General features: G+C 51.7%; 49 protein-coding genes and 2 tRNA genes (1 of these 51 running past the window's edge). 27 read left to right on the top strand and 24 right to left on the bottom strand.

Going from position 1 to position 57,671, the window contains the following annotated elements:
• From hsdR to QEH52_RS08775, 9 genes are all read left to right on the top strand, one after another.
• A protein-coding gene (gene hsdR / locus QEH52_RS08815; protein ID WP_308949802.1) for an EcoAI/FtnUII family type I restriction enzme subunit R crosses the window boundary here: on the top strand, positions 1-894 show its 3' portion. The gene continues 1,497 nt to the left of window position 1, outside the view; the window shows 894 of its 2,391 coding nt (coding positions 1,498-2,391); the start codon falls outside the window, past its left edge; its stop codon occupies positions 892-894.
• A 117-nt stretch (positions 895-1,011) separates the two neighbouring features.
• Complete coding sequence (locus tag QEH52_RS08810; RefSeq protein ID WP_308949801.1) at positions 1,012-2,685, top strand: RNA-binding domain-containing protein; 1,674 nt, start codon at positions 1,012-1,014, stop codon at positions 2,683-2,685.
• A 333-nt stretch (positions 2,686-3,018) separates the two neighbouring features.
• Positions 3,019-4,458: a class I SAM-dependent DNA methyltransferase gene (locus QEH52_RS08805; RefSeq protein WP_308949799.1), complete on the top strand. Its 1,440-nt coding sequence runs from the start codon at positions 3,019-3,021 to the stop codon at positions 4,456-4,458.
• Positions 4,459-5,790 carry a restriction endonuclease subunit S gene (locus tag QEH52_RS08800; protein WP_308949797.1) on the top strand — a complete coding sequence of 444 codons (1,332 nt, stop codon included), beginning with the start codon at positions 4,459-4,461 and terminating at the stop codon, positions 5,788-5,790.
• A gap of 42 nt (positions 5,791-5,832) precedes the next feature.
• Positions 5,833-6,396 carry a DUF6932 family protein gene (locus QEH52_RS08795; protein WP_308949796.1) on the top strand — a complete coding sequence of 188 codons (564 nt, stop codon included), beginning with the start codon at positions 5,833-5,835 and terminating at the stop codon, positions 6,394-6,396.
• Positions 6,393-7,313 carry a hypothetical protein gene (locus QEH52_RS08790; RefSeq protein WP_308949793.1) on the top strand — a complete coding sequence of 307 codons (921 nt, stop codon included), beginning with the start codon at positions 6,393-6,395 and terminating at the stop codon, positions 7,311-7,313. Before QEH52_RS08795 ends, QEH52_RS08790 begins: the two co-directional genes overlap by 4 nt.
• 558 nt (positions 7,314-7,871) lie before the next feature.
• The gene (locus QEH52_RS08785; protein ID WP_308949791.1) at positions 7,872-8,714 is read left to right on the top strand and encodes a hypothetical protein; all 843 of its coding nucleotides are present in this window, start codon (positions 7,872-7,874) and stop codon (positions 8,712-8,714) included.
• A gap of 97 nt (positions 8,715-8,811) precedes the next feature.
• Positions 8,812-9,867, top strand: a complete 1,056-nt coding sequence (locus QEH52_RS08780; RefSeq protein WP_308949790.1) for a FecCD family ABC transporter permease — start codon at positions 8,812-8,814, stop codon at positions 9,865-9,867.
• A gap of 1 nt (position 9,868) precedes the next feature.
• The gene (locus QEH52_RS08775; protein WP_308949788.1) at positions 9,869-10,876 is read left to right on the top strand and encodes an ABC transporter ATP-binding protein; all 1,008 of its coding nucleotides are present in this window, start codon (positions 9,869-9,871) and stop codon (positions 10,874-10,876) included.
• On the opposite strand, the gene QEH52_RS08770 is transcribed toward QEH52_RS08775, so the two are convergent.
• The 14 genes from QEH52_RS08770 to trhO all read right to left on the bottom strand — a co-directional run bounded on the left by QEH52_RS08770 (position 10,873) and on the right by trhO (position 28,030).
• Positions 10,873-11,790 (bottom strand): restriction endonuclease, encoded by a 918-nt coding sequence (locus QEH52_RS08770; protein ID WP_308949787.1) that lies wholly within the window; start codon positions 11,788-11,790, stop codon positions 10,873-10,875. The genes QEH52_RS08775 and QEH52_RS08770 overlap by 4 nt on opposite strands.
• Before the next feature lie 219 nt (positions 11,791-12,009).
• The gene (gene rpoC, locus QEH52_RS08765) at positions 12,010-16,257 is read right to left on the bottom strand and encodes a DNA-directed RNA polymerase subunit beta' (RefSeq protein WP_308949785.1); all 4,248 of its coding nucleotides are present in this window, start codon (positions 16,255-16,257) and stop codon (positions 12,010-12,012) included.
• Between the two features lie 49 nt (positions 16,258-16,306).
• Entirely contained in the window at positions 16,307-20,092 is a 3,786-nt protein-coding gene (gene rpoB / locus QEH52_RS08760) for a DNA-directed RNA polymerase subunit beta (RefSeq protein ID WP_308949784.1), read from the bottom strand.
• A gap of 165 nt (positions 20,093-20,257) precedes the next feature.
• Positions 20,258-20,638, bottom strand: a complete 381-nt coding sequence (gene rplL / locus QEH52_RS08755) for a 50S ribosomal protein L7/L12 (protein WP_308949783.1) — start codon at positions 20,636-20,638, stop codon at positions 20,258-20,260.
• A 152-nt stretch (positions 20,639-20,790) separates the two neighbouring features.
• Entirely contained in the window at positions 20,791-21,309 is a 519-nt protein-coding gene (rplJ, locus tag QEH52_RS08750) for a 50S ribosomal protein L10 (RefSeq protein WP_308949781.1), read from the bottom strand.
• A 15-nt stretch (positions 21,310-21,324) separates the two neighbouring features.
• Complete coding sequence (rplA, locus tag QEH52_RS08745; RefSeq protein ID WP_308949780.1) at positions 21,325-22,029, bottom strand: 50S ribosomal protein L1; 705 nt, start codon at positions 22,027-22,029, stop codon at positions 21,325-21,327.
• 64 nt (positions 22,030-22,093) lie between these two features.
• Complete coding sequence (rplK, locus tag QEH52_RS08740) at positions 22,094-22,519, bottom strand: 50S ribosomal protein L11 (protein WP_308949779.1); 426 nt, start codon at positions 22,517-22,519, stop codon at positions 22,094-22,096.
• Between the two features lie 6 nt (positions 22,520-22,525).
• A complete protein-coding gene (nusG, locus tag QEH52_RS08735) occupies positions 22,526-23,104 on the bottom strand; it encodes a transcription termination/antitermination protein NusG (protein ID WP_308949778.1) in 579 nt (192 codons plus the stop codon).
• 141 nt (positions 23,105-23,245) lie between these two features.
• Positions 23,246-23,449, bottom strand: coding sequence for a preprotein translocase subunit SecE (secE, locus tag QEH52_RS08730; RefSeq protein WP_308949777.1), 204 nt, complete (start codon positions 23,447-23,449; stop codon positions 23,246-23,248).
• Positions 23,450-23,460: 11 nt separating this feature from the next.
• Positions 23,461-23,536: transfer RNA gene (locus QEH52_RS08725), tRNA-Trp, on the bottom strand.
• 94 nt (positions 23,537-23,630) lie between these two features.
• Positions 23,631-24,821 (bottom strand): elongation factor Tu, encoded by a 1,191-nt coding sequence (tuf, locus tag QEH52_RS08720; RefSeq protein WP_308949775.1) that lies wholly within the window; start codon positions 24,819-24,821, stop codon positions 23,631-23,633.
• A 58-nt stretch (positions 24,822-24,879) separates the two neighbouring features.
• Positions 24,880-24,954, bottom strand: a tRNA-Thr gene (locus QEH52_RS08715).
• Between the two features lie 186 nt (positions 24,955-25,140).
• Entirely contained in the window at positions 25,141-27,051 is a 1,911-nt protein-coding gene (locus QEH52_RS08710) for a TonB-dependent receptor domain-containing protein (RefSeq protein ID WP_308949774.1), read from the bottom strand.
• A gap of 142 nt (positions 27,052-27,193) precedes the next feature.
• Entirely contained in the window at positions 27,194-28,030 is an 837-nt protein-coding gene (trhO, locus tag QEH52_RS08705; protein WP_308949773.1) for an oxygen-dependent tRNA uridine(34) hydroxylase TrhO, read from the bottom strand.
• A gap of 228 nt (positions 28,031-28,258) precedes the next feature.
• On the opposite strand from trhO, the gene QEH52_RS08700 reads away from it, so the two are divergent.
• Positions 28,259-30,442 (top strand): ABC transporter substrate-binding protein, encoded by a 2,184-nt coding sequence (locus tag QEH52_RS08700; protein WP_308949771.1) that lies wholly within the window; start codon positions 28,259-28,261, stop codon positions 30,440-30,442.
• 150 nt (positions 30,443-30,592) lie between these two features.
• On the top strand, positions 30,593-32,209 hold the full coding sequence (locus tag QEH52_RS08695) for a DEAD/DEAH box helicase (protein ID WP_308949770.1): 1,617 nt from the start codon (positions 30,593-30,595) through the stop codon (positions 32,207-32,209).
• A 254-nt stretch (positions 32,210-32,463) separates the two neighbouring features.
• Here QEH52_RS08695 and QEH52_RS08690 read toward each other — a convergent pair whose 3' ends face one another.
• Positions 32,464-33,882 carry an exopolysaccharide biosynthesis polyprenyl glycosylphosphotransferase gene (locus QEH52_RS08690; RefSeq protein WP_308949769.1) on the bottom strand — a complete coding sequence of 473 codons (1,419 nt, stop codon included), beginning with the start codon at positions 33,880-33,882 and terminating at the stop codon, positions 32,464-32,466.
• A gap of 145 nt (positions 33,883-34,027) precedes the next feature.
• Here QEH52_RS08690 and nusG (QEH52_RS08685) point away from each other — a divergent pair, with 145 nt between their 5' ends.
• The 3 genes from nusG (QEH52_RS08685) to galK all read left to right on the top strand — a co-directional run bounded on the left by nusG (QEH52_RS08685) (position 34,028) and on the right by galK (position 37,468).
• Entirely contained in the window at positions 34,028-34,558 is a 531-nt protein-coding gene (gene nusG / locus QEH52_RS08685; RefSeq protein WP_308949768.1) for a transcription termination/antitermination protein NusG, read from the top strand.
• Positions 34,559-34,626: 68 nt separating this feature from the next.
• Complete coding sequence (locus QEH52_RS08680) at positions 34,627-36,306, top strand: glutamine--tRNA ligase/YqeY domain fusion protein (RefSeq protein WP_308949767.1); 1,680 nt, start codon at positions 34,627-34,629, stop codon at positions 36,304-36,306.
• Between the two features lies 1 nt (position 36,307).
• Positions 36,308-37,468: a galactokinase gene (galK, locus tag QEH52_RS08675; RefSeq protein ID WP_308949766.1), complete on the top strand. Its 1,161-nt coding sequence runs from the start codon at positions 36,308-36,310 to the stop codon at positions 37,466-37,468.
• Between the two features lie 12 nt (positions 37,469-37,480).
• Here galK and QEH52_RS08670 read toward each other — a convergent pair whose 3' ends face one another.
• Entirely contained in the window at positions 37,481-38,545 is a 1,065-nt protein-coding gene (locus QEH52_RS08670; RefSeq protein ID WP_308949765.1) for a hypothetical protein, read from the bottom strand.
• Between the two features lie 23 nt (positions 38,546-38,568).
• Positions 38,569-39,849: an MFS transporter gene (locus QEH52_RS08665; RefSeq protein WP_308949763.1), complete on the bottom strand. Its 1,281-nt coding sequence runs from the start codon at positions 39,847-39,849 to the stop codon at positions 38,569-38,571.
• A gap of 687 nt (positions 39,850-40,536) precedes the next feature.
• Here QEH52_RS08665 and QEH52_RS08660 point away from each other — a divergent pair.
• Complete coding sequence (locus QEH52_RS08660) at positions 40,537-41,931, top strand: hypothetical protein (protein WP_308949762.1); 1,395 nt, start codon at positions 40,537-40,539, stop codon at positions 41,929-41,931.
• On the opposite strand, the gene rsmG is transcribed toward QEH52_RS08660, so the two are convergent.
• Both rsmG and QEH52_RS08650 read right to left on the bottom strand, forming a co-directional pair.
• Positions 41,928-42,593, bottom strand: coding sequence for a 16S rRNA (guanine(527)-N(7))-methyltransferase RsmG (gene rsmG / locus QEH52_RS08655; protein ID WP_308949760.1), 666 nt, complete (start codon positions 42,591-42,593; stop codon positions 41,928-41,930). The two genes, QEH52_RS08660 and rsmG, sit on opposite strands and share 4 nt — an antisense overlap.
• Positions 42,594-42,611: 18 nt before the next feature.
• Entirely contained in the window at positions 42,612-43,325 is a 714-nt protein-coding gene (locus QEH52_RS08650) for a DUF6901 family protein (RefSeq protein WP_308949759.1), read from the bottom strand.
• Positions 43,326-43,391: 66 nt separating this feature from the next.
• Here QEH52_RS08650 and dinB point away from each other — a divergent pair, with 66 nt between their 5' ends.
• The 10 genes from dinB (at position 43,392) to QEH52_RS08600 (ending at position 50,987) form a co-directional block, all read left to right on the top strand.
• Positions 43,392-44,441, top strand: coding sequence for a DNA polymerase IV (gene dinB, locus QEH52_RS08645; RefSeq protein ID WP_308949758.1), 1,050 nt, complete (start codon positions 43,392-43,394; stop codon positions 44,439-44,441).
• A 62-nt stretch (positions 44,442-44,503) separates the two neighbouring features.
• Entirely contained in the window at positions 44,504-45,412 is a 909-nt protein-coding gene (locus QEH52_RS08640; protein ID WP_308949757.1) for a hypothetical protein, read from the top strand.
• Between the two features lie 478 nt (positions 45,413-45,890).
• Positions 45,891-46,256, top strand: a complete 366-nt coding sequence (locus QEH52_RS08635; protein ID WP_308949756.1) for a DciA family protein — start codon at positions 45,891-45,893, stop codon at positions 46,254-46,256.
• A gap of 104 nt (positions 46,257-46,360) precedes the next feature.
• The gene (locus QEH52_RS08630) at positions 46,361-47,155 is read left to right on the top strand and encodes a thymidylate synthase (protein ID WP_308949755.1); all 795 of its coding nucleotides are present in this window, start codon (positions 46,361-46,363) and stop codon (positions 47,153-47,155) included.
• Between the two features lie 143 nt (positions 47,156-47,298).
• Positions 47,299-47,760, top strand: coding sequence for a dihydrofolate reductase (locus tag QEH52_RS08625; RefSeq protein WP_308949754.1), 462 nt, complete (start codon positions 47,299-47,301; stop codon positions 47,758-47,760).
• Between the two features lie 83 nt (positions 47,761-47,843).
• A complete protein-coding gene (locus tag QEH52_RS08620) occupies positions 47,844-48,149 on the top strand; it encodes an ArsR/SmtB family transcription factor (RefSeq protein WP_308949753.1) in 306 nt (101 codons plus the stop codon).
• 44 nt (positions 48,150-48,193) lie between these two features.
• Positions 48,194-49,492, top strand: coding sequence for a permease (locus QEH52_RS08615; RefSeq protein ID WP_308949752.1), 1,299 nt, complete (start codon positions 48,194-48,196; stop codon positions 49,490-49,492).
• A 27-nt stretch (positions 49,493-49,519) separates the two neighbouring features.
• On the top strand, positions 49,520-49,753 hold the full coding sequence (locus tag QEH52_RS08610) for a thioredoxin family protein (RefSeq protein WP_308949750.1): 234 nt from the start codon (positions 49,520-49,522) through the stop codon (positions 49,751-49,753).
• A 7-nt stretch (positions 49,754-49,760) separates the two neighbouring features.
• Positions 49,761-50,255: a nitrophenyl compound nitroreductase subunit ArsF family protein gene (locus QEH52_RS08605; RefSeq protein ID WP_308949748.1), complete on the top strand. Its 495-nt coding sequence runs from the start codon at positions 49,761-49,763 to the stop codon at positions 50,253-50,255.
• A gap of 9 nt (positions 50,256-50,264) precedes the next feature.
• Positions 50,265-50,987 carry an aromatic aminobenezylarsenical efflux permease ArsG family transporter gene (locus QEH52_RS08600; protein ID WP_308949746.1) on the top strand — a complete coding sequence of 241 codons (723 nt, stop codon included), beginning with the start codon at positions 50,265-50,267 and terminating at the stop codon, positions 50,985-50,987.
• On the opposite strand, the gene QEH52_RS08595 is transcribed toward QEH52_RS08600, so the two are convergent.
• Positions 50,946-53,000, bottom strand: a complete 2,055-nt coding sequence (locus QEH52_RS08595; RefSeq protein ID WP_308949744.1) for a beta-galactosidase — start codon at positions 52,998-53,000, stop codon at positions 50,946-50,948. The genes QEH52_RS08600 and QEH52_RS08595 overlap by 42 nt on opposite strands.
• A gap of 131 nt (positions 53,001-53,131) precedes the next feature.
• Positions 53,132-53,929, bottom strand: coding sequence for a transglutaminase family protein (locus tag QEH52_RS08590; protein ID WP_308949741.1), 798 nt, complete (start codon positions 53,927-53,929; stop codon positions 53,132-53,134).
• 368 nt (positions 53,930-54,297) lie between these two features.
• Here QEH52_RS08590 and QEH52_RS08585 point away from each other — a divergent pair, with 368 nt between their 5' ends.
• Complete coding sequence (locus QEH52_RS08585; RefSeq protein ID WP_308949740.1) at positions 54,298-55,029, top strand: hypothetical protein; 732 nt, start codon at positions 54,298-54,300, stop codon at positions 55,027-55,029.
• A gap of 360 nt (positions 55,030-55,389) precedes the next feature.
• On the opposite strand, the gene QEH52_RS08580 is transcribed toward QEH52_RS08585, so the two are convergent.
• The gene (locus QEH52_RS08580; protein ID WP_308949738.1) at positions 55,390-55,746 is read right to left on the bottom strand and encodes an antitoxin Xre/MbcA/ParS toxin-binding domain-containing protein; all 357 of its coding nucleotides are present in this window, start codon (positions 55,744-55,746) and stop codon (positions 55,390-55,392) included.
• A gap of 276 nt (positions 55,747-56,022) precedes the next feature.
• Between QEH52_RS08580 and QEH52_RS08575 the strand changes: the two genes are divergently transcribed.
• Complete coding sequence (locus tag QEH52_RS08575) at positions 56,023-56,331, top strand: type II toxin-antitoxin system TacA family antitoxin (protein ID WP_308949737.1); 309 nt, start codon at positions 56,023-56,025, stop codon at positions 56,329-56,331.
• Here QEH52_RS08575 and QEH52_RS08570 read toward each other — a convergent pair.
• Complete coding sequence (locus QEH52_RS08570; RefSeq protein ID WP_308949735.1) at positions 56,306-56,836, bottom strand: GNAT family N-acetyltransferase; 531 nt, start codon at positions 56,834-56,836, stop codon at positions 56,306-56,308. The genes QEH52_RS08575 and QEH52_RS08570 overlap by 26 nt on opposite strands.
• A gap of 142 nt (positions 56,837-56,978) precedes the next feature.
• A partial coding sequence (locus QEH52_RS08565; protein WP_308949734.1) for a LysR family substrate-binding domain-containing protein occupies positions 56,979-57,671 on the bottom strand: 693 nt, incomplete at its 5' end.

Here is a 57,671-nt window from a genome sequence, read left to right as displayed (position 1 = left end):
TGTAAGCTCATCGTGCTCGACTCGAACATCGGCTCCATGACCGAGTTCAAGCAAATCATCGGACGCGGCACCCGCATTAACGAAGACTACGGCAAACACTACTTCACCATCATGGATTTCCGTAGTGTCACCGCGCTCTTCGCCGACAAAGATTTCGACGGCGATCCCGTCCGAGTGAAGGAAGCCGGCGAAAACGACGACATCTCCAGCACCGACGAAGAAAGCGACGATTCCCCGATCACCGACGAACTCACCGGCGACGACATCGAATTCCCAGAACCAGACACGCCCGATATCACCTTGGGCGAAGAAGGAGCCGAATACGGCAAGAAGCGCAAGGTCACGGTCAATGGCGTCGAAGTCACCGTGATCAAAGAGCGCGTTCAATACATGGGCGGCGACGGCAAGATCATCACCGAGAGCTTGCGCGACTACACCCGCAAGAACGTCCGCACCAGCTACAGCTCTCTAGATGCCTTCCTGATGTCCTGGCGCGAAGCCGACAAAAAACGCGCCATCGTCGAGGAGCTCGAACAACATGGCGTCCTCTTCGCCGCCTTGCAGGATGAAGTCGGCTCCGCCTTCGATCCCTTCGACCTCATTTGCCACGTCGCCTTCGAGCAAAAACCACTCACCCGCAAGGAACGCGCCGACAACGTCAAGAAGCGCAACTACTTCACCAAGTATGGCGACCTCGCCCGCACCGTCCTCGATAGCCTGCTCGATAAATACGCCGACGACGGCCTACTCGACCTCGAGAACCCCGCCATCATCACACTCGATCCCATCAAACGCCTCGGCACTGCCCCCGAAATCGTTCGCGCCTTCGGCGGCAAGCCCTCCTACGACGCCGCCATCCGCGAACTCACCAACGAACTCTACCACAGCGCGTAAGCAGAAGTCACTTGACGCACCCTTTAGCCAGATTATGACTTTTCTCATCAACACCTCCCACACCTCTCCACGATGTGCCCCCCGGGAGGTTTCTTTTTGCCCGAATTCCAAGAAACAATGAAATCTAAAATGGAACTCACAGAACGACTACACAGGCTCATCTCCGCTTGGGAAAGCGAAGTAGTTGAGTTCAAACAGGCAGATAACAATTTCAAAACATCAGAGTTAGGCCACTACTTCTCGGCCTTAGCCAATGAGGCAAATCTCAGAGGTATTGAATCAGCCTGGCTGGTCTTTGGAGTAAACAATAAAACCAGAACCATCTGCGGAACCAATTACAAACCCAAGCCAGAACATTTGATGGCCCTCAAAAACGATGTTAGAGCAGGCCTCGAGCCTTCGATGACATTTCGCGAGATCCACGAGATTGAACTCCCGGAAGGACGGGTCTTGCTATTTGAGATACCACCCGCACCCGCGGGCATGCCAATCGGATGGAACGGCTTTCGTTATGCCCGCTCAGGTGAAAGTTTGTGCGCCCTCGACATCGAGAAGGAGGATCGCATCCGAGCTCAATCTTCGAAGGAAGAATGGGCCGCTGGCATCGCTTCCAACGCCACGATGAGCGACCTATCGCCCGAAGCATTACAACGTGCACGCCAAATTTTCAGCAAAAATAATACGTTTCGGTTTAGTGAAGAGGAAATCGAGCAATGGCAGGACATTGACTTCCTCCAAAGACTCGGACTGCTTCGTGACAATCAAATCACAAATGCCGCACTACTCCTGTTAGGACGCCCGGAATCCGCAGTCCTGCTCAATCCTCATCCAGCACAAATCACATGGAAACTGGAAAGCACGGAATCAGCCTATCAGCACTACGGACCTCCTTTTTTGCTCAACACGAGCATCATCTATCAGCGCATTCGTAATATAAAGATACGCCTATTACCCGCCAATGAATTGATTGGAGAAGATGTCAGTAAATACGATCAAAAGGTCGTATTGGAAGGTCTCCACAACGCAATCGCTCATCAAGACTACCGCCAAAATGCTCGTGTTATTCTGACCGAATTCACCGATACCCTAAGTATTGAAAACGAAGGAACATTCTACGAAGGCGATCCCAGCCTTTACATCGAAGGGCGCAAGACTCCGCGCCGTTACAGAAATACTTTTCTAGTCAAAGCCATGGCTCAACTGGGAATGATCGATACTATGGGCTACGGAATCCATCGGATGTATCGCAAACAAGCAGCGCGTTCGTTCCCACTGCCCGATTATAATCTTTCCGATAATAATGCCGTGCAACTCACCCTCTACGGCAAGATAGTCGACCCTGCGTATACACGTCTACTCCTACAACACACTGAGATCCCTCTTAATGATGTGATGGCTCTCGACCGCATCCAAAAAGGACTGCCTGCCGATGACCGCATCGTTGCGCGCCTTCGTAAAGCCAAGTGGATCGAAGGCCGTAAACCGAACCTACACATCTCTGCCGAAGTTGCGGCGGCGACCGAAAGCAAAGCGGCTTACATTCGCACCCGTGCACAAGACGATACTTTCTATGAAAAACTGATTATCGATTATTTAAATCAATACAACAGAGCCAGCCGGACTGAAATCGATCAACTACTTCTCAGTAAACTGAGCGACGGACTGACAGAAGCGCAAAAGACAAACAAAGTCCGTAATCTCTTAACTCGCCTACGTATTGAGAAGAAAATACATAATATCGGCTCTCGTGGTAAACCAAGCTGGGCTTTACTAAAAAGTAATGACATTTAGCAAAGAAAACTCGAATCCTAGTAAAGAAAGAGGCGAATACTTATTCACATCTCATTCACTACAAGCCGCTTAAGCTTTACTAACTCATAAAAAAATCGAGTGCGCTATATTCCACATTGGGCCGCTTAAATCTTATTTTCGCTCATTTGCGCCACATTGCACCATTCGTGCCTTGAGCCACAATCTCAGAAAAACCTTTATTGATTTTCAACGACTTACAAAATCACACAACCTCATTCTTATTTGCCGTCATTTGCACCGGCACCGAAAAAGAGCCAATCTGACACACTTTTCGCGTTAAATTTTCAAACTTCCCACTTCCCACTTCAAAAAATGCCAAATATCTCATCTATCGTCAAAAACGTCCGCAACATCATGCGGAACGAAGACCAGGGAATCTCTGGCGACGCCCAGCGCCTCGAACAGCTCGGCTGGATGCTCTTTCTCAAGATCCTCGATGAGAAGGATCAGGAGCTCGAATGCATCCGCGAGGACTACAGCTCCGTCATTCCGGAACCATTCCAATGGCGCACCTGGGCGACCGACCCCGAAGGCATCACCGGCGACGAACTGCTGACCTTCATCGACCATCCGACCGACGGCCTGTTTGCCCACTTGAAGCAACTCCAGTCGAGTAAAGCCCCCAAGCGCGCCGCCATCGTGCGGGAAGTCTTTGACGGCTTAAACAACTACATGAAGTCCGGCTTCGCCATGCGCAAAGTCATCAACCAGCTCAACGGCTTCGACTTCAACAACTCCGAAGACCGCCACATCTTCGGCACCATTTACGAGTCCATCCTGATCGAACTGCGCGATGCCGGCAACAAGGGCGAATACTACACGCCCCGCGCCATCACTCAGCTGATGACGCAAATGACCGCGCCCAAGCTCGGCGAAAAGATCCTCGACCCCGCTGCGGGCACGGGCGGCTTCCTCAGCGCCGCCATCGACTACGTCCGCGAGCACGAAGTCCACACCCTCGACGACGAGGCCATTCTTCAAAACACCATCACCGGCTGGGAATACAAGCCCGTCGCCTATGTGCTCGGCCTCACCAACCTCATCCTGCACGGCATCGACGTGCCCGACTACCACTATCAGGACAGCCTGAAGGTGGAATACAACGGTATCGGCCCCAAGCAGCAGGTGAACTGCATCCTCGCCAATCCGCCCTTTGGCGCGGGCATCGCCGACGGCGTCGAGACCAACTTCCCCACCTCTTTCCGTTGCCGGGAATCCGCCGACCTCTTCGTGATCCTCATGATCCAGCTGCTCAAAGCCAATGGCCGCTGCGCCATCGTCCTGCCCGACGGCTGCATCACCGGCGACGGCTACAAAGAGCGCATCCGCGAAAAACTCCTCACCGACTGCAACCTCCACACCATCGTCCGCCTCCCGCAGTCCACCTTCCACCCCGCCACGGTTTCCACCAACCTGCTCTTCTTTACAAAAGGCAGCCCAACCAAAGAAATCTGGTATTACGAGCACCGCCTGCCCGCAGGCCAAAAGAGCTACTCAAAAACCAAGGTCATCCAGTTCGACGAATTCGCCCCCATGATCGAATGGTGGGACCAACGCGAAGAAAGCGAAGTCGCTTGGAAGGTAAAGGTCGAGGACTTGAAAGACGGCTTTGATTTGGATGTGAAGAATCCAACCAGCTCCGAAGTCGAGGAAACCTTGAGTGTTAAAAAATGCCTCTTCGAACTTCGAAAATCTCTCGGCAAAGTGGAAACTGCGCTGAAGGCTGTCGAAACCGAATACACCGGAAAATAGATGAAACGTATCGGTGATATTCTAACCCGCTACAAAGTAGCGGAAACCGTCAAAGATGACGTGACCTACAAACAGGTCACCATCGGAACCAACTACAAAGGCGTCCGGCTGCGGGGAACCAAGCTTGGCATCGAGATCGGAACAAAAAATCAATGGTTGGTTAAAGCGGGGCAATTCATCCTCAGTCGAATCGACGCTCGTAATAGCGCCTTTGGAATTATTCCCGACGACTTGGAGGGCGCACTCGTCACGAACGACTTCATGGCTTATGAGGTCAATGAAGACGAAGTGAATCGCGACTTCTTCAACGTCTTTCTTCAATCACCTCAGTTTCTTGAAGCTTGCATCAAGGCGAGCCGTGGCAACACCAACAGGAAACGAGTTCAGGAAGAGTTTTTCCTGAACTACGAAGTCAATCTCCCCGACATCGAGCACCAGCGACTTTTAATCCAGAAGATCGAACGAGCCAAGGCAGCGATGGCCACCGCCGAAAGTGAAATCGCCCACCAGCAATCCCTACTCGGCAAGCTCAAGCAAGCCATCCTGCAGGAGGCGATTCAGGGCAAGCTGACGGAGGACTGGCGCAAAACGACCCCAGACGTGGAACCCGCCAGCGACCTGCTCCAACGCATCCAAGCCGAAAAAGCCAGCCTCATCGCCGTAAAAAAAATCTGTAAAGAAAAACCACTACCCGAAATCACCCCTGAAGAAATCCCCTTCGAGATTCCTGAGGGATGGAAGTGGTGCCGATTGGGGCAGATAATTGAAGAAAAGCCAAGGAACGGCATTTCTCTGAAGCCTGTAGATTACGTAACAGATGCCAAAACTCTGAAGCTCTCAGCTACGTCCTCCGGAACTTTTAATGGCACAGAATGCAAGTATCTCGACCTAGAAGTTGAAGAAGATTCATATCTATGGCTGAGAGATGGCGATATTTTGATCCAACGAGCCAACTCTTTGGAGCTGGTTGGAACTGCGGCTGTATATCGTGGTAATGAGCATGAGTTTATTTACCCTGATCTGATGATGAAATGTCGCGCAGTATTTGCGGTCGGAACTGACTATTTGCACCATGTTCTAACGTCTCGGACAACCCGTGATTACTTTACCCGAAAGGCTACTGGATCTGCTGGAAATATGCCGAAAATCAATCAAGGAACTGTTATCCAAACACTGATCCCCCTCCCCCCGCTCGCTGAGCAAGTCGCCATCGTCGAACGGGTTGAGGCACTGATGACGACCTGCCAAGCACTCGAAGCGGAAATTGAGCACTCCCGCACCCACGCCGCCGATCTCCTGCAAGCCGTGCTCAAAGAAGCCTTCTCAAATTAAAAACTATTGAACATAAGAGCATAATCTGATCTCCTAACGTCTATGTCTGCGACCATTCCAAACTTTGACCACAATATGGTGCTGCCGCCGCACCGAGGAAATCCAACGCAGCTAACAGATTTATCCCCTTATCCGTGCACGAGCCTGGAACTGTGCAAACAGTTTGGCACCTCACCTGAGCGAATCACGATACTAAACGGGTTTCTTGACTTCAGGGCTCAACTGGCCACCCATGGTCTAATCAATGGCTATCAGTGGCTGGACGGCAGTTTCATGGAAGATGTTGAAACTCGTGAAAAACGGGCACCGAATGATCTTGATTTACTCACGATTTACTGGAGCTACGACATCGCTTTTCAAAGCAGCTTAGTCGCCCAAGTTCCAGAGTTTGCCAATAATACTGAAGCAAAAGCTCGCTTCAAACTGGACCACTACGCCATCGATGCGGGGCACTCGCCTCAGCTCACAGTCGAACAGATTCGCTATTGGCTACAACTCTTCACGCACAACCGGGACGGAGTCTGGAAGGGCATGCTCAAGATTGACTTAAATACTCCTGCAGAGGATAGTGAAGCGAAAGCCCATTTAGAGAAAATTGTGCTATGACGACACGACGAACCAGAGATTTCATTAAGACTCAGCTACTTGAGACAGAGCGCCTGATTGAACTCACAGGCGAGCACCCCGTCATGGCCCTAGGACTCTCTCAGCGCAAAGAGGAATTGAATGAAATGCTGCAACAGCTCCCTATCGGCAACAAAGAGCCGCGCACCGTTCTCTTTTTCTCAGGCGAGCCAGTGGTTGGTTCGACTGGCATCGATGCAAGCTTCGCAGGTCGTATTCTAGCTCCATTCCAAAATATGGTCATGAGCGAACATGCACAACGTTGGCATGGCGCATTGGGCAGTCGTGGACGACGCACGGGGGAAGAAGAATCGCGCCTCATCCTGACAGGATTACCGCGCGGCTCTTTTGGACTAGAACTTTCCAAAGCAAACAACGAGGAACTCTTTGAAGAAGACCAGCTCGCTGACACACTCGCGCACGTCACTCGCTTAGTCGAATCCGCCGGCCGTAGCGATGAAGACTTTGCGGCAGAGCTTGATGACACCGCGCCAAGAGTCATTCAAAGCCTACGAGAATTCCTCAAAGTAGTGTCAGAAGGACATGCGGGCTTACGGATGGAGTCTGGCGACTACCGCTGCACCTTAAATCCAGTCGAAGCCTCCGACGCCTATGACCGAGTTAATTCCACTCAGACAAGTGAAACTGTGATTCAAGAACGAGGCGTATTCAAGGGGCTATTACTTGAGTCATGGCGCTTTGATTTCGTGAACGACGCTGGTCACAAAATTTCCGGAAAGCTGGATGACAACCTTTCTAAAGAACAAGCAGTTGAGTTGTTAAAGAATTACACAGAGGAGCATTGTATTGCTGATTTAGTAAAAACGACTGTGTTGTTCAAAAATGGTAAAGTGCGAACATCCTATACGCTTAATGGCTTGAGAACCGCAAACGACTAAATCCCAAAGAGAAGTTTCAAACGCGGCAAACTCACAACAATAGATTCGAATTGGATCAAGCGCTTCACCCCACTGCGAACCACAGTCAATGATTCAGCGACAGATACGCATCAATGAATCATCGCTAAATCAGTGCGCATGACAGATCTCAACAAGACCTTAAGCGACTACATTTAAACGAAAAATCATTCGTTGATATCTCAGCTAACTTCTGAAGATTGCTCTAGCGATGTGACGCCAGTCACGTCAACAGTCCACAAGCCCCAAGCGCAGCTGGACCTTGCTCGCGCAAGTTCGCTACGAGCCAATTTTCGTGAGTCGCGCCCTACGCCGGTAGGCCATTCAACATTCGACCTTGGACGTTGAACGTTCGACGTTCCCAAGACCTTGCTCGCGCAAGTTCGCTACAGGTCATAGTCTCCAGTCACGTCAACAGTCGCCGGGTCCCAATCACGGCTGGACCTTGAACGTTCAATCTGTCTCGATTCCATCTGTCGAAATACACTATCATCTGCAACTAATCGCTTCCTTCTTTTCCGGTAATCCATTCAGTAAACAATGCACCCATCCGAAAGATTCCTCGCTCCCAACACTATTCTGACGGGGGTGCCGCTCAAGCAATTGATCGACGCCAAACTGGTCGGGCTGATCGCGGAATCTTTTGCTGCTGTGGATGCTAATTTCGACGTTCAGGCCTTTACTCTGGCGGCCAGTCGAGGGCTGGAAAGCTTTGAACTCAAAGACCGCGCACGTCATATTGCTCACGCCCTGAATCAACAGTTGCCCAAGGACATCGGTCGGGCCTGCGAGCTCGTCATCCAATCCTTTGGCTCAAAACTGGAAGTCACACAAGACTACGGTCTCGCGCCGATGTTCTACATGCCGCACTCCGAGTGGATCGGGCGCTACGCAGTTGCCGACTTCGAAAACGGGATGCGCGCCAACTACGAGCTCACCCAACGCTACACGGCAGAGTTTAGCATTCGCCCGTTCATTATTGAGCATGAGACGGACTGTCTCCAAGCATTGGAGACATGGTGCCAAGATCCAAACCCACATGTGCGACGCCTCGTCAGCGAAGGCACTCGCTCGCGCCTGCCATGGGCAATGCGACTGAAGAATATACAAGTCGAACCAACACTCAGTTTGCCGCTGCTGGAACAGCTGAAAGATGACCCTGAGCTCTATGTGCGGCGCTCCGTGGCGAACCACTTGGGCGACATTGCTAAAGACCACCTGGAACTGGTATTAGAAACCTGCAAACGCTGGCTCGCAGAGAGCGCTGCCATGAGCGATCGGGCACGCGCAAAGAACCGCCGTTGGGTCATTCGCCATGCTTTGCGCTACCCCGCAAAGAAAGGCCATCCTGCTGCGCTCAAAATACGCCTGGCGGCGAAATAGTTTGATTGCGCCAAAGCAGCTGCTCGACTAGAGTCAGAAATCATGATTATAGACGAACGCTTCAAAGCAAACGCTCACGACCCGTGCTAATTATATTGTGAGCAATACGATCAACCAGGCATCCATGCGTAGGCTTTGGCTCTTTCTGATCATCGGGCTAGGCTTGTTGATTGTGTCGGCTCTCAGCATTTGCTTGGGCAGTGCGAATTTCTCTTTGGGCGAGGTATTACAGGCCTTGCTCGGCAACGAGAGCGTCAACGCGATACATCGGCAGATCATAGTGGACTTTCGACTGCCGCAAGTGATGACCGCGCTACTCGCAGGTGCGGCCTTGGGCACAGCTGGACTGCTGATGCAGACGGTCTTTCGCAATCCGCTGGCAGATCCCTTTGTGTTGGGTGTCAACTCTGGCGCGAGTCTAGGCGTCGCCGTCGTGCTGCTAATCATAGGCCCCGTTGGCTTAACTTTAACGGATGGCTTGGAGAGTTCGGGGCAAATGCTCTTGATCCTAGCCTCCAGTGGAGGCGCTGCGGCGACACTCTTTGTCGTGTTACTGTTGTCGCGACGCGTGGACATTATGTCGGTGCTGATCATTGGACTCATGATTAGCTACACCATCGGCGCACTGGTGAGCATCTTGATGTTCTTCAGCATGGCCGAACGCTTACAGTCTTTTATCAACTGGTCTTTTGGCGACTACGGCAATGTGAGTTGGCCACAAATGAAGTTTTTCGCGCCAGCGATTTTAGCCGGCATTGGCTTAAGCGCGCTTTTCATGAAACCGCTGGATGCGCTACTACTGGGCGAACACTATGCGGAAAGTGTGGGCACGCGCGCGAAACAAGTGCGCTTCTTCGTGCTACTGGGCGCGTCGCTACTCGCAGGCACGGTGACGGGATTTTGCGGACCGATTGGCTTTCTCGGCATCGCAGCGCCTCACTTAAGCCGTTATCTTTTTCAAACCAGTCAGCACCGTGTGCTCATTCCGGCTTCAATCTTAGTGGGCGCCCTACTTTCCGCCTCTGCCGATTTAGTGGCACGTGGGCCCGGCTTGGACCTAGTGCTGCCGCTAAATGCCATTACTGCACTGGTGGGCGCACCCGTCATTATTGCAGCACTGGTCAAACAACGTAAACTGAAGCGACTGTTCTAAGATGGCAAGCGAGGCATTACTCACCGCAAAGCAATTGAGCATCGGCTACCAACACGGCGCCGAAAGCAGTACGATCGCACAGACACTCGACTGCGCCTTGCATGGGGGCGAATTCGTCTGCCTACTCGGCCCCAATGGTGCGGGCAAATCGACTTTGATTCGTACACTGGCTGGCATGCAACCCCCGCTCTCGGGCAAATTGACGCTTTCAGGCCAAGAATTGAACTCCATCGCACCGCGAGAACGGGCACGCGCTGTCAGCGTGGTGCTGACGGATACCATGCCCACCGGCATGATGGATGTGCACTCGCTAGTCTCCCTCGGCCGGCACCCCTATTCTGGCTGGTTTGGCGGGCTGACGGCTCACGATCAAGAACGTGTCACTTGGTCGCTAAATGCGGTCGGTGCCATGCCATTGGCCAACCGCCAAGTCGCGGAATTGAGCGACGGGGAGCGGCAAAAGGTATCCATCGCGCGCGCACTGGCACAAGAGGCGAAGTTAATGCTACTCGACGAGCCAACCGCATTTCTTGACTTACCACGCCGCGTGGAACTGATGTCGATCCTGCGTAGCTTGGCTCGCAAGGAGAACCTGGCCCTACTACTCTCGACCCACGACTTAGATTTAGCGCTACGCTTTGCCGATCGTCTGTGGCTAATGACGCCTACGGGGCAATTGATTCAGGGGCCCCCAGAAGCGCTCGCGCTGAATGGGCAATTTGCCGAGGTCTTTGCCAACGACAAGCTCGATTGGGACGCAGCCGCGGGTAGCTTTCGCACGCATCCCATGGCCTGCTTAAAAGTGAAACTTGAAGGCGCCGGTCTAGAACGCATCTGGACACAGCGCGCTCTGGAGCGATTAGGCTTCGGCATCGCAAGCGAACACGACACTGCCAGTTTTGCGATCACAGTGGGCTCAGGTCGCTGGAGCGTTGAACACGCCGCAAAGCGTGAAGCGTTCGATGGCATCGAAGACTTGATCACATGGATTCGTTCATTCGCGGCTTAGACCTCCGCGAAATAATCAGTATCGATTCGCTTCACTTCATAATTCGAGGCACTAGCCACACCGATTCCGTGATTAAACATAAGCTTCGCAAGACGCTGCCCATCAATTAGAATGATCTTTGATTCAATGTGCGACACATACTCAAGGGCTCCGCTGGAGAAAGTAGAGGTCGTAATAAAGATGCCTTTTCGCGCACGTTGCCCCTGAAGAGCTCCTGCAAATTTTTGAATTTCAGGCCTGCCAACGCTCCCCTCCCAACGCTTCGCCTGCAAATAGATAATGTCTAAGCCTAAAGGATCTTCCTTGATGATACCATCGATCCCTTCATCGCCAGAACGTCCAAGCGCTTCGCCAGCATCCTTTCTACTTCCGCCATAGCCCATGCGAACCACTAAATCAACGACTACCTGTTCTAAAAACTCCGGTGGATTACTCATGGTTAAGGCTAACAAATCAGCTTCCACTTGTGATCTGACTTTTAGATATGCATTTTCAAGTGCTTCTTCTGGAGTCTGCTCCTCTTCATCGGGAACTTCCTCTGAACTCGTAGATGACTCAACACTTTGTTTCTTCCTATTACGAAAGTCGCGATATTCTTGGAATTCATTAAGAATTTTAAGATCTACGCGATCAGGATGCTGAGAGAGGACCTGACGGCCCTTATCCGTGATTATAGATACGGCTCTACGTGGTGACTCAAGTAAGCCTGCTTGTGAAATATGAGATTTTGCCCAGCCAACGCGGTTATCAAAAAGACGAGCTCCGCCACTAGGCAGCATCTCACGCCTCTCCTCTTCAGTTAAATCAAAAAGATCGGCCAATCCATTTACTAAATCACGATTGAGGTGTTCTTCACCATCCTCGTGAGCTTTAAGGAGAGGCCTCATCAGGGACTGAAAATCTGGTATTGCCATATATCGAATATCACAATTCATCAACTAACGTCCTACAAGAGCAAATAATAATCCCCCTTAGCAAGAGCTAGGAATACTAGTTTTAATCCTCCGCAATAGTACGCACCGATACAGCGCGGCCGTCTAAAGACGGGACTCCAACCTTTGCTGCGTGGGGCTGAACGCAAAAGAGCCGCCCTTTGCAGGGCGGCTCTTTGTAAATAATATCCTAGCTAGCGATTAGCTGGCTTCGGCATCGGGTGAGTCAGTGGTCTCAACATCAGACTCGATTGCATCCGCTTCAGGAACGACCGCTTCTACGGGCTCGGGCGTGCCTTCTGCGTTGAACTCTGGTGTTGGCAAGGCCACACCTTCGATGCGCTCGGCTGCTTCTTCGGGGCTGAGCTGCTCCATCTCGGCACCGAGAGTGTCGATGCGCAAGTTGCGGTAGGCTGGAAGGCCGGTGCCCGCAGGAATCAAGTGACCCATGATGACGTTTTCCTTGAAGCCCTTGAGCATGTCGACCTTGCCCAATGTGGAGGCATCGGTGAGCACGCGAGTGGTTTCTTGGAAGGACGCGGCAGAGATGAAGGACTCTGTTTCAAGCGATGCCTTGGTAATACCGAGTAGCACCGGCTCACCTTCAGCAGGCATACCGCCAGCATCTTCAATGTGCTCGTTGGCCGACATGAACGTGAAGCGATCAACTTGCTCACCCCAGAAGAAGTCGGAGTCACCTGGATCGGTGATGCGGATCTTCTTAAGCATTTGCGAGATGATGACTTCGATGTGCTTGTCGTTAATTTCCACACCTTGCAGACGGTAGACTTTTTGAATCTCAGAGATGAGATAGTCTTGCACAGCGGAGGGTCCGAGAATCTCGAGGATTTCGTGCGGATCGGCGCCACCTTCTGTCAGGTTCTGGCCCTTGTGGACGAGGTCACCGACTTGAACAACGAGGTGCTTACCGTGTGGGATGAGGTGTGCTTCTTCATCACCCGACTCTGGATCGGTCACTAGAAGCTTCTTCTTACCACGGACAGTGCCATCCAAGGAAACGATACCATCGATCTTAGCCATCTCCGCGGCGTCCTTAGGACGACGTGCTTCGAAGAGCTCAGCAACACGTGGCAGACCACCGGTAATGTCTTGCGTCTTGGACGCTTGACGTGGGGTCTTGGCAAGCATGGTGCCGGGAGCGATTTCGTCGTCATCATTAACAGCAACCTGAGCTCCAGTAGGAATTGCATAAGTAGCAATGGTCTTACCGGAGTCGTCGACGATGTTGACCGCAGGGTTCAAGTCTTCCTTGTGCTCGATCACCACAGTGGCGATACGACCGGTGGACTCATCAAGCTCGCGCTTAATAGTCACACCAGGAATCATATCAGTGAAGCTGATACGACCTGCCTTCTCGGAGAGAATTGGGATGTTGTGCGGATCCCACATGGAGAGGATTTCACCCTTCTCGATGGTTTCACCGTCGCCCTTAGTCAGAACGGAACCAACTACGATCTTATAGGTTTCGATTTCGCGATCGTCCTCGTCGAGGATTTGCACAGAACCAGTCTTGTTAAGAACGATGTTCGCACCATCTGCAGTCTGCACGATACGGAGGCCCTTATAAACAACCTTACCACCGGTGCGGATCTTAATTTCAGGATTCTTAAGCACACCCGATGCAATACCACCGATGTGGAAAGTACGCATGGTCAGCTGAGTGCCGGGCTCACCAATCGACTGAGCCGCGATGATACCAACAGAAGAGCCACGCTCGACCATAGCCGAGTATGCAGGATTGATTCCGTATTCAAGTGCGGTGATACCGACCTTCTTACGTGTGGTGAGTGCGGAAAGAACTTTCACACGCTCGACGCCGACATCTTCGATCTTGCGGGCTGCTTCCTCTGAAATCAGTTCACCGTTTTTGACGAGGAACTCGTCAGGGTTGAGCGGATTCTTGATATCGTTGGAGGAGCAACGGCCGACAATACGGTCGTAAAGAGAAACGATTTCGTCGTCACCTTCGTAGATCGCATATTTCCAGACACCGTCACGGTTGCCATCGTCGAAGTCTTCAACGATGCAGTCCATAGCAACGTCACAGAGCTTACGAGTGAGGTAACCAGCATCCGCAGTCTTAAGCGCGGTATCGGCAAGACCCTTACGAGCACCGTGTGTCGAGATGAAGTATTCGAGAACAGAAAGACCTTCGCGGAAAGAGGAAAGAATCGGACGTTCGATAATTTCACCGGATGGCTTGGCCATCAAACCACGAGTTCCGCAAAGCTGACGGACTTGTTGTTTGTTACCACGAGCACCAGAATCCATCATCAAGTAAACGGGATTCACAGACTCTTTGCCACCATTGGACTTAAGCTCTTCGAATACCGCCTTAGCGATGTCATCCGTGCAACCAGTCCAGATATCGATGATCTTATTGTAACGCTCACCTTCGGTGATGATACCCTTCTTATACTGACCTTCGACTTCGTCGATCTTCTTACGAGAGCCCTTAACAATGCCAGGCTTCGCAGCAGGAATGATCATGTCATCGATACCGATGGAGACACCAGCACGGGTTGCGATCTTAAAGCCTGTATCCTTGAGGCGGTCGAGAGTGGTGACGGTGCGCTCGCGGCCGACAGTCTTGTAGGTCTGGAGAATGAGGTCACCCAACTTGCCTTTAGGCACTGGGAAGTTAACGAAACCAAGTTCGTTGGGCCAGATGGTATTGAAGATGACACGCCCCACTGTGGTGCGGATCACCTTCTTCTCGGAATTGCCAAATACACTGCCTCCCTTTTCGAAGTCAGGGTTAATGTAGTTGATCCAATCGTGCACGTTGAGAGCACCATCGACGACTGCGGAGTCGAGCTCGTCGGCATCGACGACCATAGGCAGACGCTCGCCTTCCTTTGGCTTGACGGGTGGGTCCAGCGTGAGGAAGTAGGAACCGAGAACGATATCCTGCGATGGAGTCAAAATCGGCTTACCAGAAGATGGTGAGAAGATATTGTGCGTCGCCATCATTAGCGTCTTTGCTTCCATCACTGATTCCAGCGAGAGAGGCACGTGAACCGCCATTTGGTCACCATCGAAGTCAGCATTATATGCAGTACAAACGAGTGGGTGCACACGAATCGCATCACCTTCAATCAACACAGGCTCGAAGGCCTGAATGGAAAGACGGTGCAATGTAGGCGCACGGTTCAAGAGAACTGGGTGGCCTGCTGTGACTTCTTCAAGAATATCCCAAACTTCTGGCGACTGCTTTTCGATCATCTTACGTGCGCCGCGAACGGTGTGCACGAAGCCGAGCTCTTTGAGGCGACGGATGATGAATGGCTCGAAGAGAACCAATGCCATTTTCTTAGGCAGACCACATTGGTTCAGCTTAAGTGATGGACCGGAAACAATCACGGAACGACCGGAGTAGTCAACGCGCTTACCGAGCAAATTCTGACGGAAGCGCCCCTGCTTACCCTTGAGCATATCAGAGAGCGACTTGAGCGGACGGTTGCCAGCACCAGTGACGGCGCGACCGTGACGACCATTATCGAAGAGCGCATCCACAGCCTCTTGCAGCATGCGCTTCTCATTGTGAATGATCACGTCTGGAGTCTTCAGAGAAAGAAGATTCTTCAGGCGGTTGTTACGGTTGATGACACGACGGTAAAGGTCGTTCAAATCCGAAGTCGCAAAGCGGCCACCTTCAAGCGGCACCAAGGGACGAAGGTCTGGTGGAATGACTGGAAGCACTTCGAGGACCATCCACTCTGGGCGAGTGCCGGATTCCATGAAGCCTTGAATGGTCTTCAAACGCTTGGAGATCTTCTTCTTGATCTGCTTCGAGCGAGTGGCGTGCATTTGCTCGTGCAACTCGACGACAGTAGACTCCAAGTCCACCAATGCGAGTGCGTCGCGCACTGCTTCAGCACCCATGCGAGCGACGAAGGAATCTTCGCCATACTCTTCTTGGGCCTGTAGGTATTCACGATCTGTCAGGAGTTGACGCTCTTCAAGCGGTGTCTTGCCTGGATCGATCACGAGGTAGTTCTCGTAGTAGATAACGCGCTCGAGGTTACGTGCAGTGATATCAAGCAGCAAGCCAAGGCGGCTAGGCATGCTCTTCAGGAACCAGATGTGAGAGACAGGGACAGCGAGTTCGATGTGGCCCATGCGGTCACGGCGAACGCGAGACACAGTGACTTCAACGCCACAGCGGTCGCAAATCACACCCTTGTATTTGATACGCTTGTATTTACCACAAGCGCACTCGTAGTCGCGCACAGGGCCGAAGATGCGTTGGCAGAAAAGACCGCCTGGCTCTGGCTTGAATGTGCGATAGTTAATCGTTTCGGGATTTTTCACCTCACCACGGGACCATTCGCGAATGGCCTCGGGGGCGGCGACTGTAATGCCGACACGGTCGAATGATTTGGTGGCTTCATAGCCTAGGACGTCGCGTGCTACTTCGTTGCTCATTTAGTAAACCTTTTTTGAAATGTTGCGGAATAAAGGATGATGGCGCCCTTTAGACGTCGATCGCGGTGTCGAGCTCGAACTTCCCTTCGGTGCCGAGTCGAACATCGAGACAGAGACTTTGGATTTCCTTCATCAAAACGTTGAACGACTGAGGCGTTCCCGCTTGTAGACTGTTGTCACCCTTAACGAGCGATTCGTAGATGCGTGTGCGGCCTGCAACATCGTCGGACTTGACGGTGAGCAGCTCCTGTAGCGTATAGGCTGCGCCATACGCTTCGAGCGCCCAAACTTCCATCTCCCCGAAACGTTGACCACCATACTGTGCCTTACCACCGAGCGGCTGCTGGGTAATGAGCGAGTATGGACCCACTGCACGAGCGTGAATCTTCGAAGCAACCAAGTGATTGAGCTTCAACATATACATGTAGCCAACCACGACCTCTTGGTGGAGTGCTTCACCGGTCTGACCATCGTAAAGAATGCTCTTACCAGTGGAAGGAAGACCTGCTTCCTCAAGGTACTGACGCACCTTAGCTTCAGAAATACCATCGAACACAGGAGTCGCTACCTTGATGCCGAGCTTCTTACATGCCCAACCGAGGTGAGTCTCCAAGACCTGTCCCACGTTCATACGAGAGGGAACCCCGAGAGGATTCAAGCAGATCTCGATTGGAGTGCCGTCTGGAAGGTGTGGCATGTCCTCTTCAGGTACCACTTTCGCGACCACACCCTTATTACCGTGACGACCGGCCATCTTATCACCGACCTGCATCTTACGCTTCTTAGCGATGTAGACTTTAACACTCTTGACCACACCTTGATCCGCATCTTCGCCGGACTGGACGCCCTCGATTTTACGTTCACGATCGTAATCAAGCTCATCAAACTTACCTTGGTAATTGCTGACGATCTCCATGATCTTGATCTTAACCGGTGAAGGATCGATCTCGATGTCTTTGGAGACGGCTGCCAAGCGGCGGAGCAAAGTCTTAGTGATCTTGCGATTCGCAGGAATGATAATTTCACCAGATTCGCCGTTCTTCACATCCAGTGGGATCTTTTCACCAAGTAGGATGTTAGAAAGCGCCTCTGTGAGATCTTCGCGAAGCTTATCGCTTTGTGAGCGGTATTCTTCGTTGATCTTCTTCACCTGACGGCGGCGATCGGAAGCAGACATTTGCTCAGGCTCACCATCAACGCGGGCAGAGACTTTGACGTCCATGATGATACCACGCACGCCGGATGGGACGACCAAAGAGGTGTCCTTCACATCGGCAGCCTTCTCACCGAAAATCGCACGGAGGAGTTTTTCTTCAGGAGCGAGCTCAGTTTCAGACTTAGGAGTGATCTTACCGACGAGGATATCGCCAGGCTTGACCTCTGCACCCACGCGGATGACACCGTCGTGGTTCAAGTCCTTGAGTGCTTCTTCACCGACGTTTGGAATATCACGAGTGATTTCTTCCGGTCCGAGCTTGGTATCACGTGCAGTGACTTCGAACTCGTCGACGTGAATCGAGGTAAAGATGTCGTCCTTGACGATCTTTTCAGAGATCAGGATCGCATCCTCGAAGTTATACCCATTCCATGGCATGAAGGCCACGAGGATGTTACGCCCGATTGCGAGTTCGCCGTCTTGAGTGGAAGCACCATCCGCAAGGATGTCGCCCTTCTTCACAGGCTGACCGCGATGAACGATTGGCTTTTGGTTGAAGCATGTGCCCGCATTGGAGCGCATGAACTTACGCAAATCGTAGATGTAAATACCCTTCTTAGGATCTGTCTTGAAGTCTTTAGGCTTGCTAGGCAGCTCACCGTCAGCAGTCAGCACGATACGGTTGGCATCGACTTGAGCAATGATGCCGTCGATATCGGCGACTTCAACTGTCTTCGAGTCAATCGCAACGCGCTCTTCAATACCCGTGCCCACGAATGGGGAGTCGGACTGAAGAAGAGGCACACCTTGACGTTGCATATTCGATCCCATGAGCGCGCGATTGGCATCATCGTGCTCGAGGAACGGAATCAAGCCTGCAGCCACGGAAATCAATTGCTTCGGCGAGACGTCCATGTAGTGAACTTCTTCCGGGCTAAGCTCGAGCACCTCGTCTTGGTTACGGCAAGTCACGCGACCGACCAGATTGCTATTCTCATCCAACTCAGAGTTGGCCTGCGCAATCATGTACGGCTCTTCTTGGTCAGCGTTGAGGTATTCGACATCTTCGAGCACCTTGCCATCGACGACCTTGCGGTAAGGCGTCTCGATGAAACCAAACTCGTTAATGCGCGAGTAGAGGGAAAGCGAATTAATCAGACCAATGTTGGGACCTTCAGGAGTCTCAATCGGGCAGATACGACCGTAGTGAGATGGGTGAACGTCACGCACCTCAAAACCGGCACGCTCACGATTCAGACCACCGGGTCCGAGTGCAGAGAGACGACGTTTGTGAGTCAGTTCGGCCAAAGGATTAATTTGGTCCATGAACTGAGACAGCTGACTGCGAGCGAAGAAATCGCGGATCACAGTGCTGAGTGCCTTCGGGTTGATCAGCTTCTGAGGGCTGATCGAATCGACGCTTTGATCGTAGAGAGTCATGCGCTCTTTAACCAGACGCTCTGTACGAGCCAGACCGACACGGCACTGGTTGGCAAGCAACTCACCTACGGTGCGCACGCGACGACTGCCCAAGTGGTCAATATCATCAAGTGTGCCATCACCGCGCTTCAGGCGTGTCAGGTATTTAGTCGCTTCCACCACATCTTCAGCGCCGATCACACGGAACTCAAGATCGGTATCCATCTTAAGCTTTTGATTGAGCTTATAGCGACCGACACGACCCAGGTCATAGCGGCGTGGATCTTGGAAAAGACGCTTCAACAATGCCTTAGCATTGGCAGTTGTGGGGGGCTCACCCGGGCGCAGGCGCTTGTAAATATCTTTGAGCGCTTCTTCTTCGTTCTGGGTAGGATCCTTTTTGAGGCAGCGAATGATCGCGCCGTCATCCACTGTGGTATCGATGGCAACGACCTTCTTAAGGCCAGCCTTTTCGAAAGAGCGGATGATCGTCTTTGTAAGCGGCTCAAAAGCACGTGCCAACACGATCCCCTTGTCCGCATCCACGATATCTTCTGTCAAGACCAGGTTCGATACAGAGTCGAGCTTGAGCGCATCGGCTACTGTGATCTCATCCATCTCGTAGAAGAGGTTCAAGATATCTGCATCCGAGCCGTAGCCCATCGCACGCAGCAAAGTAGTGAGTAGGAATTTACGACGACGGCGACGGCGGTCGAGGTAGACATAAAGGAGGTCGTTTTGGTCGAACTGAACTTCAAGCCATGTGCCGCGGTCAGGAATGATACGGAAGGCGTGCAAGATCTTACCCGAGGTGTGAACGCTTTCTTCAAAAGCGATACCAGGCGAACGGTGCAGCTGGCTGACGATGACGCGCTCAGCGCCATTGATGATGAACGAGCCACGCTCGGACACCATGGGTAGCTCACCCATGTAAATTTCTTCGTCTTTGATGTGGTCCTCTTCGCGCAGGCGAAGTTTCACATAAAGCGATACAGAATATGTGACACCCTCGCGGATCGCTTCGATCTCAGTCTCGCGAGGCGGTGTAACACTATAGCTCACATATTCAAGGTGGCAGCGGCTATCGTAACTTTCGATCGGGAAGACTTCTGAAAAGACGGCTTCGAGGCCGACGGTCTTCCGTTGGCTGGGAGCCGCGTCCATTTGTAAGAATTCCTTATAGGAATCGACCTGATTTTCAATCAGATTGGGTGGCTGGATAACTTCCTTGAGTTGACCGAAATTTAAGCGCTTTGACATAATGGATGTCCCGAGTGACGGTGTATAATGAGTGTGTTCTGAGAGGTTGCTGAGTGGGACTCAGCGGAAAAGCAAAAAACAGCTAGGCGCGACTCACCCGATTTGGGTGAGCCCACCTAACTGTGAAATTTTGTAACTATTGAATATAATTCGGAGTTCCCGTGATTACTTCAATTCGACTTCAGCGCCGGCAGCTTCGAGCTTCTTCTTGATCTCTTCAGCTTCGTCCTTTGTGCAGCCTTCCTTGATTGGCTTAGGTGCACCTTCGACGAGGTCCTTAGCTTCCTTCAGGCCAAGACCTGTGATAGCGCGGACTTCCTTAATCGAAGCGATCTTGTTAGAGCCAGCAGCCTTGAAGATGACGTCAAATTCGTCTTTTTCTTCAACAGCTTCAGCAGCAGCAGCGGGTCCAGCTGCAGCAACAGCTACAGGAGCTGCAGCGCTAACGCCCCACTTCTCTTCGAGTTCTTTAACGAGATCAGCAACTTCGAGCACTGTTTGTGCGGAGAGCCATTCGACGACTTGTTCTTTAGTGATATCTGCCATGATGTTTTACCTTTCAATGGTTAGCACCCCGAGAGTCGGAGTATTTAAAGGGAGTATCCCTCTAACCTTATTTTTATATGGTTGTTTTTGTGAATTAGGCCGCCACCCCACAAATTGCGAGAAGTGACGGCCTAAAAATTTGTGGATAACGATTACTCGCCGTTTTCTTTGCGAACTTTGGCTTGCAATACATTGACGAGGCCTTGCGGCACAGCGTTGATGACGCGGACGAATCCAGTCGCAGGCTGTGTAAGTAGGCCGAGAAGTTGTGCGCGAAGCACTTCGAGACCTGGCAGCTTTGCAAGGGCTTCGATTTCTTCTTTTGTGAGTGCGCGCTCATTCAAGATGCCCGCCTTCATTTCGACCTTGTCCTTCTTCTTGAAGAACTCACCGATCACCTTAGCGACACCCGATGGGTTATCACCGCCAACGACGATCGCGGTTTGTCCCTTAAGATACTCACCTAAGTCAGGAAGCTCCTGTGCCGCTGCAGCAACACCGAAGATACTGTTCTTGATGACGTGAAACTCTGCATCAAATTCGGAAAGTTGAGCACGAAGCTCAGCAATTTCATCAACAGTGATGCGTTCGTAGTTCGTAAGGTATACGTAGTCGGACTTGTTAAGGTGATTGCTCACCTCTTCAACGAGATATTGTTTTTCTGGTCTCATGTTATGTGTCCTTGTTTAAGCTTTGTTGTATGCAGCTACGTCCACAGCGAGCCCGGGGCTCATTGTAGAGCTCAAAGCAAGACTCTTAATGTATTTGCCAGTGCTTGCCTTCGGACGCGCCTCGATCAGCGCATTGACTGCAGCAACTGCATTTTCTGCCAATTGCTCCGGCGAGAAAGAACGCTTACCAACCACGATGGCGACGTTTGCAGTCTTATCCATCTTGAATTCGACACGACCTGCCTTGACCTGCTTGATACCTTCGACGATATCGTCAGTCACTGTGCCGGACTTAGGATTCGGCATAAGGCCACGGGGTCCCAACACACGAGCGACCTTACGGACGCTTTTCATAGCGCTGGTTGTGGAAATTGCGACATCAAAATCGGTCCAACCGCCAGTGACCTTTTCGATCAGTTCATCGAGGCCTGCTTCGTCCGCACCAGCGGCCTTAGCTTCTTCTGGGTTTTCGGTGAAAACGATCACGCGCACTGTTTTACCGCTACCGTGAGGGAGCTGGAGAGTGCCACGAACCATTTGATCACTCTTGCGAGGATCAACCGTGAGATGGGCATAAATTTCGACGGTTTCGTCGAACTTAGCCTTAGGTAGTTTGTTTAGTAACGCAGACGCTTCTTCGACCGAGTAAGTCTTCGTAAGATCAGCCATTTCGACTGCGCTACGATAGCGTTTGCTTCCCTTAATTTGCTGGGTTGCCATTGTTATATCTCTTTTGTGGTTATAGTGTCCATCTACATGATGGGCACGTAAATTCGTTTCAGACCTAGCCGACGACTTCAAGCCCCATGGAGCGTGCAGTACCAGCGATAATGTTGAAAGCAGCCTCTTCGTTTTTAGCATTGAGGTCGTTCTTCTTGATCTCGCAGATTTCGAGCACTTGTGCACGAGTGACCTGGCCGACCCTATCTTTATTAGGCACACCAGATCCCTTTGCGATACCAGCAGCCTTCTTCAAAAGAATCGCAGCCGGTGGCGACTTAAGGATAAAACTGAAAGAACGGTCTGCGTAGACAGTGATCACACAAGGCAAAATCATGCCTGCTTGATCCTTAGTCTTCGCATTGAATTCCTTACAGAACCCCATGATATTAACACCTTGAGCACCAAGAGCGGGTCCAACGGGAGGTGCTGGATTTGCGGCGCCTGCTGGCAATTGGAGACGGATTTGTCCTGTGATTTTCTTAGACATGTCGGATTAGCTTTCTTCTGTTCTCTGGACTTGCCAGTATTCAAGTTCAACAGGCGTGAAACGCCCGAAAATAGATACGGAAACCTTAAGTTTGCCCCGGTCTGGGTCGATTTCCTCAATTTTGCCAACGAGATTCGCAAAGGGACCATCGTTAACTTTGACCATTTCACCGATATCATACTCGATCTTCGGCTTTTCTTTACCTTCGGCATCTTCGACCTGACTGAGAATGCGATCAATCTCGCTTTTCTTCAACGGCGTCGGGTGGTCGCCTCCGACAAAATTAATAACACCGTGGCCTTCACGGACAAAATACCAAGGCTTTTGCAACAACTTGCCATCATCGTCGTAAAGACGCATGTTGACGAAAATATAGCCGGGGTAAAATTTACGAGTCTTGGTGCTTTTCTTACCGGCCTTGACCTCAGTCACAGTCTCGGTAGGCATGAGCACGTCAAAGACGAACTCCTCCATCTCCTCAACAGCGATGAACTTATCAAGATATTTCTTTGCCTTACCCTCTTGATTCGAAAGGGTCTGAACAGCATACCAGCGTGGGCCTGTGATGGAAGAGGAATCTGACATTATAGAGTCTAAGACGGGAAGATGAAGCCGCGTGCGGCAGAATAACTAAAAGTGTAAAATCGAAAAGAGCGCTCAACTGGCGCGAATGGCTGAAGCACTCAAAGGACCAAGCAGTCCGGAGCCCCCGAGCCGCTGGCTCTACTAGCGCACCCAAGAGGTGAGCAATTCGACACCATTCATAAGCGAGAAGTCGATCAATGCGACATAAGAGCCAAGGATGACAGTGGCGATCAAAACGACACAGGTCGAATCACGCAGCTCAATCTTGGAGGGCCAAGAGGCTTTCTTCAGCTCTGTCAAAGTCTCCTTATAAAAGAGACGGATGCTTGTGAATGGATTTTTCATGAATTATAAAATGGCAGGAGAGGAGGGACTCGAACCCACAACTTACGGTTTTGGAGACCGTTGCTCTACCAATTGAACTACTCTCCTGTAATAGGTATACCTGTATTCTACAAAATAACAGTGAAGCCGAGGGCCCATGGAGAGCCCTCGGCAAAAACTGGAACTATAAAGTCGAAGCGATCTACTTGATCACTTCAGCGATACGACCGGCACCAATTGTGCGGCCACCCTCGCGAATAGCGAAACGCTGTCCGGCTTCCATAGCGATCTTCTTACCGAGTTCGATTTCGACTGTAAGATTGTCGCCAGGCATAACCATCTCAACACCCTCTGGGCACTTGATGATACCAGTAACGTCAGCTGTTCCGAAGAAGAACTGTGGACGGTAGCCATCGAAGAAAGGAGTGTGACGGCCACCTTCATCCTTAGAAAGGACGTAAAGCTCAGCCTTAGCAGTTGTGTGAGGAGTGATCGAACCAGGCTTAGCAATAACTTGGCCACGCTCGATAGCGTCCTTATCGATACCACGAAGAAGGATACCAACATTGTCGCCGGCCATACCTTGATCGAGTTGCTTACGGAACATTTCAACACCAGTAACAGTTGTCTTCTGAGTGTCGCCCATACCGACGATTTCGATTTCTTCACCAACCTTAACAACACCACGCTCGATACGGCCAGTCGCTACTGTGCCACGACCTGTGATGGAGAAAACGTCTTCAACAGACATAAGGAGAGGCTTGTCGATTTCGCGAGCAGGCTCAGCGATATCGTTGTCAATTGCATCCATAAGCGCAGTGATTGCATCAGCACCACCTGGCTTGTCCTCAAGAGCAGCTGTTGCGGAACCACGAACAATTGTGATATCATCGCCAGGATACTCATACTTGGAAAGAAGATCACGCACTTCCATCTCAACAAGCTCAAGAAGCTCTTCGTCATCAAGAAGGTCAACTTTGTTGAGCCATACAACGATTGTTGGAACACCAACCTGACGAGCCAAAAGGATGTGCTCGCGAGTTTGTGGCATAGGGCCATCTGCAGCGGAAACAACAAGAATTGCACCGTCCATTTGAGCGGCACCAGTAATCATGTTCTTAACGAAGTCAGCGTGACCTGGGCAGTCAACGTGTGCATAGTGGCGAGTCGGAGTTTCATACTCAACGTGTGCCACAGCGATAGTCACTGTCTTAGTCGCGTCACGAACAGTACCACCCTTAGCAATATCAGCATAAGACTTGAACTGAGCCAAGCCCTTGTCTGCTTGAACCTTCAGGATCGCAGTAGTTGTAGTTGTCTTGCCATGGTCAATGTGACCGATAGTGCCGACATTGACGTGTGGTTTTGTTCTTTCGAATGTTTCCTTAGCCATGATTGATGTTATTTAGTGTTGAGAGATTGTTTACTTGAGTTGCTTGTTAATTCCGAAATGGAGCCCTCGAGCGGGATCGAACCGCCGACCTCATCCTTACCAAGGATGCGCTCTACCACTGAGCTACAAGGGCACATCGCAAATGATGATTTAGATTGTAAAGAGCCGGAGATCCAAAACACAGAAGGGTTGAATTTTGGAAAGCCCGCGAAAGTGCCCCCCGTCCCCTACTCAGTCAATACTTAATTCAAAAAAATACTGCACTTTAAAAGCTACTGTATTCCAGTAAGATCAGGGGGCCTGAACGCGCGCGCACGGGCTAGAACTCGTAAGTCAGACCAAGTGAGACTTCGCGACCAACCTCGGGAAAAAATGTCCCAAATGAGCTGTGGTCGTAATAGAACTTATCAAAGACATTGGCGATGGTCAAATTCACAGTCAGCCCCTCAACTTGACTCGGCTTCCAGCGCGCAAAGGCATCATGCACGACATATGAGCCCTTAGTCCTGCCATCATCGACTGTGGATTCGACATAGTCCACGCGCCAGCCAACCGTTAAACCAATTTGATGAAAGCCATATTCGGCACTACTGAACCAAGAGCGACCGATCTTAGCGTTTAGCAGTGTCGTGGAATCAGCGTCTGTACCATTGAAGAAATATGTTTCTGGATCATTCTCTGTCACACCCGCTCGGAAGCTCCAATGATCGTATCTTGCGCCCAGCATAATTTCGTATCCGTCGTTCTCATAATCCGCCGAATTTGTGATATCGGCGCTCTTACTATTCGTATTGAGCACATCATCGATCTTGAACTGATAGACACTGGCACCCAGATAGTAATGCCCAAAACTGTATTCTGCACTGAACTCTAGATTACGTGAAGTCTCATAATCCACCGCAGGATCGACCGACACACCATTAAGTATCGGCTGGTTGGGCTGATACCCGCGAATCGCCTCTGCGTAACTCGCGCTCAACTCAAGACCTTCCACCGGCTTCAAGATAGCCGTCACATTAGGACTGAGCCCATTTTGGTCGACATCCGTGCCATCGTAGGCCTCGGCTGCATAGCGATCCCAGCGGGCACCAGCAGAGAGTGTCAACAATTCGGAAACATCCCAGTCCCCCTGAGCATAGAGGCCAATCACATTGCTCTCAGCTTCCACATCATCCCCCTCGCTCTCGTAAGTATCGTCGCGATAGTCGGTGCCATAAGTCAGCTTTAAAGCTCCGAACACGCTCGTGTTACGCAGATCGTAGCCCACGGATGCAATGCTAAGTTCTTCCCTTCCGGTCGCATTAAGCGAACGTTTAGTATAGTAAGCGTTGGTCTCGATGCTGACCAAGTCATTATTGAAAGGATCGATATCGTAATGTACGTTCAATGTGTCACGGCGCTGCGAATTGACGCTATCACTCGGCGTTGTGTCCTTATTCAGCGCGATACCGCCCGCTCCATCATCCTCTAGGTACTCGTAACTGACAGAAATCGACTGACTCTCAGTAAGATGCCCTGAAGCCTTCAAGAAAGCACTGTCGCGCTCATATTCGGTATTGTAGACTTCATCACCGTTACCATCATCATAATTACCCATGTCGCTATGTCCCAAGGAGACCAAGTAGCTCCAATCATCAGTAATCAAACCGTAGCCCATGATGTTGGCCTTATAGCCTCCTTCGCCAGTCGAGAAAACGGTCCCTTTGACCTGCCCCCCGAAACGCTCGCCCTCACGCAGTAGCTCAAAGCCGTCTTTAGTCTCATAAGCAATGGCACCACCAAGGGCGCCCGCACCACTCAGAGCATTGCCCGTTCCAGCGCTCACATTGACGGCCTTGAGCAGCTCAGGCTCAATGGCACCCCCAGTGCCCGCGTGATAAAAGATCGCCCCCACTTGAGGCGCTCCGTCAACAGTCACATTGGCAAGTGTGGCCTGCAAACCGCGGATATAAATATCCTGCGACTGGCTACGCCCCCCCGAGGCAACACTGATCGTATTCTTAAATATATCGTGCAAGTCATTAGCCGACCATTCATCCAAGGTCTCACCACTCACATTGTTCGCAGAATCGAGACTAGTCACAGCCCCTTCCATATGCTCGCCGGTCAAGGTCGCCTCCTTGATCTCTGCAGTAACAGCTTCCTCAGCCATCGTGTTGAGCGAAAATGCGAGCACCGCGAATAGAGCAGCACAGCTTTTATTACTTAGAATTCGAGTTCTAATATTCATTATCTATTGTCAGTCAGTCATTTATACTCATTGCACACGCACCATCCAGGACCATCGTGCACAGATAGCCGACCATATTAACACAGCCCCGACTGCAAAAACTACTCCGAGACGGAGTAAAAACATCCCAAAACAGAAAACACTAAACAGTATAGGGCTTCTTAAAAATCGCCCCACTGCGCCGACGCTCAGCAATCTTCTCAATTTCATCTTCCGACATACGCTTTGGATGACTGGTTGCCGGGTCAATTTTCCACTTTGCAGGCTTCAAATCATGATCCACAGCGACGCGATAATCAAAAACGAAGCAATCCCCCTCCCAAAGGCTCTGATCCTTAGGCATCTCTTCTAAATAGCGCAAAATCCCCCCCTTCAAGTGGTAGACTTCAGTAAAGCCCTTTTTCTTCAAATAAGCGGTCGAGCGCTCACAACGGATGCCCCCCGTACAATACATGGCGATTTTCTTCCCCTTTTGCGACTCAAGGTGTTCATCTACAAACTTAGCAAACTCTGTAAAATCTCCCGTCTTAGGATTGATGGCTCCTTTGAACTGCCCCACCTCGACCTCGTAGTCGTTACGCGTATCAATCGTAATCACATCGGGATCCATAATGAGATCGTTCCACTCTTCAGGCTCCAAATAGGTCCCCACATCCTCACGCGGATCGGCCCCCTCCTGGCGAAAAGTTACAATCTCAGGCTTCTTTTTGACCTTAAACTTCGGAAAAGGATTAAAGTCCGCATAGGAATACTTCACCTCCATGTCCTCAAAACGAGGATCGGACTTCAGCAAGGCGATCGTCGCATCAATCGCCTCATGCGAGCCAGCGCACGTTGAATTCACTCCCTCCGGCGCAAAGATAAGTGTGCCACGCAAGCCCACTTTTAGACCATGATCCACCATACGCTCCGCCCAGGCATCGCGATCCGGCAGATCAGTAAAATGGTAGAAAGCAGCTATTTTCCAAGATTCGGACATTCTTTGGCATAGTATTCGAACAAGTGACAAATCAAGGGCTTATTTCAAATTGTGTAAAATTTACGACTTCGCGTCCGACGACAATCCCGATCCTTTACTAATAAACCCGCCAAAACGCAATCGAGCGCCCCCTCCACAACAGCTCTAAGCTCTCTGCTCACTGACAAGACGACATCTGCACTTACAGCTTTACATAACCTAAGCTAAAATCAGAGTACCACTTCCATTATGAAAGCCTTCCGGCACGGTTTAATTCTCAGCATACTCGCTTTCTTCACAAGCAACGCAGCCTGCGGCATGGAGAAAGTAAGTTTACAGCTAAAATGGCTGCATCAGTTTCAGTTCGCAGGTTACTATGCAGCCATTGAGCAAGGTTATTACGCAGCTGAAGGACTTGAAGTCCAACTACTGGAAGCGAGCCAGGACAGAAAACCAACCGATGTAGTCCTAGCAGGTGAGGCAGACTTCGGTGTCTCGAGTGCGGACCTGCTACTGATTCAGGCCTCCGAGACTCCCATTCAAGCACTCGCTGCCATATACCAACACTCCCCGAATGCTTTCGCAGCGATCCAAGGAAATGAAATACAAAGCATTCACGACCTCGCAGGTAAGCGCATCATGTTAGAGCCTGGATCCGCGGATCTCATAGCCATGCTTAAAGCGGAGCAAATCGATCTAGAATCCATCCAGTTCATCGATCACACGTTCTCCCCACTCCCACTCCATCATGGTGAAGTGGACGCCATTTCAACCTACATCACCGATGAACCATTCGCGATCCGAGCACTCGGACAGCAACCCCTAATATTCAGCCCACGTAGCGCTGGGATCGATTTTTATAGCGACATCCTATTTACGACCGAAGAATTCTCAAAAAGCAACCCAGACACGGTCGCTGCCTTTAGACGAGCTAGCCTCAAAGGCTGGGACTACGCGCTTAAAAACCCATATTCAATCATCGAGCTGATACTTGAAAAATACCCAACGATCAAAAGCCGCGAAGCACTCGAATACGAAGCACTACGCTCGATCGACCTCATACGCCCAGAAATCATCGAGATCGGCTATATGCACATAGGACGCTGGAAACATATCGCAGAAACTTTCCAAAGCGTCGGAATGATTGACGAGATTCCCGACCTTGAGGCGATGCTATATCGCGATGCTTTACCACTCAGCGAACGCTACCCCCTAAAGCTGATTGGAATTGGCTTGCTCAGTATTCTTAGCCTAGGGCTCATCGCCTGGAAAGAATGGCATGGACGACGACGCCTTGAAGCCGAAATCAAGCGGCGCAAAGTCAGCGACGAACTCCTGTCTGAACGGGAAAATGAATACCAGAACATGTTTGAGGGCGCACCGCTCGCCTTTATAGTATGGGACATCAACCGAACCATCACCCACTGGAATCAAGAAGCTGAACTATTGTTCGGATGGTCGGCTAAAGAGGTCGTAGGCCGACAGAAGATTGACCTCATCGTACCGACGAGCGCGATGCCCATACTCCAGGAAGGCATCAATACCCTCAGACAAGACGGAGTTCGCACTCAAGTAAATGAAAACGTCACCAAAAGCGGACGCCGCATCACCTGCCGCTGGCACAACGTGCCACGTAAAAACCGCGAAGGCGCCATCACTGAATTCCACTCGATCGCTGCAGACATCACACGTGAAGTTAAGCGGGAATTACGCCTCAAACACGACCGCGAGAATGCACTCAGCGCAAGCGAGTCGAAAGACTTCCTCATCGCTCAAACTAGCCACGAGATCCGTAATCCCCTCAACGGAATCATGGGCTTTGCGCAAATGATCCTAAGCGACACCCAAGACGATGAAGTTCGAGAGATGAGCCAAACCATTCTCGACGGTGCTCAAGGTATGCTTGAAATACTAAACGACCTACTCGATAGCGCTAAAATCGAGTCCGGCCAGATGGACGTGACATGGGCAAAGGTTGATCTCGCAGGTGTCCTAAGAAAAGAAGCCAAGCTGTTCAGCCAGTTGATCCGCGAGCAAGGCCTGGATTGCGACATTCACATAGACGAGCAGGTCGCTCCAATCATCTCCGACCAGCGTTGCATTCGGCAAATACTCTCTAACTTAATCAACAACGCACGCAAGTTCACCCAGAGCGGCAGCATCGAGATGCGTCTATCTCAAGTGGACACCGACCAAGTCAGCATACAAATAAAAGACACTGGTATTGGCATGAATGCAGAAACCTTGAAGCGCGTCTTTGAACCCTTCGTGCAAGGCTCTACAACAACGCAGCGCGACTTCGGCGGCACGGGCCTCGGCCTATCATTGACCATGAAACTAGCCGAACTCATTGGCGGCACACTGACTGCAGAAAGTGAACTCGGGCAAGGCAGCACTTTCACATTAACGCTCCCACAAAAGCCTAAAGAATAAAGCTGCTCACATATTTTAATCCTTGTCATCTCCGTTTGAGCTGTCAAAGCCCTGCGCCTCACTACAAGGAAGGCCAATCTAAGAAGGCTGCTTCCACCACGCGCTCAAGTATCGGTAAATATCCGGTCAACGGGCATATTTACAGATATTATGGATACAAAATTCACAGACCTCGGCCTGCGCGCTGAACTCATTGAGAGCATTGAACGCCTCGGCTTCGAATCGCCCTCGCCCATTCAGGCACAAACCATCCCAGTGGCCATGGAAGGCCACGACATCGTCGGTCTCTCGCAGACTGGCTCGGGAAAAACTGCCGCATTCGGCCTGCCTGCACTGAACCTCATCGACATCGATCGCGCCGAAACGCAAGTGCTAGTGCTCTGCCCAACTCGCGAACTCGCCGTGCAAGTCTGCGAAGAAATCCACCGCCTAGCCGCAGCACTCAAGGGCCTAGTCGCCGTGCCCGTATATGGTGGCGCACCTCTTGATCGCCAAATGCGTGCTTTACGCAAAGGCGCCCACATCGTGGTCGGCACCCCTGGCCGCGTAATGGACCACCTCCGACGCAAGACACTCCGCACCGATAGCATCCGTCTCTGCATTCTCGACGAAGCCGACCGTATGCTCGATATGGGCTTCCGTGAGGACATGGAAATCATCCTCGGCGACATGCCGGAAGATCGCCAGACGCTCTTCTTCTCCGCCACAATGAATCGCGCCGTCGAAGGCCTGATCAAAACTTTCAGCCACCAAGCCAAGCAGATTTCGATCGAGCGTAAGTCACTGACCGTCGACACGATTGAACAAACGTATTACGAAGTACGCAATCGCTCAAAGATCGAAGTACTCTGCCGCCTACTCGACCTAGAGACCAACCCGCGCGGCATCGTCTTCTGCAACACCAAGCAAATGGTGGAAGATGCCACCGAAGCGCTCACCGCACGTGGCTACGTGGCCGACCGTATCCATGGGGACATTACACAAGCTAACCGCGAGCGCGTGATCAAGCGCTTCAAAGACGGCTCCGTGGAGCTACTTGTAGCGACCGACGTAGCCGCCCGTGGACTCGACATCGATGACGTCGACATCGTGTTCAACTACGACCTGCCCCACGACCCCGAGGACTATGTCCACCGCATCGGCCGCACCGGTCGCGCCGGACGCTCGGGCAAGTCCGTCACCTTCGTATATGGCCGCGACATCTACCGCCTCGAAACCATCGAGCGCTACACACGCCAGGTCGTTAAGCGTATGCCGATCCCAAGTCTCGAAGACGTTGAAGGGCGCAAGGCAGATAAGGTCTTCAAGCAAGTCCGCAGCACACTCGAAGAAGGAAAATTCAAACGTCACGACGACCTCGTCGACCGCCTATTGGACGCAGGACACACACCGACCGACATCGCCAGCGCACTGTTCGATCTACTCGGCAACGACGAAGGCCGCGAAGGTGAAAAGATCGCTGAAGACAATGAAGCCTTCGATCCCAACCCACCACGCAAGGGAGGCGGCAAAAAAGGCGGTGGCTATAAGAGCGGCGGCGGTTACCGCAAAAAGCACGGCGGAGGCGGCTACCAAAAACGCGGCAACGAACGTGGCGGCGACAACGACCGCAAGTGGAATGATGCCGGCAAGCACAAGAAACCTTTCAAAACCAAAAGCAAAATCGCTGGCGGAAAATTCAAGAAAGCAGAAGGCGGCTCACGTCCCAGCGGTCCAGCAGCTGGTGGCGACAAAAAGCCCGCGCGCCGCTTCAAGCGTCCGGATTAAAGCTTAGGCCGCATCGCCGAAGCGCATCACTCAGCAGAATCAAGGAGCCAAGTGCCCCGAGTCTCCCTGCAGTGAGCGCTTCGGTTTTTTTGTGCCTAGATCTAAAGCTTCAACATTCAACTCGCAGTCGCAATGGCGTGCCACAGAAAATTTAGCCTCAAGCGCAGGCCACCTAACTTCAAGCGCGTCATGCAAAGAGGACGCAAGGCCTGCTTGCATGCCTCATTCAATTCGGCAAGCCCCCAGCAAGCTACCTAGTAAGCCGTCTTGGGCGGCTTAATCACTTGCAGTACGGTCTTAAACACAATCCACAGGTCGAGCCAGATCGACCAATTCCGGATATACTGCAAATCATAGCGCACGCGCTCTTCAATCAACAAGAGCTCCGTCACCTCTCCACGAAATCCTTTACATTGCGCCAACCCTGTGATTCCCGGCTTCACAAAGTGGCGCGTGCGGTAAATGTTCACTTGCTCACTAAACTCGTCGTCGTGCTGAATCATATGAGGTCGAGGACCGATCGCACTCATATTGCCCAAAAGGACATTAATAAACTGCGGGAACTCATCGATACTACTCTTGCGCAAAAACTCACCAAAAGTATAGACTCGATCATCCCCCGGTTTCGCTTGTTCCCCCTCACGCGAACGATCTGCCCCACGATCGTGCATACTGCGAAACTTAAGAATTTGAAATTTACGACCACGCTGGCCCGAGCGTTCTTGCTTAAAAAATAAAGGCCCAGGCGATTGCCTCATCTGCACAAGCTTCACAAATAAACAAAGCAGCGGTATCACAAAAATCACGACAGGCAAAGAGATACAGATATCAAGCATTCGCTTTAATACACGATTTAATGGGTTCTCCAGCGGCTCTTCTTGCAAACAAAAAAAAGTATGCCCGCCTTGGCTAACTGGGATCAATTCTTTATCAAAATACTCTTCCCAGGGATTATAAATTAAAATTCGGCAACCAGCCTTTTCGCAGATATCCATAACCGAATCCACCCACCAGTCCGAATCACGAGTTTCTAGCAGCACCACTTGGTTCACCTTATACGCCTCTATGATAAGCGACATATCCATAAACTCACCCAAAATCGGCATCCGGAGCTTTAAATCCGTCGACATCTCATAAGTGATCAGGCCGATAATATCGATCCCATAAAACGGTTGATGCTTTGCCCAAGCCTCTAAATGTCGCGCAGACTTCTCGCTACCTAGAAAAATTGTGCGCACAGAATTATGTCCACGAAAGGCGAAACCTGCAATCCAATCAGGAATGTATCGATTCAGCGGCACCGCAGTCACCCAATACATCATTAAAAAAGACACTATCAGCAAGCGACTGACAGACTTGTCACGCGTAGTAAAAACAACTGCAAAAAGCATCAGAGCAAGCACCATAGTCTGATAGTTCGCCTTACGAATCGCTCCTACCCAGCGAAAAGTGCTGATATCATTACCCTCAACACGATCTTCCTTAAACCGAGTTGAAAACACCCCGGCGAGGAACACCGCCAATATATAAAGCGGCATATTCACGTCAAAAGGATCGATCACCTCCAACACATGAACGGCAAACATCAACGCGACACTAAACAGCAATAGCATAAAAAGCGCAACAAACCCATGGCTAAGAAGCCTTAAACCCTGTGTGCGATTAGTGATCATTCTTTGACATATTGAATTATTAATAGGCACTCATGAAAAGAGAATCAACTCAAGCAAACAAATAAGCTTCAAATCCATAGGATGTCCGCTTTTTTACCGTTGATACTCATACCCAGCCAACTAGCTTCCAGTTCAACCATCTGCCATGCCAAAAAATGACTCCAGCCCCAAAAAAGATTGGTTCTGCCTACGCACGCAGACCAAGCGTGAACATATCGCTGCGGCGATACTCGATCGCCTAGAAGAGGTGGATGTTTTTTGCCCCCGTGTCAGCCAAGTCAAAAAAACGCGCACCGGCAAAAAACGCTTCACCGAGGCCATGTTTCCAGGCTACATTTTTGCAAAGTTCAATTACCATGCACACGCACGCCAAGTCGTGCACAGTCAGGGCATCACACAAATGGTCGAACTCGGTGAACGGCGTGTCATACCTGAACACATCATCCGCAACCTCCAAGCCAGCATCCCCGAAGGCATCATCGAAGCCCCCGACCTCAGTATCGAACCAGGCGCCGAAATCGAAGTCATCACCGGCTCCCTAAAAGGGATGAACGGCAAAGTGTTAGCCCAACTGACTGCCAAAAATCGTATCCAAGTCTTACTCGAGTTTCTAGGCCAAGAGATCACCGTCGAAGTCAACCCCGACGACATATTACTCGCCCAGGATACGGATTAAAACATATGCCGAATCACCGATCTTTTTGACTGGCAGAATTAAGTAAGCTGCGTTTTCCTATGCCGCTTATGTCCGACGACTCTACAGAGACTCCTACTGATTTCATCCGCCAAATGGTGGCCGCTGACGTGGCTGCTGGTAAAAACGATGGCCGCGTGCAGACGCGCTTCCCCCCTGAACCGAATGGCTACCTGCAAATCGGTCATGCCAAGGCGATCTGTCTCAATTTCGAAATCGCCAAAGAATTCGGCGGCCTCTGCAACCTCCGCTTCGACGATACGAACCCTGAAAAAGAAAGCGACGAGTTCGTACAAGCCATTCAAGAAGACATTCAATGGCTTGGTTACGACTGGGCAAAAATCTGCTTTGCCAGCGATTATTTCGAGCAGCTCTTTCAATGGGCCTGCCAACTCATCGAGTCGGGCGACGCCTATGTCGACGAGCTCAGCTTCGAGCAAATGCGCGAATTTCGTGGCTCGATCACAGAGCCAGGCAAGCCCAGCCCGCACCGTGAGCGCCCAGCCGCCGAGAGCCTCGACCTATTTAAGCGTATGCGCGCCGGCGAATTCGAGGACGGAGCCAAGGTGCTACGCGCCAAAATCGACATGGCGCACCCGAACATGAACATGCGCGACCCAGTGATGTACCGTATCAAGCGCATGCACCACCACCGCGTGGGCGATGCTTGGTCCATCTACCCCAGCTACGATTTTACACATGGGCAAAGCGACTCGCTGGAGAAAGTCACCCACTCACTCTGCTCGCTAGAGTTTGAAGATCACCGCCCACTCTACGATTGGTTCATTGAGAAGCTCGGCATCTTCCCCTCCAAGCAAACGGAATTTGCACGTCTAAACCTAACCTACACGGTGGTGAGCAAGCGTAAGTTGCGCACACTCGTCGAGGAGAATCACGTCGACGGCTGGAACGATCCACGTATGCCCACCCTATCAGGCATGCGCCGCCGCGGCTATCCGCCCGCCGCCATCCGAAACTTCTGCCAAACTGTCGGCATTACCAAGACGCCTTCGACTAGTGATGTCGCACTTTTAGAACACGCGGTGCGCCAGGAACTCAACCGCACCGCCTCTCGCCGCATGGCTGTGTTTGAACCACTCGAGATCGAACTCACCAATTGGCCCGCAGACAAAACCATCGAAGTGGATGCCATTAATAATCCTGAAGATGAATCGGCGGGCACTCGTAAGATCCCCTTTGGCAAGAAACTTTTCATCGAACAGGACGACTTCCGCGAAGAAGCCAACAAAAAGTTCAAACGCTTAAAGAAAGGGCACGAAGTACGCCTGCGTGGCGCATATGTCATAAAATGCGATGACTGCGAGAAGGATGCCGACGGCAATGTCACCAAACTACTGTGCAGCGTCGACTTCGACACCTTAGGCAAAAACCCCGAAGATCGCAAGATCAAGGGCGTCATCCACTGGGTCAGCGCCGAGCATGCTTTAAAAGCAAAAGTGCGCCTATTCGACCGCCTCTTCTCCGTCGAAAAGCCTGAGGCCGATAAGGAGCGCGCATTCACAGAGTTTGTTAACCCTGACTCATTGACAGAAACCATCGCACTCTGCGAGCCAAGCCTCGCAGAATTGCCGATCGGAGAAACTTGCCAATTCGAGCGTATCGGCTATTTCTGCCTCGACAATCAACTCAGCCAAGCGGACGCACTGGTGTTCAACCGCACAGTCGCGCTCCGAGACTCTTGGGCCAAAAAATCTGAACCCGTACAATAATATGCCCCCCCTAGACAATCTGTCCGCACAACTCTTCCAGAGACACTTCTCAGGCCAACCCAGCCACTCCGCATTTGCACCGGGCCGGATTGAGTTTATCGGCAACCATACCGACTATAATGGAGGCCTCGTAATGGGAGCCGCCGTGACCGAAGGTATCACGATTGCAGTCAGCCTACGTGATGACGAGCAAATACAAATCGTCAGCGATGCCGGTGATCTAGTGGAGCTCAACTTGGGCAACTATCAGCCACTGAGTGGCCCAGACTCTTGGACCAACTATCCCATCGGCGTCACCCAAGTCATGACCGAACTCGGCATGCGCACGCCAACCGGCTATAACATGGCAGTCACCAGCACCCTGCCCGCAGGCGCGGGCATGAGTAGCAGTGCGGCCTTCGAGCTCGCCACCGCCAAGGCACTCGCCGCTCTCTACGGCTTCGAAACCGACACGGCCGGCTTCGCTCGCATCGGGCGCAAAGCCGAAAATGAATTTGTCGGCATGCCCTGCGGCATTCTCGACCAAGGAGTCTCCGCCTTTGGACAAGCAGACCACTTGGTCAAGATCGACTGCGCCACAGAAAGCTTCGCAACCGAGCCGATGCCAGAGGGCGCCCACTTCTGGATCTTTAATTCCAACAAGAAGCACGCGCTCGTGGATTCCGCCTATGCCGACCGCCACCGCGAATGCCACGAAGCACTGGCACAGCTACAAGTCGATTATCCAGACGCACAAAACCTGTCCCAGATCACAGAGGCTCAACTCGAAAGCTCGAAGCCCAAAATCGATGAGCTACTCTACCGCCGCGCCGCCCACGTCGTCGGAGAGAACGCACGTGTGCAAGCAGTCCAGGCCGCCCTCGCTCAAAATGATCTAAAGGCAGTGGGCAGTGCACTCAATGCCTCACACGAAAGCTCACGCGTGAACTTTAATAATAGTATCGAAGAACTGGACACGCTAGTCGATCTACTAAAGCAGCAGCCCAATGTTTATGGGGCTCGCCTGACAGGTGGCGGCTTCGGTGGCGCAGTCATGGCGCTGACCGATGCCGACTTCGGGCAAACACACGCCGATCTGATCGCGACGGCCTTCGAAGCAAAGCACCAGCTACAGCCCTCCATCTTTCACACTCGCGCAGGGGATGGTGCCCAATTACTCTAGCGAGTGCTGAATTTACTGCGCCCAACACAGCTGGCTCGCGTAGCCCGCACGCCCCCAATAGGTCTGACGCTCCAAATCGAGCACTAAAAGCTGGTGCTCGTGAGCGTAGACCCGCTCACGAGTGCCCGTGGCAGTCCCTTTCTGGCTTACACCGCGCAACACTTTATGCGTTAACGAGGTGGCCAAGTAGCGCCCATCGGCCGATAAGCAGACTGGCCGCGCATGCCAGAACTCGGGATGTCGCTGCGAAGCCAAACCGAGCACCCGATGCGTGCGATCCTGCTCAAAATCATAATAGTGTACATCCGCACTACTCTCACGGTACCACACACCGCGCCCATCAGGCGTCCAAACCGGGTGCCGCCCATTACGCGTGAGCCGGCGGCAGAGATTGCGCTCCAGATCCCAGTGGTGCAAACCGTCCCCACCAATGACGGCTTCCGCTGCGCCGGAAGGATGAAAAGCGGCTCCCTCACCACCCGCATCAGACTCTGGCGGCAAAGTCAATTGACGCTCCCCCTTCAGGCCCAGCAGGTAGATCCCCTCCGCGCCCGCAAATATAAACTCTCCACGCCGACGGCTAAATGCCAAGGGCTTGTACGCATCGCGACATATCGGGCGCAGTCGCAATTGATCCGCCCCCAACTTCAAACTAAATAAGCGATGCTCAATCACCACACGATCCTCTCCCGGCCGATCCATCGCATGTAAGCCGAGTAACTGGCCCGCGGCCCCCTGCGTCGAAGCGATCCATTCTAGCATCCAGAGCGCCCACTGATTTAAAGGCAGTTCCAACAGCGAATACGATTCCCCCGCTGCCACGGAAAACGCCCGCAGCTGACTATAATCACGCCCTCGGTAGCCGGCAGCACTCACATAGCGGAAGGCTAAGCGACGCACGGGGTCGTATGCGATCGGGCAGTCCACAGGACCGACTGCCCCGAAATCATGCTTCAAATTCAACTGCCCATCGAGCTGTTGCATACGCCCCTCACGCTCAATCAGCAAGTCAGGCACACCCGCGGTAGGCGAGCTCGAACGCCAAGTGTCAGCAATATCTATTTTGGGGGTATTCATGATAATTCGAATCGATCGTGGTCTTAGGATGCCTCATCTGCACTACGCGGAAACGGCGCAAACCATGCCGCAAAAAAAGAGGGGACCGTCGCAAACATCACAATCACAAAGAAAGTCAGATACCCATAGCGATCCGACAAATAACCACTCACCGCAATGGTGGGCCAAAGCACTAGATTCATCAACGCCGTGCAAAAGGCGTAATGCGTCATATGATATTTCCCTGGGCTAATTTGCTGCATCATGTAGAGCATATTGGCCACAAAACCAAAGCTATAGAAGAACTTCTCAATCACCACCATACTGGTCACTGTAACGAGTGAAATCTGCACATCTGGCGCGGCCACATAGGCCAAATACACATAAGTCAAATTCGGCACATTCAGACAGATCGCCATCGTGAAAAGCGTCTTTTTCAAACCATAGCGTGAAATAAAGAGGCCACCTAAAAAGCCCCCCGCCAGCGCCATCAGTATACTCAAGCCCCCATCAATCGTAGCCTTTTCCCCCAAGGTCAGGCCCACGCCGCCCTCGGCCACAGGTGCTTGCAAAAACAGATGCCCCACTCCCAAAAGTAAGCCCTCTCCACTCCGAAACAAAAACACAAATGCCAGCATGCCCCAAATCTGCGGCTTGCGAAAGAAATCCGCCCAAGCATCAAAAAACGTCGAGTAGACCTGTTTGAAATTCTCTGGCCGCTGCGTCACCTCGCCCTGCGGCAAGAAAAACAGATGATAGCCCGCCAAGGCAGCCATCACTGCCGCCGCGACCATCCATGCGATCGTCCACGAAGAGGACTCCGCCTGCCCCCAATAGGCCGCCACAAATAGAATTACAGTCGATGAAAAGAAGCGCCCCACATTCCAAAACATGCCTTGGATCCCCACAAACTTAGCCTGCGAGCGCCGGTCCAAAGTGGTGATATAGATGCCATCCATACAGATATCATGTGTCGCCGAAGCAAAAGCCATCAGCCACAAGATCCCTATCGAAATTGTAAAATAACCCGGTAACTGTAAGCACAGCGCCAACGCAGCCAACAGCCCGACCATGCTGAACTCCGTCACCAGCACGATCCATTTCTTAGTCTTGAACATCTCCAAGAAGGCGGCCCACAGTGGCTTCAAAGACCACATTAGCGTAATATTGCCCACCCACAGCGTGATGTCGGTATTATCATGCCCCAGATACTTAAACATCGTGGCTGCCACCCAAGTAATCATTACGTAAGGCAGCCCCTCGGCAAAATAACCAGTCGGCACCCAAGACCAAGGATTACGTGTGGAAGCAGTATTTTGACTCATAGCCGATCAATAGTAAGAGGAACACACAGCTTGATGGAGCCGCCAAGCGACGAGCAAGCATTTTAATCCACCCCGCCCCGTTAACAGGTCGCCTCTCGCGCGGCATCGCCACAACATTCGCGGCCGATTGCTGATCGACCACGTAGCGACGCGATGCCAATCGCGTCTCCGCCCAACAAGCAAGACGCCGCTAGCGCGGCATCGCTACAACATTCATGGCCTATTGCTGATCGGCCCCGTAGCGACGCGATGCCAATCGCGTCTCCGCCCGCCAACAAGACGCCGCTCGCGCGGCATCACTACAACATTCGCGGCCGATTGCTGATCGACCACGTAGCGACGCGATGCCAATCGTGTCTACGAACCGTTAACAAGACGCCTCTCGCGCAGCATCGCCACAACATTCGCGGCCGATTGCTGATCGACCACGTAGCGACGCGATGCCAATCGCGTCTCCGCCCGCCAACAAGACGCCGCTCGCGCGGCATCGCTACAACATTCGCGGCCGATTGCTGATCGACCACGTAGCGACGCGATGCCAATCGTGTCTACGAACCGCCAACAAGACGCCGCTCGCGCGGCATCGCCACAACATTCGCGGCCGATTGCTGATCGACCACGTAGCATCGGAGAATTCACATAAAAATCTAACTGACGAACTCGACCTTTTAACTTACCATTTAAAACGTGAACTTAAAAACGCCCCTTCGCCTCCTCTGTCTCGCCATTCTTACCTCGGTTTCATTGCACGCCATTGAGATATCAAACAAGGCAGGCACCACGATAGAAGTCGAACTACTGTCCATCGAAGCCACTCGAATTCAAATTCAAATGGCGAACGGCCAAACCACTTGGCTGGATCGTGATCGGCTCTCTCCACACAGCCAAGCACGGATCAGCGAGCAAGAGGTGAGCCTACAAAATGCCTTCATCGAAATCAATTCCATACTCGGCATCGAACTCTTTGCAGATACCACACTCTGGGATGATGCTGCTGACGCGGTTGCGAGGCGCCTAGAATGGCCACAAGAATCCAAGACCGATTCCCAATCCAGCTATCGCTACTATCCGTCCGCAGATTATCGTATTCTTAAAACTCGCCCATATTCTGCGGTGCTCTATAGCAACAACGGTAAACCACAACAAATCAGCATCGTATTTGCCAATAAGGGCGACTTCAAATTTAGCGCCCCTCCAAGCACAGATGAGATCGATGCGATGGAGCGCGCCGTTGACCGCGATGCCAAGCAAATACAAACGCTTCTCAGTCAGCACTTCGGCGAGCCAGAGCGTCAACAATTCGGCGCGGGCCGTGGCATCAAGCAACTAATTGATCGCTGGGATTGGAAGCAGCACGCCTTCCTACTAGCCGAGCAAGACGGCGAATACACGAGCCTACGAATCATGCCCAACAGTGTCGCCGACAACAAAGGCCGCGGCGAAAAGTTGTCCGACGCAAGCCTACGTAAATTGACTGTTGAAAACGTTGTGAGCGAAGCAAACGGCGACATCTGGGTGGGCAATATTCCAATGGTAAACCAAGGCCCTAAGGGCTATTGCGTTCCAGCCACCTTTGAGCGGTATCTGCGCTATATGCAGATACCGGCCGACATGTACATTTTGGCAATGGCCGGCCAGACTCAAATTGGCGGCGGCACCTCGCTCTCAAAGATCATTGATTCAATCGACAGCTACGTCAGTTCACAGAACCGCACGATGAAAAGAATCAACGGTGAACTCAAACTACGCACCGTGCAGAAATATATCGACCAAGGCCTCCCCATCATTTGGACCATGTTCTCCTCACGCGCCTACAACGAATTCGTCAACCAGCGCAGCCTCGAACGCCGCAACAATAGCAACTGGGAATCATGGGAAACTCGTTGCAAAAACGAAACACGTCAAGTCGAGCTAGATCAGGACCTAATGGCCTCACACGCCTGCATGATCATCGGCTACAATGAAGAAACTGAAGAAATCGCCGTCAGCGACTCATGGGGCCCCAGTTACGCAGTACGTTGGCTGCCAATCGAGCAAGCCCAACAAGTCTCTCAAGGTTCAATCTACCTGATCGAATATTAGCGCTCGGCCTTCTTGGGCTTTCGAGCGCGTGGCACATCCCTCGCATCAAAGTGCAAAATGTATTTCTGCTCAAAGTAAGGATCGCTGAATGTCTCTTCCAAATTAATCGTCTTGCGAGGGCGAATGCCGAGCGCCGATAACTCATCGTCCAATTCGCCCCCCTTCCAATAAAGCACACCATTCGGGATCGAATTGCGCTCCCCGCGTCTCACATTGCCTTTTATCCAGCTGAAATACTCAGGCAGGTTTTTCACCGCACGACCCGTAATAAAATCGAACTGCTTCTTGATCTCTTCAGCACGGCACTGGCGGGCGTCGACGTTTTTCAAGCCAAGCTTATCAATCAAGTCCTGCACCACGCTAATCTTTTTACCGATCGAATCGATCAATGTGAAATGCGCCTGCGGATAACAGATCGCCATAATAATGCCAGGAAAGCCACCGCCGGTGCCCACATCCATGATACGAGTGCCCGACATCAACTTCAAGTGATTGGTGATCGCCAAACAGTGCGACAAATGGCGAGCCTCCAAATGTTCAATGTCCTTGCGTGAGATCAGGTTAATCTTTTCGTTCCACTCTCGCAGTAGTACCGCCCAAGCCTCGAGCACGGGCCAAGCGTCTGCACTGACATTGGGAAATTGTTGTTTGATGGCGTCCATGATTATAAAATGATTTGGTTAATTGTTTAAATAGTCGGCAAAGAGCCCTTCGATTTCTTCCAGCATGCTTTCTGAAATCGAGAAATCAATTTCCTGCGCAAAGCAATCTAGACTGGTGATCGCATTCGTCGTGGCTTCACTGATACTCTCGTTGTGTAAACGCTTAGAAAAATCAAGGTTGAGCTGATTAATGTCGCGATAGATTTTCTTGAGGCCTTCAAAATCCCAATCGACTTCCTCCCCTTTCTGATGACGAAAATACTGCGCTAAAGCATACATCGATAACGCGCGATAGACCGTCTCTTCCGTATCTGCAAAGGGCAGGTGAAAACGCGCCATCGGGCGCAACTTATCCAGAATCGGACAGCCACTGGTCACCATATGAATACCGATCAACGAACTAATCGCGGGGAACAAAGCCGTTTTGCCACGCTTAGTCACCCGCTGCCGTGTATCGACTTCCACAACAGTCTGCTCGACCGACTGCGAATGCTGAAAGAACTCTACAATATCAATAATATTCACTGCCACCGGACAGTGCTCATGCTCGGCACTATTGAGCGGACAACCACGACACTGCTTAAATTTTAAACGCGTCCAGTTCGGATAATTCTCACGCTTTGGCGAGATCAACGAACAATTTTGCCGGTCTAATTGCACCAGAAACTCCTTTACCGATCCATTAGGAAAGCGGAAACGATAGGTTAAGGAAAAGGCAGCAGGCTCGCTCATAAGGAAACTTCGTCATAAGCAGATTGAAAAGTCAAAGCCGCGCTCAAATAATCATCGCTTATACGCATGAGAACCAACCGCCGCATCATACACATCGACATGGACTGCTTTTACGCCGCCGTCGAAATGCGCGAACGCCCAGAACTCGCAGAACGCCCCCTCGCCGTAGGTGGCGCATCCGGTCGCGGTGTCTTGACGACCTGCAACTACCCTGCCCGCGCATACGGCGTACGCTCCGCTATGCCCGTGTTCAAAGCGCGCGAGTTGTGCCCGCAACTGGTCATCGTGCCCGTGCGTTTTGAACTCTACCGAGCCGCCTCCAAGGCTGTCCGCGAAATCTTCGCTCGCTATACTGAGCTCATTGAACCGCTCTCACTCGATGAAGCCTACTTGGATGTCAGCCACCTACGCCGCCCCGGTGCCGAGATTGCAGCCGAGATCCGAGCGGCCATATTCGACGAAACAGGCCTGACGGCATCAGCCGGTATCGGCCCCAACAAACTGATCGCGAAAGTCGCCAGCGACTGGAATAAGCCGAATGGGCAATGTGTCGTGGCCCCGTCTAAGGTCGATCTGTTTATGCAAACGCTGCCCGTTCGACGCATCTGGGGCGTGGGCCCCAAGAGCGCAGCACGACTCACCGAACATGGCATCGAAACCTGCGCACAGCTACAGCGCAAAGACAAAGCCTGGCTCGCTCATGAGTTTGGCAGTTTCGGGCTGGAACTCTACCAGCTCTGCCGCGGAATCGACGAACGCCCGGTGCAAGCCAACCGCATTCGCAAAAGTCTCAGCAACGAGCGCACTTTTTCCAAAAACCTCGAGAGCCTCACTGCCTGTCAGGAAGAATTGATGCGCCAACACGAAGAAATGATCGACGATCTCCGGCAAAGCGCGCCCGATCGAAAGATCGCCAAACTACTGGTCAAACTCAAGTTCAGCGACTTCCGTCGCACCACCGCAGAGATGCCCGGCCAACAGCCCGAACTAAAACACTACATGAACTTACTCGATGAAGCCTGGGGCCGCAGTGGCGAACCCGTGCGCTTACTCGGCATTGGTGTTCGCTTTGCCGAAAGCGAAGGCGGCAGTGAGCAACTCGAATTAGCGTTATAATCGAACGTTTGCTTATTCTTAAATATTGATAACAAGAGCTCCCAATACTAGCATCTACACCGATGAGCCGTGATCCTTCCTCTTTACCTAAATACAAACTGTCCAATCCTAGGACAGACAATACAGACAGTTCAGCGGCGTCGCTCGTAACGAAAAAAGCAACAGCCCCAGCCTCCCCCAAGCAGCCTCTTCAACTCAGGCAATCCGACGCCCGCAGCGCCCCCAAAGATTCGATGTTGAGCACCGCCGACATGCTTGAAGGCGCCTATGGTGCCGAAACTCGCACCCGCCAGCGCAAAAACATCATCGAGAAACTGAAAAACTGCGGCGTAGCGCTCTTAGTCATGTGCCTATTCTTCGCAGGCACCCTCGCCTATGCCCACCTGTATAAAGAATGGCCACCACTCAAACCTCTCAATTGGTACCTCCCATTTTTACTCGGGTCCATCTTCGCTGCCTGGCTCTGCCTGAAATCAATTCATTTCGTCGAAAAAAGAGACCGCTCGCTGGCAATCACCGGAATTGTGCTCACATGTTGCGTGGTCTATTGGAACACCTATGTCCTAGAATATGCAATCCAAGGCGAGAGCATACGCCCTAGCAATGCCCTTTGGGTGCCCAAAGATGTTAAGGACCTAGCCATTATCACCGAGCTAAATGCACTGCGCGGCGTCAGCAAAAGCGAGGCCGCCTATACCGAACTCTCCAGCCAAGCCTACTATAACGCCTTCAATGCTCTAGGGCGCAAACATTGGCGCCCTCTATTCAAGCAATTCCTGAGCCCCAGCGAAATTGAACAGGTCAATAATGTTAATGTGAACGATTATATGCGCATCGTCGTCGAGCGCATGCGCGCGCAGCGTGTGACCGTATGGACCCAATACAAAGAGCAAGTACAGCAGGCAAGCCTGGGCTGGCAGCTGCAACAGGCATTGCTAAAGCCCTACACCTGGCTACTGAGTTACTTGTAACAAGGCATAAAAAAAGCCGACAGCATGAATTGCGTCGGCTATGAAAACCCGTAAACAAAATGGCGCAGTCCCTACCCCTAAGGACTGCGCCAACCATTGTCTACTTTATGCCTCCGAAGAGGACTTATTCTGTTACCCCAAACTCCCTTGCGGGAGAAAAGTTGATGGACGGAATAGATCACACAGATTCCGTCGCTGCAAGTTTTATTTGAATCAATTTTGATTTTTCTTATTTAGCTAATAATAAGAATAAGACTCGCTTATGGAGTAGACATTACAGAAAGTGGCGCGAGGGATACCCCTAAACCCCGCGCCACACTATTTTCTGCTTTGTCTTATTACCCCAACTCCCATACACGGGAGAAATAGAAAGATTTGAAAGAACTGATATAGACTATATCATCTATCGTGCCAACTTTTAGCAGGGTGCGATAATTAATCTAATTTTCCCTCATTTCTCTAAAACAAGAAGACTCGCGTGAAATTTTCCAAAAACATCGAAGACATTATAGCCGATTTTCGCGGTCTCCCCCACACGGTGAGCGCAGCGTCACGGCGTGAACCCACGCCACTGGACAATATCTTAGACTTATTGCAGGAGAAATATAAGCTAGAAAAACCTAGCCCCGAACGCACTTTAGTCGAAAATTGGGAAAAAATCTTCGGCCCCAGCCTATGCGAACGCTGCCACCCCGTGCGCATCAAAGACGAACGCACCCTCATCATTTCAGTCACGAATCAAACACTGCGCTCCGAACTTCAATTTATGAAACGCTCCTTCTTGAAAAAAATTCAAGCACTCGAACACTGCAGCGACATTAAAGATCTGGTGATACGAAGCTGAAGCGCCCCCGTCTAAAAGCCGGCTGCGAACAGGAACGAGGACGTTTTTTGAAGACTTTGAGGTTTGAATCGCGGGGATCATGCCGCAAAGCTGCCCCCATTATTATGAAAAGCTACCTTGATCTTCTTCGCACCGTCCTAGAGACGGGCACCTACCGCGACGACCGCACGGGCACGGGCACCTACTCAATCTTCGGGGCCCAAGCACGCTTTTCGCTCGACTCTGAGTTTCCGCTGCTCACCACGAAAAAGCTACACCTGCGCTCCATCATCCATGAGCTACTGTGGTTCATTCAAGGCAACACTAACATCAGCTACTTAAAAGAAAACAAAGTGCGCATTTGGGATGAATGGGCCGACGCAGACGGCAATCTCGGCCGCGTCTACGGCGCACAATGGCGCGACTGGGCCGGCCCCGATGGCGAACGCGTCGATCAACTGGCCGAAGTCATCGACTCACTCAGAAACAATCCCGACAGCCGCCGCCACATGGTTTGCGCATGGAATCCGGGCGAGATCAAGCACATGGCCCTCCCCCCCTGCCACGCGCTATTCCAATTCTACGTCGCCAACGGCGAGCTCAGCTGCCAGCTCTACCAACGCAGCGCCGACATCTTTCTAGGCGTGCCTTTCAACATCGCCTCCTACGCTCTACTCACCCAAATGGTGGCGCAAGTCTGCGGACTCAAAGCTAAAGAGTTTATCCACACCTTTGGCGACTTGCACCTTTACTCGAACCACCTCGAGCAAGCGAAAGAACAACTCTCCCGCGAGCCTCGCGCACTGCCGCAAATGAAAATCAACCCCGCGATCAAGGAAATCGATGACTTCAAATTCGAAGACTTTGAATTGGTGAACTACAATCCACATCCTGCAATCAAAGCGCCGATTGCGGTCTAGCGTCCGCAAGCGGTAGTTTCCCAGTTTTCCGTTCTCTAGTTCCTAGTTCAGAGGCACTAAAAAACGACAAACTGAAAACGGGTAAACTGAAAACTGGTAAACTGGTAAACTGGTAAACTGGTAAACTGATAAACTGAAAACAGATGAATACTTACAAAGCAATCGCCGCCATGTCTGAGAACCGCGTCATTGGCCACGCGGGAAAGATCCCCTGGCATTTGCCGGCGGATTTCAAATGGTTCAAGCAAACAACTATCGGCGGCATCTTGATCATGGGACGCAAGACCTACGAATCGATCGGACGCCCCTTACCAGGCCGCGACACCTACGTCCTCAGTCGCAGCCCTCAGCACATTCCGGGCGTGCAAATCTTCCACGACCTCACAGAACTTGAAGCGCTTCAAACCGATAAGACCATCTGGATCGCGGGCGGTGGCGAAATATACGCACAGATGCTCGCTAAATGCAGCGAGCTTTACCTGACACGCGTGCACCGCACAGTAGAAGGCGACGCCTTCTTCCCCGAATTTGAAGATCAATTCAACTTCGACACCAATATTGATACAAATAAGGATTTTACCATCGAGCGCTGGATCCGAAAATGATTAAGTGATAGGACATTCACTATTTCGCAATAAACAGAAATATAACTTGACTATTTCGCACATTCGCGAAATTAATCTAGTCAATGTCAAATTCCGCTTCAGATGTGTTCAAAGCTTTAGGCCATCCAGCTAGGGTGCAGTTCGTCAAACTCTTAGGCGAGGGCGAGAAATGTGTCTGTGACTTGGTCGAAAGTGTGGATCTGGGCTGGTCGACAGTATCGCGTCATCTTTCAGTGCTCAAGGAGGCCGGCATTGTGACCGATGAAAAACGCGGCCTGCAGGTTTTTTACAGACTGAGTCTGCCCTGCGTGAGCCAGTTCATCGCTTGCCTAGAGCAGGATGCCGAAACGGTCCAAACGGACTGCGCTTGCCACAGCATGGAGACCTGAAACTTTTTTTAATCCTTTATTTCGCTATTTCGCGTAATAGTAATATGAATGCTAAAACTGAATATAAAATCGCCGCCTATTTGGGCGCGATCTTTCTGGTCTTTTACTTTCTTCCGGTGGGCAGTGTTCGTTTTGATCACTCCGTCACAGAAGCCTTGGCTTTGACCAAGTGGTATGCGCGTGAGCACGTCGTGCTTTGTCTTTTGCCGGCATTTTGGATTGCGGGCGGAATCGCGGCCTTTGTCTCGCAGTCATCAGTGATGCGCTACTTGGGGCCGAAGGCCCCAAAACCGCTGGCTTATGGCTTCGGTGCGATTTCGGGGACCATCCTTGCGGTTTGTTCCTGCACGGTGCTTCCCTTGTTTGCGGGGATTTATCGTATGGGCGCGGGGCTGGGTCCAGCCACGGCCTTTCTTTATTCCGGGCCTGCAATCAACGCGCTGGCCATCATCCTCACTGCCAAGGTATTGGGCGCACAGATTGGATTGGCCCGGGCGATTGGCGCGGTGAGCTTTAGTGTGCTGATCGGTTTATTGATGGCTTTCTTCTTTCGCAAGGAGGAGCAGCAAAAAGCGGCCGCGGCAGTGGCCATGCCGGACGATGAGGCGGCGCGACCGCTCTGGCAGACGGCTGCCTTCTTTGCCAGTATGGTGGCCATTTTGGTTTTTGCCAATTGGGGAGGCGCGGACGATGCCGGCTTCTTTGGCGCGGTCTATGCAATCAAGTGGTGGTTGAGCTCGGCCTTTGCCTTGCTGTTTATGTGGATGCTCTGGCGTTGGATGCATGTGTCGGGCCTGCGTGTCTGCCTTACCATTGCTGCGGTCGCTCTAGTTGCGATACTCACGCAGGGGCATGCGACTTGGGCGGTGTTCACCGGGGTGCTGGGACTGGTTTGGATGACTGCGGGCCATAAAGGTGAGATGGGGGAATGGTTTGAGCAGACCTGGTCTTATACCAAACAAATCATGCCGCTCTTACTCGGTGGGGTGCTGGTGGCAGGGCTCTTACTCGGACGGCCAGGCGCGGAGGGATTGATCCCTTCGGAGTGGATCAGCCAGTCGGTCGGAGGCAACTCGCTGGGGGCCAACCTGTTTGCCTCCTTAGCGGGCGCCTTCATGTATTTTGCAACGCTCACTGAAATCCCGATTCTGCAAGGCCTGCTTGGCAACGGTATGGGCAGTGGTCCCGCGCTGGCGCTGCTGCTGGCAGGCCCCGCGCTGAGTCTGCCCAACATGCTGGTGATCAACTCCATCATCGGGCCCAAGAAGACCACCGTCTACGTCAGCTTGGTGGTGACCATGGCCACCCTCAGCGGCTGGATCTACGGCTTTCTTTTTTCTTAGTCATCCGCAACTCAAACAGGACACATTATGAAACAAATACAAATCCTCGGCACGGGATGTGCCAAATGCAATCAACTCACCGCAGCGGCCGAAGCGGCTGCCAGCGAACTCGGTATCGAATATACCATCGAGAAGGTCACCGACATGATGCGCTTTGCTGATTTCGGCGTCATGATCACCCCTGCCATGGTGGTGGACGGCGTGGTCAAAGTCGCAGGCAAGGTTCCGTCTGCGGAAGATTTAAAACAAATGCTCCAATAGTGCTGCCATGAAACGTATTCTACAAAGCCTACTTTTACTGTTGGTTCTTCTGGGCATAGGCGCGGGTATTTACCAAAAACTGCAGCCTGTGCCGTCTGTCAGCCCTGAGCCGACAGTCACGGCCGCCGCGGATGCAGTCGCTTCAGCGCCGGTGCGATCTGAGCGCGTCACGGTCACTTATTTTACCTCCGACGTGCGTTGTATCTCCTGTAAAAAGATCGAAGCCCTCATGCGTGAAACCTTAAACGAGCGCTTTGCCGATGCGCTCGCTGACGGCGCACTGGTGTTTGAAACGCACAACATCGACCGCCCGGAAAACAAGCACTACGTCGAAGACTATGAGCTCTCCTTTAAAACCGTGGTCATCGGCAAAGAATCAGCCGATCCGAAACAAGTCCACTGGCAGCGCATGGACGATGTGTGGACCTACTTAAATGAGCCCGAGAGTTTTAAAGATTATCTCGATGCCGGTATCCGCGAAGTGCTACCGAAAACAATCTAATTCAAGGTTATGGCTTTATTGATATCCAGCTTCACCGCGCTTTGGCTCGGGATCGTGACCTCGGTCAGCCCCTGTCCTTTGGCGACCAATGTGGCCGCCATCTCAATGCTCAGCCGAAAGGTCGGTAATCAAAGATACGCAGTGCTGGGCGCGCTTGCTTATACCCTCGGCAGGATGATTGTTTATCTGGCCTTGGCGCTTATCCTCTTGGGAGGGCTCAGCTCCATGCCCGGGCTGTCGGCGTTTCTGCGTAACGGGATCGGCCCCTTTATCGGTCCCTTACTCATCTTGACGGGGATGGCGATAGTCGGTTGGTTGCCCTTGCCCTTTGAATTGAAGCTCGGCAGTGCCGCCACCACCGAACGCTTGTCCCGCTGGGGACTGCTGGGCGAATTCATGATCGGTGCGATCTTTGCCCTTTCATTTTGCCCCGTCTCCGCAGCCCTGTTTTTCGGCTCACTCATTCCACTGTCACTGGAATCGCCCCTGCCTCCCGTGCCGGTCTTGCTTTACGGCCTGGGCACGTCGCTCCCGGTCGGGATCATCGCGCTGGTCATCGTCTTCAGCACCCGCAAGGCCAGCGCACTGCTGGGCGGCTTACAAGCCGTGCAAAAGAAATTGCTCTGGGTCACAGCAGCCTTGTTAATCGGCATCGGCGTTTGGTTGACGTTCGATAGTCTGCTTCAGCATTCAATCAATAGTGCTTTTGAACTTCTTCGGTTGAATACTTAAGACAAGCGCAGCATACGGAGCCAGTTCAACAACTCCTGAATACTCCTGACCAGACTCGGTCTCGACATACCGCGCGTCGCCGACATCGCATCTCACTGCACTGTCGTTGAAGTTCATCAAAAACAACAAACGCTGTCCATCGCACTCCCGGGTTTGGGCGGAAACGCCCTCAGGCAACGCCGCCGGAACACTTCGCGGAATTTTAAGTTCCTGAACCATATGTGCGAGTAAATCAGCGGTAAAGCGATGCTCATTGCGAGAGGCGATATACCAGGCGCACCCCTTGCCGAAACGATTCCGCGTTAGGGCAGGACGACCCGCGTAGAAATCGTCGTCATAGACCGCCAGCGCTTCCGCGCCCTCCAGGTGCAAAAGATCCAAATAATGCCGCGCCACATAGGTTCCCGAGAGACCACAGTCCTCAGTCGTCGCTCGAACCTGCCGACGGCACTCATCCGGCAAAGCATCTGACTCTTCGACCCAAATACCGAGTGCTTTACGCAGCGGACCAGGCACACCGCCCGTGACTGCCAGCCCGGATGCATCAACGATTCCAGTCCCATAGGTTGTCACCAAAGTGCCGCCCGCTTCGACATAGGCAGTCAAGCGCTGCGCGGTCTCTTGACTCAACAGAAATAACATCGGAAGCACCACAAGGTCGTAGGCAGTCCAATTCGATTTCGAGTCCACCACATCGACATTGATCCCCAAATCCCAGAACGGTTTGTAGTGAGCTAAGACCGTTTCCTCATACTGCTTGACTGCATTGTGCTGCGTCGCGGCTGCATCATACATCCAACGCGATTCCCAATCAAAGACAAGAGCCACTTTGGCCGGACTCTTGGAGTCGACCACGGCATCCATCTGCGAGAGTGCATGCCCAAGCGAGCGAACTTCGCGAAACATCCGAGTATTGCCATGACCAACGTGGTCAATCACCGCGGCATGAAACTGCTCATAACTGCCTCTCCCTTTGCGCATTTGAAAATAGCACACCGAATCCGAACCATGCGCCAGAGCTTGCACCGCCGCCAAGCGTAACATACCGGGACGTAAGGCAGGTGACAGGTTTTTCCAATTCACAGGCCCAGGGGAGGACTCCATCAACAAGAATGGCTGCTGTTTCAAACTTCGCGTCAGATCATGTTTAAAGGCTGCGAACAACGCCTGATGACTTTGCAGCGAATCCTGCTGCGGCATGTGCCAATGCGGGTAGGCATCCCAGGACGCGACATCGATCTCCTTCGCCAGTTGATGGTAGTCATAGTCGGAATGAATCCCCATGAAATTAGTCGTCGCCGGAATATTCGGCGTGATTCGGCGGATCGGCGTGAGCTCATTACGAATAAAACTACGACATTGATCTGTCATGAAACGCTTCCAGTCCAAGACCAAAGCTCCCACGGTTTTATCGATAGTCTGAATCTGCTCCCATTCGGTATAAGTGTGACTCCAGAAGCGACTCCAATAGGCATCATTCAACGCTTCCAGAGTATCGTATTTTGCCTTTAGCCAATCGCGAAAAGCCGCAAAGCATAAGTCGCAATAACAATAACCACTAAACTCATTAGAAATATGCCAAAGTAAAAGTGACTCGCGTTCGCCATAACGCTCGGCCAGTTTTCCATTAATCGCTTGAACTTTTTGCCGGTAAACAGGGGAAGTCAGACAATGATTATGTCGTCGTCCCTGAACCTCCCGCTGCCCATTCGGCGTCACACGCCGAATCTCGGGATACTTCATCGCCATCCAATTCGGCTTCCCCCCACTCGGAGTTGCCAAAATGATCCGCATCTCTTGTTTTTCGGCACGATCAAAGATGGTATCCATCCAGTCAAATTCGTAACGCCCCTCTTCAGGCTCTAGCGCAGCCCAAGAAAAAACTCCGATCGTCAGAGTATTTATTTTCGCCCCTTCAAAGAGCGCAAAATCCTGCTTAATGATCTCCGCTTGCCCGACCCACTGATCAGGATTATAGTCGCCTCCAAATAAAATATGCGAACTCCGTTTCATACTGATCAGGTATGGTTAATAGATAAGAGATATCAACATTCAAAGAGGAGAAAAGGGATCGTGCCATCGACAATTCAATCCTTCCATATTGCTGATCACCGACGACTGTTTTCAGGGGGTGACTCACGCCTTCAGCGCGGCGGTTCGGAGAGCCGCTGGACCTGCACCTCCATCACGCTCAATTCCACCGCTTCGCCAAACTGGGTGAAAATGGCAACGTCGGCGGCATCGCGGCCGTAGGCGATCGCGATCCTACCGCCCTGCATGTCATCCTGAGTAGGATCAAAGCTATACCAACGCCCGCCCACATAAGCCTCAAACCAGGCATGCAGATCCATCGGCTTGAGAGTTTCGAGGTAGCCCACCACCAAGCGCGCCGGGATGGAAAGTGCTCGGCAGCAGGCGATGCCCAGGTGGGCCATGTCGCGGCAAACAGCCTTCTTCTTAGCATTGACCTCACAGGCGCTCAGAGTGTCAACCCCCTCGCCCGGTGCGTATTGAAAGGTCCGGCGGATGTAATCGACAATGGCGCAGCATTGATCGTAACCGGGCGACCAGCCGTAAACCAGTTCCTGAGCCATTCGACTGAAACGGTCGGATTCGCAGTAGCGACTGGGCAAGAGATAGGGAATGACCTCATCAGGTAGAGATTGCACTTCAATGAAATAAGCCCCGGGGGCGATATCAGCCCCCTCGGCACATTCGACATCAACCGTCGTGCGAATGGAAAAAGGTCCAGCGGGTGCAACCAGTCTTTGGCACAAATTTCCAAAGGGATCGGTAAACTCGACCACCGGCACACTGGGAGAGAGCACATATTGCTCGCGCCCGACCCACTGCTGCCACCCGCTACGCGGGCGCAACATCAACAAAAACGGCGTGTCGACCGGAATCTTGAACTCTAGGTAGCAGGATGCGTGTAACCACATGGGAATCGTATTCAGCTAAAAACAAGCCAAACCTTTCGGACTTGCGACTCTAATTCACAAATCGATCAAAAGATGTCCCTGTCCCAACCTTAGTTTGGCTTATACTACTTTCTTTAGTGGATCGCGACGATTTTCGCTCAAGCATCTCCCACCCGCTCAAATACAATCAACAACCGTCTACCCATAGCGCCATGAACTGCCTCGAATTAGATTAGAGAATAAGCAATTCTATCAGTTGCAATTAATCCTTGACTTAGTCAGATATAAGGCAAAATTCATTAGTGAATTCTGAATGAATCGACCCTGGTCAAAACTTCCCCCTTTGACCCGTCTACTAACCCCCAAAGGCATTTCATGCTCTACTATTAATGATAAAAAAAACGTTCTTACTCGCAGGTTTGCTCACTTTTTCAGTATCCGTCAATGCGGCCATCAGTGTGACGGACACTGCCTTTTTCCTCGATCCAAGTTCTCATCTTTCAGATGCCGATGATCGCACAATTTCTAGCTTTACGGTTGCAGCTGGTTCAAAACTCGTAGTCACGACAACTCAGGAAAATTCGGACATATCGGGGATCACCTTTGGCGGAAATTCTCTCACTGCAGTTTATAACACAGCGAATAGCATCCAGAGAGTTACTACGTATTATTTGGATATTACTACAGATACTACTGCCGACATTGTAGCCAGTGTCGATGGCAATACGCACTTTGGCTTTGCCGCGTATGCGATTTCAGGCGCTGCGGCTGGGGGGCCTGCTGATTTTGCCTCGTCCCCGACTAGACTTTCAGGTTCATTTAATACAGAGGTCGGCTCTCTAGTGATCGGCTCCTTTACTAAGAATTCTTTTAACTCAATTACTCCAACGATTACCTCAACTGTAGTCTATAATGAAACTACGATTGGAAGTGGAGGCACTTCAGGAGCATCCGCTTACTATTTTTCGACTACAACTGGCACGGCTGACTACGGCTTCAATAATAGTAACTCCAGGCCTGCCGCTGGTGCGGTTGTATTCGCAGTCCCAGAGCCATCCAGCGCTGCAGCCCTACTCGGCTTCACGGGGCTCTCGATTGCACTGATTCGCCGTCGTCGTTAGAAAACGAATTTAAGAATCACCTTTAAATCAGAACATTCGCTCGTGATTTGATAGGACAGTCGACAGACCTATATAGCTTTCTCAACACAGACTTCATTGCGGTGCTCGCAATCGACTCCTTTTTAGAACTATAAAGAATGTAAATCCAATCTGAATTAAGTTGATAAAACTAAATGGTCTTCACGAGTGGAAGAGAGCGGATTCAGAGACCATCAAGCGGCGGGCGTCACCCATGCTTCGCTCTGCGAGCTACGCAGGGCACGGCAGTGATGCCCCTACGTTTTGTGAATCGATCAACAGAACAAGGGCCGCACTTGTCGCTCATTGGCTGGCCGGCTTCGACTGCCCCGACGCATCCCCTCAGATTGGCTCCCCTGTTTGCAAGCGGTAGATCATATTCCAGATACGGTCGGCCTCTCCGCGTTCGATGACTTGGAGTGGGGTTGAATTATCAAAGGCAGGGTTGGCGGCTTTGAGCCATTCGCCAATATAGGCCGTTTCCATAATATCCGAAAGAGCATCGAATAATCGTACCAACTCTCGAAGCTGCTTTTCGGCAGCTGCACTAGGCTTGTCGCCGGCAGCCCATTTGGCGACTGCCCGGGGCGAGTATTGAGTGAGCCGGCTAATGTCGTTACGGACTAACTTGTAGCGGTTGCAGAACGCTGGAATACTAAAACTGCGCGGTATTTCCTCAAGTTGTCTCGTGTTTCCCATGCGCCAAAAAAATGCACAAGTGCATGCTCTTATGCAAATATATATTTAAGTTTTTTTCCTCAGATTGAAATGTTGCGTTCAGCCAACAATTGATAAGTAAACCAAATCAAATTGCGGCTTGTTAGTCTCGAGCAGGAGGAACAAGCAAGACATCCGCTCCAGTAGACGGGACACTCCTGTCCCGATCACCCAAACACAATCCTCAAGAACTTCTTAGACCATAAAAAACCAGAATTCCAGATTGCAAAATGTGTTACTCTGTGGCACACATTAAACATGGTCACTGCAACAGAAGAATTAAAATCAGAACGACTCGTTGCTCGAATTTCACCTTCCGAAAAAGCACTCATTGAAAGGGCTGCCGAGATCGAGGGCCGCAAGGTCGCGCCCTTTGCGGTCACGCATCTAGTCAATCGTGCCCGTAAAATCATTCAAGAGGCGGAAACCATTCGTTTGAATGAGGCTGAATCTCGCAATTTTGTAGAAGCACTGCTCGCCCCCCCTCGCAAGCCGACACCTGAATTCAAGCGCGCTTATAAGGCCTACCGAGATACTGTCGTTAGCGATGTGAATCCAACGCGTTAAATCGAGCTTCCAATTCCAGCAGTGTCACAACCATGCGGTCCTCGCTCAGCGGCCGAAATCCGAATCGCGTATACCAATTTGCAGCGTATAGATCCTTAGGGTCTACGACTATGACCACCACTGGCACTTCCAAAGCCTGACAGCGATGAAAAGCATCCATCAGTAACAACTCACCAATCCCTTTCCCTTGCTCAGAGCTGGCCACCGCAAGCCGTCCCAACAGAGCCGCACCAAATCGTCGATAACTCGGCAGTTTTTTACTGATCGTTTTCGGCATGCCAGGCAGATCCACCGCACCAATCGCCTCCGGAGATAATGTGTAGTAGCCCAAAACCCGCTGCAATTCACCCGCCGAGGCCAGCACCCAACATCCAGCTGCCCGGCGCTTCACATCTAACGCAGCCTGTTTCGCCAGATACTCATTCAGAGCAGAAACCCCACAATCAAACTCAGCTCGATTGTGCAGATTCTTATCTAAGGGCTGGATGTGCAAGTCTGCTGTCATTCGTGTTGATTCATTATTTTTCAGAGCAAAGAACGTTCAACAGAATAACATCATAAATGGGCCTGATCTTTTTTTGAATTTTGCGAGGAGACCATACCACAAAGGCAATTACATGACCCGTTTCTGTGAGCCCAATGATGGGCTAAGATAAAGTGTCTAATAGAGTGCGCAATGGCTTCGCAGAATCACCTTTATGCCAAGCAACGATTAAATCCCAAGTGGCCCCCTCATCGCAAACTGGTATGATCACCATACCTGGTCGCTTCTGGTCTCGGAGAAATGCCGGCATCACCACGACAAATCCTTCATTAGCAACCGCCGTAAAAGCATCGGATAGGTCCTCGGAAGTGCCTGAAATTTTCGGCCTGAATTTCCCGAAAGTCTGACACAACTGAGTCATCCGACGACGTAAGCCGAAATGCTCCGAGTCGGAGGCGATGAGGAAGGTCTCGTCCTTTAATTCAGCAAGCGCTATCGTCTGCCGGGAAGCCAGAGGATGTTCAGATGCAAGGCAAACAACGCTACTGACCTCAGCGACCTTCTTCGTGTGAAAATCCCGCCCCAGCAGGTTTCCGAGTTCCAAAGTCAAAGCCATATCCAGATTCCCTCGACGCAATTCGATGATCTGTTCACTCGGAAAGAGATCGATTAATTTTACTTTGGTTTCAGGTTTCAGTCGGCTAAATGCCTCTAATGCAGATGCAAAGTGATCCTCAAATGCGGATCCAAGATAACCGATTCGCAATTCCTGATCATCACCCCTAATAATTCGGCGAACATCACGAAGGTTTGCGTCGTAGCTCTCAAGCAGTTGCTGCGTCCGTTCAGCAAGCGC

Source organism: Thalassobacterium maritimum, assembly GCF_031127805.1.
GTDB lineage: Bacteria > Verrucomicrobiota > Verrucomicrobiia > Opitutales > Coraliomargaritaceae > Thalassobacterium > Thalassobacterium maritimum.
The sequence above is the reverse complement of the archived record's forward strand: the minus strand, read 5'-3'. Positions and strand labels throughout refer to the sequence as shown.

Excerpts from the sequence above, each read along its gene's own strand:
- QEH52_RS08690 (WP_308949769.1), bottom strand. The coding sequence starts at position 33,882 with ATGATCACTAATCGCACACAGGGTTTAAGGCTTCTTAGCCATGGGTTT.
- QEH52_RS08630 (WP_308949755.1), top strand. The coding sequence starts at position 46,361 with ATGAAAAGCTACCTTGATCTTCTTCGCACCGTCCTAGAGACGGGCACC.
- QEH52_RS08775 (WP_308949788.1), top strand. The coding sequence starts at position 9,869 with ATGGCAAGCGAGGCATTACTCACCGCAAAGCAATTGAGCATCGGCTAC.
- QEH52_RS08670 (WP_308949765.1), bottom strand. The coding sequence starts at position 38,545 with ATGAATACCCCCAAAATAGATATTGCTGACACTTGGCGTTCGAGCTCG.
- QEH52_RS08570 (WP_308949735.1), bottom strand. The coding sequence starts at position 56,836 with ATGACAGCAGACTTGCACATCCAGCCCTTAGATAAGAATCTGCACAAT.
- QEH52_RS08680 (WP_308949767.1), top strand. The coding sequence starts at position 34,627 with ATGTCCGACGACTCTACAGAGACTCCTACTGATTTCATCCGCCAAATG.
- QEH52_RS08650 (WP_308949759.1), bottom strand. The coding sequence starts at position 43,325 with ATGAGCGAGCCTGCTGCCTTTTCCTTAACCTATCGTTTCCGCTTTCCT.
- QEH52_RS08795 (WP_308949796.1), top strand. The coding sequence starts at position 5,833 with ATGTCTGCGACCATTCCAAACTTTGACCACAATATGGTGCTGCCGCCG.
- QEH52_RS08605 (WP_308949748.1), top strand. The coding sequence starts at position 49,761 with ATGAAACGTATTCTACAAAGCCTACTTTTACTGTTGGTTCTTCTGGGC.
- rplK (WP_308949779.1), bottom strand. The coding sequence starts at position 22,519 with ATGTCTAAGAAAATCACAGGACAAATCCGTCTCCAATTGCCAGCAGGC.
- QEH52_RS08580 (WP_308949738.1), bottom strand. The coding sequence starts at position 55,746 with ATGGGAAACACGAGACAACTTGAGGAAATACCGCGCAGTTTTAGTATT.
- QEH52_RS08575 (WP_308949737.1), top strand. The coding sequence starts at position 56,023 with ATGGTCACTGCAACAGAAGAATTAAAATCAGAACGACTCGTTGCTCGA.
- rplL (WP_308949783.1), bottom strand. The coding sequence starts at position 20,638 with ATGGCAGATATCACTAAAGAACAAGTCGTCGAATGGCTCTCCGCACAA.
- QEH52_RS08640 (WP_308949757.1), top strand. The coding sequence starts at position 44,504 with ATGAGCCGTGATCCTTCCTCTTTACCTAAATACAAACTGTCCAATCCT.
- nusG (WP_308949768.1), top strand. The coding sequence starts at position 34,028 with ATGCCAAAAAATGACTCCAGCCCCAAAAAAGATTGGTTCTGCCTACGC.
- secE (WP_308949777.1), bottom strand. The coding sequence starts at position 23,449 with ATGAAAAATCCATTCACAAGCATCCGTCTCTTTTATAAGGAGACTTTG.
- rsmG (WP_308949760.1), bottom strand. The coding sequence starts at position 42,593 with ATGGACGCCATCAAACAACAATTTCCCAATGTCAGTGCAGACGCTTGG.
- QEH52_RS08600 (WP_308949746.1), top strand. The coding sequence starts at position 50,265 with ATGGCTTTATTGATATCCAGCTTCACCGCGCTTTGGCTCGGGATCGTG.
- rpoB (WP_308949784.1), bottom strand. The coding sequence starts at position 20,092 with ATGTCAAAGCGCTTAAATTTCGGTCAACTCAAGGAAGTTATCCAGCCA.
- QEH52_RS08590 (WP_308949741.1), bottom strand. The coding sequence starts at position 53,929 with ATGTGGTTACACGCATCCTGCTACCTAGAGTTCAAGATTCCGGTCGAC.
- QEH52_RS08700 (WP_308949771.1), top strand. The coding sequence starts at position 28,259 with ATGAAAGCCTTCCGGCACGGTTTAATTCTCAGCATACTCGCTTTCTTC.
- QEH52_RS08810 (WP_308949801.1), top strand. The coding sequence starts at position 1,012 with ATGAAATCTAAAATGGAACTCACAGAACGACTACACAGGCTCATCTCC.
- QEH52_RS08585 (WP_308949740.1), top strand. The coding sequence starts at position 54,298 with ATGATAAAAAAAACGTTCTTACTCGCAGGTTTGCTCACTTTTTCAGTA.
- nusG (WP_308949778.1), bottom strand. The coding sequence starts at position 23,104 with ATGTCAGATTCCTCTTCCATCACAGGCCCACGCTGGTATGCTGTTCAG.
- QEH52_RS08805 (WP_308949799.1), top strand. The coding sequence starts at position 3,019 with ATGCCAAATATCTCATCTATCGTCAAAAACGTCCGCAACATCATGCGG.
- QEH52_RS08785 (WP_308949791.1), top strand. The coding sequence starts at position 7,872 with ATGCACCCATCCGAAAGATTCCTCGCTCCCAACACTATTCTGACGGGG.
- tuf (WP_308949775.1), bottom strand. The coding sequence starts at position 24,821 with ATGGCTAAGGAAACATTCGAAAGAACAAAACCACACGTCAATGTCGGC.
- QEH52_RS08665 (WP_308949763.1), bottom strand. The coding sequence starts at position 39,849 with ATGAGTCAAAATACTGCTTCCACACGTAATCCTTGGTCTTGGGTGCCG.
- rplJ (WP_308949781.1), bottom strand. The coding sequence starts at position 21,309 with ATGAGACCAGAAAAACAATATCTCGTTGAAGAGGTGAGCAATCACCTT.
- QEH52_RS08790 (WP_308949793.1), top strand. The coding sequence starts at position 6,393 with ATGACGACACGACGAACCAGAGATTTCATTAAGACTCAGCTACTTGAG.
- QEH52_RS08620 (WP_308949753.1), top strand. The coding sequence starts at position 47,844 with ATGTCAAATTCCGCTTCAGATGTGTTCAAAGCTTTAGGCCATCCAGCT.
- QEH52_RS08595 (WP_308949744.1), bottom strand. The coding sequence starts at position 53,000 with ATGAAACGGAGTTCGCATATTTTATTTGGAGGCGACTATAATCCTGAT.
- QEH52_RS08610 (WP_308949750.1), top strand. The coding sequence starts at position 49,520 with ATGAAACAAATACAAATCCTCGGCACGGGATGTGCCAAATGCAATCAA.
- dinB (WP_308949758.1), top strand. The coding sequence starts at position 43,392 with ATGAGAACCAACCGCCGCATCATACACATCGACATGGACTGCTTTTAC.
- galK (WP_308949766.1), top strand. The coding sequence starts at position 36,308 with ATGCCCCCCCTAGACAATCTGTCCGCACAACTCTTCCAGAGACACTTC.
- rpoC (WP_308949785.1), bottom strand. The coding sequence starts at position 16,257 with ATGAGCAACGAAGTAGCACGCGACGTCCTAGGCTATGAAGCCACCAAA.
- QEH52_RS08695 (WP_308949770.1), top strand. The coding sequence starts at position 30,593 with ATGGATACAAAATTCACAGACCTCGGCCTGCGCGCTGAACTCATTGAG.
- QEH52_RS08615 (WP_308949752.1), top strand. The coding sequence starts at position 48,194 with ATGAATGCTAAAACTGAATATAAAATCGCCGCCTATTTGGGCGCGATC.
- QEH52_RS08625 (WP_308949754.1), top strand. The coding sequence starts at position 47,299 with ATGAATACTTACAAAGCAATCGCCGCCATGTCTGAGAACCGCGTCATT.
- rplA (WP_308949780.1), bottom strand. The coding sequence starts at position 22,029 with ATGGCAACCCAGCAAATTAAGGGAAGCAAACGCTATCGTAGCGCAGTC.
- trhO (WP_308949773.1), bottom strand. The coding sequence starts at position 28,030 with ATGTCCGAATCTTGGAAAATAGCTGCTTTCTACCATTTTACTGATCTG.
- QEH52_RS08710 (WP_308949774.1), bottom strand. The coding sequence starts at position 27,051 with ATGAATATTAGAACTCGAATTCTAAGTAATAAAAGCTGTGCTGCTCTA.
- QEH52_RS08800 (WP_308949797.1), top strand. The coding sequence starts at position 4,459 with ATGAAACGTATCGGTGATATTCTAACCCGCTACAAAGTAGCGGAAACC.
- QEH52_RS08770 (WP_308949787.1), bottom strand. The coding sequence starts at position 11,790 with ATGGCAATACCAGATTTTCAGTCCCTGATGAGGCCTCTCCTTAAAGCT.